37 protein-coding genes (1 of these 37 running past the window's edge) are annotated in these 55,861 nt (G+C 42.6%); 17 read left to right on the forward strand and 20 right to left on the reverse strand.

Annotation, left to right across the window (positions count from 1 at the left end; all coding sequences use genetic code 11):
• Window positions 1–102 carry the final stretch of a helix-hairpin-helix domain-containing protein gene (locus tag AN213_RS15645; RefSeq protein WP_055199066.1) on the forward strand. 132 nt of this gene lie to the left of the window's left edge, so the window shows 102 of its 234 coding nt (coding positions 133–234); its start codon lies off the left edge, out of view; the stop codon is at window positions 100–102.
• Here AN213_RS15645 and AN213_RS15650 read toward each other — a convergent pair.
• Both AN213_RS15650 and AN213_RS15655 read right to left on the reverse strand, forming a co-directional pair.
• Window positions 99–941 carry an SMP-30/gluconolactonase/LRE family protein gene (locus tag AN213_RS15650; protein ID WP_055199067.1) on the reverse strand — a complete coding sequence of 281 codons (843 nt, stop codon included), beginning with the start codon at window positions 939–941 and terminating at the stop codon, window positions 99–101. The two genes, AN213_RS15645 and AN213_RS15650, sit on opposite strands and share 4 nt — an antisense overlap.
• Before the next feature lie 10 nt (window positions 942–951).
• The gene (locus tag AN213_RS15655; protein WP_055199068.1) at window positions 952–1,359 is read right to left on the reverse strand and encodes a hypothetical protein; all 408 of its coding nucleotides are present in this window, start codon (window positions 1,357–1,359) and stop codon (window positions 952–954) included.
• Window positions 1,360–1,545: 186 nt separating this feature from the next.
• Between AN213_RS15655 and AN213_RS15660 the strand changes: the two genes are divergently transcribed.
• Both AN213_RS15660 and AN213_RS15665 read left to right on the forward strand, forming a co-directional pair.
• Window positions 1,546–2,577: an NADP-dependent oxidoreductase gene (locus AN213_RS15660; RefSeq protein WP_055199069.1), complete on the forward strand. Its 1,032-nt coding sequence runs from the start codon at window positions 1,546–1,548 to the stop codon at window positions 2,575–2,577.
• Window positions 2,578–2,625: 48 nt separating this feature from the next.
• Window positions 2,626–3,243, forward strand: a complete 618-nt coding sequence (locus tag AN213_RS15665; RefSeq protein ID WP_055199070.1) for a glutathione S-transferase family protein — start codon at window positions 2,626–2,628, stop codon at window positions 3,241–3,243.
• A 73-nt stretch (window positions 3,244–3,316) separates the two neighbouring features.
• Here AN213_RS15665 and AN213_RS15670 read toward each other — a convergent pair whose 3' ends face one another.
• From AN213_RS15670 to AN213_RS15680, 3 genes are all read right to left on the reverse strand, one after another.
• On the reverse strand, window positions 3,317–4,219 hold the full coding sequence (locus AN213_RS15670; protein ID WP_055199071.1) for a diguanylate cyclase: 903 nt from the start codon (window positions 4,217–4,219) through the stop codon (window positions 3,317–3,319).
• 94 nt (window positions 4,220–4,313) lie between these two features.
• Window positions 4,314–4,982, reverse strand: a complete 669-nt coding sequence (locus tag AN213_RS15675; protein ID WP_054563258.1) for a response regulator — start codon at window positions 4,980–4,982, stop codon at window positions 4,314–4,316.
• Window positions 4,975–6,279, reverse strand: a complete 1,305-nt coding sequence (locus AN213_RS15680) for a DUF4118 domain-containing protein (RefSeq protein WP_055199072.1) — start codon at window positions 6,277–6,279, stop codon at window positions 4,975–4,977. Before AN213_RS15680 ends, AN213_RS15675 begins: the two co-directional genes overlap by 8 nt.
• 177 nt (window positions 6,280–6,456) lie before the next feature.
• On the opposite strand from AN213_RS15680, the gene AN213_RS15685 reads away from it, so the two are divergent.
• Window positions 6,457–7,116 (forward strand): TrkA family potassium uptake protein, encoded by a 660-nt coding sequence (locus tag AN213_RS15685; RefSeq protein WP_054553462.1) that lies wholly within the window; start codon window positions 6,457–6,459, stop codon window positions 7,114–7,116.
• Window positions 7,113–8,480 (forward strand): TrkH family potassium uptake protein, encoded by a 1,368-nt coding sequence (locus AN213_RS15690; RefSeq protein ID WP_055199073.1) that lies wholly within the window; start codon window positions 7,113–7,115, stop codon window positions 8,478–8,480. Before AN213_RS15685 ends, AN213_RS15690 begins: the two co-directional genes overlap by 4 nt.
• 51 nt (window positions 8,481–8,531) lie before the next feature.
• Here AN213_RS15690 and AN213_RS15695 read toward each other — a convergent pair whose 3' ends face one another.
• The gene (locus AN213_RS15695; protein ID WP_055199074.1) at window positions 8,532–10,466 is read right to left on the reverse strand and encodes an ATP-dependent DNA helicase RecQ; all 1,935 of its coding nucleotides are present in this window, start codon (window positions 10,464–10,466) and stop codon (window positions 8,532–8,534) included.
• A gap of 259 nt (window positions 10,467–10,725) precedes the next feature.
• Between AN213_RS15695 and AN213_RS15700 the strand changes: the two genes are divergently transcribed.
• From AN213_RS15700 to AN213_RS15710, 3 genes are all read left to right on the forward strand, one after another.
• Complete coding sequence (locus AN213_RS15700) at window positions 10,726–12,030, forward strand: NAD(P)/FAD-dependent oxidoreductase (RefSeq protein WP_054563253.1); 1,305 nt, start codon at window positions 10,726–10,728, stop codon at window positions 12,028–12,030.
• Window positions 12,031–12,150: 120 nt separating this feature from the next.
• A complete protein-coding gene (locus tag AN213_RS15705; protein ID WP_055199075.1) occupies window positions 12,151–14,280 on the forward strand; it encodes a hypothetical protein in 2,130 nt (709 codons plus the stop codon).
• 85 nt (window positions 14,281–14,365) lie between these two features.
• Complete coding sequence (locus tag AN213_RS15710) at window positions 14,366–14,938, forward strand: manganese efflux pump MntP family protein (protein WP_055199105.1); 573 nt, start codon at window positions 14,366–14,368, stop codon at window positions 14,936–14,938.
• On the opposite strand, the gene AN213_RS15715 is transcribed toward AN213_RS15710, so the two are convergent.
• A complete protein-coding gene (locus AN213_RS15715; protein ID WP_054563297.1) occupies window positions 14,935–17,382 on the reverse strand; it encodes an EAL domain-containing protein in 2,448 nt (815 codons plus the stop codon). The two genes, AN213_RS15710 and AN213_RS15715, sit on opposite strands and share 4 nt — an antisense overlap.
• 146 nt (window positions 17,383–17,528) lie before the next feature.
• Here AN213_RS15715 and AN213_RS15720 point away from each other — a divergent pair, with 146 nt between their 5' ends.
• The 3 genes from AN213_RS15720 (at window position 17,529) to AN213_RS15730 (ending at window position 23,685) form a co-directional block, all read left to right on the forward strand.
• Entirely contained in the window at window positions 17,529–18,479 is a 951-nt protein-coding gene (locus tag AN213_RS15720) for a diguanylate cyclase (RefSeq protein WP_236702932.1), read from the forward strand.
• Window positions 18,480–18,531: 52 nt separating this feature from the next.
• On the forward strand, window positions 18,532–22,053 hold the full coding sequence (locus AN213_RS15725; RefSeq protein ID WP_055199077.1) for an ATP-binding protein: 3,522 nt from the start codon (window positions 18,532–18,534) through the stop codon (window positions 22,051–22,053).
• A 126-nt stretch (window positions 22,054–22,179) separates the two neighbouring features.
• Window positions 22,180–23,685, forward strand: coding sequence for a DUF2235 domain-containing protein (locus tag AN213_RS15730; protein WP_055199078.1), 1,506 nt, complete (start codon window positions 22,180–22,182; stop codon window positions 23,683–23,685).
• A gap of 18 nt (window positions 23,686–23,703) precedes the next feature.
• Here the strand turns inward: AN213_RS15730 and AN213_RS15735 are convergent, their stop codons facing one another.
• The 5 genes from AN213_RS15735 to arfA all read right to left on the reverse strand — a co-directional run bounded on the left by AN213_RS15735 (window position 23,704) and on the right by arfA (window position 33,359).
• Window positions 23,704–24,456, reverse strand: coding sequence for an ABC transporter substrate-binding protein (locus AN213_RS15735; RefSeq protein WP_054563247.1), 753 nt, complete (start codon window positions 24,454–24,456; stop codon window positions 23,704–23,706).
• Between the two features lie 722 nt (window positions 24,457–25,178).
• On the reverse strand, window positions 25,179–27,812 hold the full coding sequence (locus AN213_RS15740) for a glycosyl hydrolase family 18 protein (RefSeq protein ID WP_055199079.1): 2,634 nt from the start codon (window positions 27,810–27,812) through the stop codon (window positions 25,179–25,181).
• 65 nt (window positions 27,813–27,877) lie between these two features.
• Entirely contained in the window at window positions 27,878–29,485 is a 1,608-nt protein-coding gene (locus tag AN213_RS15745; protein ID WP_055199080.1) for a lytic polysaccharide monooxygenase, read from the reverse strand.
• A 52-nt stretch (window positions 29,486–29,537) separates the two neighbouring features.
• Window positions 29,538–32,702: a glycosyl hydrolase family 18 protein gene (locus tag AN213_RS15750; protein WP_055199081.1), complete on the reverse strand. Its 3,165-nt coding sequence runs from the start codon at window positions 32,700–32,702 to the stop codon at window positions 29,538–29,540.
• A 465-nt stretch (window positions 32,703–33,167) separates the two neighbouring features.
• Complete coding sequence (gene arfA / locus AN213_RS15755) at window positions 33,168–33,359, reverse strand: alternative ribosome rescue factor ArfA (protein ID WP_054563243.1); 192 nt, start codon at window positions 33,357–33,359, stop codon at window positions 33,168–33,170.
• 233 nt (window positions 33,360–33,592) lie between these two features.
• Between arfA and AN213_RS15760 the strand changes: the two genes are divergently transcribed.
• A complete protein-coding gene (locus AN213_RS15760; RefSeq protein WP_055199082.1) occupies window positions 33,593–35,464 on the forward strand; it encodes a monovalent cation:proton antiporter-2 (CPA2) family protein in 1,872 nt (623 codons plus the stop codon).
• Window positions 35,465–36,111: 647 nt separating this feature from the next.
• Here the strand turns inward: AN213_RS15760 and AN213_RS15765 are convergent.
• The 3 genes from AN213_RS15765 to AN213_RS15780 all read right to left on the reverse strand — a co-directional run bounded on the left by AN213_RS15765 (window position 36,112) and on the right by AN213_RS15780 (window position 40,663).
• Window positions 36,112–38,655, reverse strand: a complete 2,544-nt coding sequence (locus AN213_RS15765; RefSeq protein ID WP_055199083.1) for a TonB-dependent siderophore receptor — start codon at window positions 38,653–38,655, stop codon at window positions 36,112–36,114.
• 315 nt (window positions 38,656–38,970) lie between these two features.
• Window positions 38,971–39,621, reverse strand: a complete 651-nt coding sequence (locus AN213_RS15775; RefSeq protein ID WP_055199085.1) for a UPF0149 family protein — start codon at window positions 39,619–39,621, stop codon at window positions 38,971–38,973.
• 82 nt (window positions 39,622–39,703) lie between these two features.
• On the reverse strand, window positions 39,704–40,663 hold the full coding sequence (locus tag AN213_RS15780) for a sensor histidine kinase (RefSeq protein WP_055199086.1): 960 nt from the start codon (window positions 40,661–40,663) through the stop codon (window positions 39,704–39,706).
• 95 nt (window positions 40,664–40,758) lie between these two features.
• Between AN213_RS15780 and AN213_RS15785 the strand changes: the two genes are divergently transcribed.
• Together AN213_RS15785 and hemH are read left to right on the forward strand one after the other, a co-directional pair.
• Window positions 40,759–42,066 carry an HD domain-containing phosphohydrolase gene (locus tag AN213_RS15785; protein WP_055199087.1) on the forward strand — a complete coding sequence of 436 codons (1,308 nt, stop codon included), beginning with the start codon at window positions 40,759–40,761 and terminating at the stop codon, window positions 42,064–42,066.
• Between the two features lie 78 nt (window positions 42,067–42,144).
• Entirely contained in the window at window positions 42,145–43,167 is a 1,023-nt protein-coding gene (gene hemH / locus AN213_RS15790) for a ferrochelatase (protein WP_054563236.1), read from the forward strand.
• Window positions 43,168–43,227: 60 nt separating this feature from the next.
• Here the strand turns inward: hemH and AN213_RS15795 are convergent, their stop codons facing one another.
• Window positions 43,228–44,376 (reverse strand): benzoate/H(+) symporter BenE family transporter, encoded by a 1,149-nt coding sequence (locus tag AN213_RS15795; protein WP_055199088.1) that lies wholly within the window; start codon window positions 44,374–44,376, stop codon window positions 43,228–43,230.
• A gap of 450 nt (window positions 44,377–44,826) precedes the next feature.
• Here AN213_RS15795 and AN213_RS15800 point away from each other — a divergent pair, with 450 nt between their 5' ends.
• The gene (locus AN213_RS15800) at window positions 44,827–45,363 is read left to right on the forward strand and encodes a hypothetical protein (RefSeq protein WP_055199089.1); all 537 of its coding nucleotides are present in this window, start codon (window positions 44,827–44,829) and stop codon (window positions 45,361–45,363) included.
• Between the two features lie 527 nt (window positions 45,364–45,890).
• Here AN213_RS15800 and AN213_RS15805 read toward each other — a convergent pair.
• Genes AN213_RS15805 through AN213_RS15820 form a run of 4 tightly spaced genes read right to left on the reverse strand, consistent with a single transcriptional unit; the run spans window position 45,891 to window position 52,610 of the window.
• Window positions 45,891–47,084 carry an alkaline phosphatase family protein gene (locus AN213_RS15805; RefSeq protein ID WP_055199090.1) on the reverse strand — a complete coding sequence of 398 codons (1,194 nt, stop codon included), beginning with the start codon at window positions 47,082–47,084 and terminating at the stop codon, window positions 45,891–45,893.
• Window positions 47,085–47,096: 12 nt separating this feature from the next.
• Complete coding sequence (locus AN213_RS15810) at window positions 47,097–48,854, reverse strand: hypothetical protein (RefSeq protein WP_055199091.1); 1,758 nt, start codon at window positions 48,852–48,854, stop codon at window positions 47,097–47,099.
• Between the two features lie 17 nt (window positions 48,855–48,871).
• Window positions 48,872–51,187 (reverse strand): carboxypeptidase-like regulatory domain-containing protein, encoded by a 2,316-nt coding sequence (locus tag AN213_RS15815; protein WP_055199092.1) that lies wholly within the window; start codon window positions 51,185–51,187, stop codon window positions 48,872–48,874.
• A 10-nt stretch (window positions 51,188–51,197) separates the two neighbouring features.
• Window positions 51,198–52,610: a glycerophosphodiester phosphodiesterase family protein gene (locus AN213_RS15820; RefSeq protein ID WP_055199093.1), complete on the reverse strand. Its 1,413-nt coding sequence runs from the start codon at window positions 52,608–52,610 to the stop codon at window positions 51,198–51,200.
• Window positions 52,611–52,828: 218 nt separating this feature from the next.
• Between AN213_RS15820 and dgt the strand changes: the two genes are divergently transcribed.
• Window positions 52,829–54,286: a dGTPase gene (gene dgt / locus AN213_RS15825; protein WP_054563229.1), complete on the forward strand. Its 1,458-nt coding sequence runs from the start codon at window positions 52,829–52,831 to the stop codon at window positions 54,284–54,286.
• A gap of 109 nt (window positions 54,287–54,395) precedes the next feature.
• A partial coding sequence (locus AN213_RS20220) for a hypothetical protein (RefSeq protein ID WP_055199094.1) occupies window positions 54,396–55,861 on the forward strand: 1,466 nt, incomplete at its 3' end.

Genomic DNA, 55,861 nt, shown 5'->3' on the forward strand with positions numbered 1-55,861 from the left:
GCTGAGCGAGTCGCGTCGATGCTACATTCAAATTGCTGGAAGAATAGTCCGCAGGCAAAAGCGGCAATCACTGCCGCGATTGCGCGAGCAAAACAAGGCTAAAGCTCAATGACTTCTATTGCACCGCGCTTTTGCATGGTGACATACACTTTGTTTTGCGTTTCGTTGAAAGCCAAATTCGTTGGATGCTGGCCTTTTAATTGGTAGCTATTTAAGAGCTTGCCCGTAGGCGATACTTCAAGCACTTTCCCTGCGCCGTAGCGAGTAATAAACACATGCCCTTGATTATTAACGCGCATGCCATCTAAGCCATGATCAGCAAACTTAATCAAAGCTTTTTTATTACTAATGTTTAAGTTCTCATCTAAGTCATATTGCCAAACAACTCGCTGCACACTCTCGTTCACATAAAGCTTGGTGTTGTCGTGATTAACCGCTACCCCATTGGTGGTTCCCATGTTTTTTTCGAGTAAATGGGTGCTGCCATCTGCATTTATACGCCACAGCTGACCCGTTTCTTCCGCCCAGTTAGGGTCACTTGCAAACAGCGCCCCGTTTTTAGTGATAGCAATGTCATTGGGTTGATTCATTTTACTATTATGGGCAAACACTTCTGCTTTATTGCTGCCAGCAGGGACTTTTAAAATATTATGGTTAACATAGTCCGCAATAAACAAATTACCTTGTGAGTCAAACTGGAGGCCATTACCAACGCTGTCATTCGGCAACCGCACAAATAAAGATGTTTTGCCCATATTATCAACGCGGCCAATGGTTCCTTGCTGGGCATAGTTCACCGCGTATAAGGCACCGTTATACATGGTTGGCCCTTCAACGCCTTGCGTAAAAACGTTATCTTTAACAAAGTCTTGGCTATCAACTGCAAAGGTTAACGGTGAGTTTAAAAGTAATGTAATTGCCAGTGGCTTTAGTCGTTTCATCGGTGTTCCTTTACTCATCTAAACTCGTGTATACCGCTAAAATTGGGTATTCGTTTTCACCAAAAGATAAGGTCAAAGAACGCTTTTCGCCATCATCTAACTTAATACCTTCGTCAAAGCTCTGAGGATGAACACGACGCCCATCGGCAAACAGCGCCATAATATGGTCAGCCTGAAGAATTCGCGATCCCGATGCTTTATTTTCAATCGTCACAACCGCTAAACGGCGACCACTTTCACTGCTCATTAATACACTATGGACAATGCTAAATTGGCTTTGCTTAGGGTAACGCTTGGCATCATTCTCAAATGAAAAAGCACTGCCAGAGAGCATGACCGGATCCACCGATAGTACATCAGTGTTGGCTTGCAAAGAGGTTGCAAAAACCGCTGCAATCAATAGTAAAATACGCTTCATATCAATCCTTTTGATAAGCTTAAACTAGATTTAGCATACACCGTTCCTATAACCAGTTCAAAACCGTGAATAACCCTATAATGAGCGTGTTACTCAGCAATTACAATTTTAGTATTGATTTTTAATGTTATGCCCGCAAAACGTTAAAGGCGTATCTTAATTTACTGCTGGCAAAAGGAGCTTAGTATGTCTGATATTCAAAATCGTCAATATATTCTTGAGACACGTCCAAAAGGCGTAGCGAATGATAAAAATGTTGTATTAAAAACAAACTCAGTACCTGCGCCAAAAGATGGTGAGGTATTACTTAGAACAATTTATCTATCACTTGATCCCTACATGCGAGGACGAATGAGCGATGCTGAATCATACGCTGATCCTGTAAAGATTGGTGATGTGATGGTAGGCGCAACCGTATGCCAAGTTGAGCATTCGAACCACCCTGATTATCAAAAGGGCGAGTGGGTATTGGCATACACAGGCTGGCAAGAATACGCAATAAGCGACACTGAAGGCTTAATGAAACTGGGGAAAAACCCTGAAAATCCTTCGTATGCACTTGGTATTATGGGTATGCCTGGTTTTACCGCTTACATGGGGCTTTTAGATATTGGTGAGCCAAAACAGGGCGAAACAGTAGTGGTTGCTGCAGCTACAGGGCCTGTCGGTGCAACTGTAGGGCAAATAGCTAAATTAAAAGGCTGTAAGGTCGTTGGCGTAGCTGGCGGTAAAGAAAAATGTCAACATGCTGTTGAAAACCTAGGCTTTGATGCTTGTATTGATCACAAAGCAAATGATTTTGCAGAGCAGTTAAGCGCAGCGTGTAATAATGGTATTGATGTTTATTACGAAAATGTCGGTGGCCATGTATTTGATGCCGTGTTACCCCTGTTGAATACAAAAGCACGGGTGCCATTGTGTGGGCTAGTGTCGCAATATAATGCGACCGAATTACCCCCAGGTCCAGACCGTTTATCGATGCTTATGGGTCAAATCCTTACCAAACGAATTAAAATGCAAGGCTTTATAATTTTTGATGATTACGCTCACCGTTATGATGAATTCGCAAAAGACATGCAAGCGTGGCTAAGCGAGGGAAAAGTCAAATATAAAGAACACCTTGAAGCTGATTTTGAAAATACCCTAAACGCCTTTAATGCAATGTTAAATGGTGAAAACTTCGGTAAAACGGTCGTGCAAGTTCAGCAACCAATTTAAAATTTTTAGGCGCAGTAAACAGTGTTGCGTCACTATTCAGGATAACAAATGATTAAATTACACCATTTAAATAAATCACGCTCTAAACGAATTATTTGGTTACTCGAAGAGCTAGACGTAGATTACGACATTATTGCCTATCAACGTAACAAAGAAACATTTTTAGCACCCGATGAATTAAAACAAATTCATCCTCTGGGCAAAGCGCCCGTTCTTGAAGATAACGGCAAAGTAATTACTGAGTCTGGCGCAATTACTGACTACTTAATTAGTAATTACGGCAAAAGCAAGTATATGCCGAGCCAGCAAAGCGACAGCTATGTTGACTATCAGCAATGGCTTCATTTTGCAGAAAGCTCAGCAATGGTCCCTTTTTTATTAAAATTATTTATTACAAAAGATGGCTGTAAAACCAACTTTATTGGTGATTATGCTGACCATGAAATTGGCAAGATACTGAGTTATGTGAACCAGCAATTAAAAGGTAAGCAGTACTTAGTAAATGAGGCATTGACCGGTGCTGATTTCATGATGTCTTTTGTTGTAGAAAAAGCTGATGAGGCAGGTCTGCTTGCGCACTTCCCTGAAATTAAACGTTATTTAGAGCAGCTAAAAACTCACGAAAGTTATCACACAGCAAACGAGTTAGAAGCGAAATACGACTGACCTGATGTGCAGTGACAGTGTGTACACTGTCACTGTTTCCCTGTTCAATAAAATAAAGCTCCAAAGCTACTAATCAAGCCACAGACACTCGATTGCGGCCTGACTTTTTAGCCTGATACATGGCTTGGTCGGCCCTCTCGATTGCCTTTTCGATATCATCTTCAGCATTTATTAGCGCAACGCCAAATGAGCCTGTTACATTAATGTGTTGATCATTACCGATTTCGATTTTTAAACCCGAAACCCCTGCTCTTAATCGCTCAGAAAATGATTTGGCACCTTCTAGCTCTGTTTGGGGTAAGCAGACTAAAAACTCTTCGCCGCCATAGCGATATAGTTGATCGTACTCTCTTAGATGAGATTTAATGCATTTAACCAGGGCGATTAATACCTTATCACCCGCAGCATGACCAAACTCATCGTTCACTTGCTTAAAGTGATCAAGGTCGATCATTACCAGCGCGCAGCTCAGCGATTTACGCTTGCACAGCTCATGCTCTTTTTGCAGGTTTTCTACTAAGTTTGTTCGGTTCAATGCCCCCGTCAAAGGATCTCTTGTGTGAAGCAGCTCAGAGAATTCATCGATAAGAGTTTCAAAAAATTCATGCAAGCTATCTAAATCAGCATGAAACTGGTCCAATAAATTAGCCGGAATAACAGACTTAGACTCTTTTAACGATAACAGGACTTTGGCACCTTGATGCATCTTTTGATGCGCACAAGCGATTTCTGAAAAATAAGAATGAAGATTTATGGTCTGCTCGGGTAGCTTATTAAACCATTGCCCAAAACGACAAAGGTTATGAGCATTATCTGCTAAGTCTTGTTCATCTGCAGGTATGTCTGCAATTAAGCACCTTAATAAATTTCTATACCATGACTGGTGCCACTTAATGGCTTGCTCGATTTCTGCAATAACCTCTTCAAGCTGGGTATTCGACAGTGAACTAATGCCTTGCCCGGTGTTTTGATGCATAGCCAATGAAAGATTTCCGCTTTATTATTTTATTTCCCAAAACAGTACCTAAGGTCTGTGACAAACACAACTTAAAGTGTTGTTAAGCGATAGTTTATTCAACTAAGCGGTAACCTACGGCTGGCTCGGTTAAGATATGTTTAGGACTCGCCGCATTTTGTTCAAGCTTTTGCCTTAACTGACCAATATGTACACGCACATATTCAGGGCGATTAATATACTGCTCTCCCCACACCTCAGATAAAATAGCGTTATGCGTTAACACCTTATCTTTTTGCTGAAATAACAACAGCAAAATAGCGTACTCTTTTTTAGTTAGTTTGACTTCTTCAGCACCTTTACGCACCACATGTTTATGCGGGTCGATGTGAATATCGCCACATTGCAACGTTAGGCTTGGTGTTGTTTGTGTGCGAAGTAGCACCCGAATACGTGCTAGTAATTCGTTTGCGCTGAATGGTTTGGTTAGGTAATCGTTAGCGCCGTTATCAAGGGCGGTGACTTTTTCTGTTTCGCCGTCGCGCGCAGAAAGTACCAGAACAGGGAGTAAACTCCACTGCCTAAACTCCACCAGCCAATCTTGCCCATCCATATCGAGCAAACCTAAATCAAGCAGCACTAAATCAAACTGCTGCTGGCTTAAAAGTGCAAACGCATCAAGCCCTTTCGCGCACACACTGACTTCATGGTTACTTGCTTTGAGCAGTGTTTTTAAAAAACTTTGCAGAGGCGGTGAGTCCTCTAAAACCAAAATATTAGCCACGGCTGTTACTCCAAATTAATATAGCTGTTGCCTGCTTTGTCTGCTCATTGAGGGTTAATTCAAAGCGCCCCTGATGACATTTAGCAACCACATCGCAAATAACACTCCCTAGGCCAACGCCTTCATCTTGACTCGTCTCGTGCTTATTCGCAAAAGGATTGGTTAACACAATTTGGTATTCATTGTGTGTTTCAATAAATTGCATGTTCGCCGAACCATCTCCGTAGCGAGCTGCGTTCTCGAGCATATTGGCAAAGGCAATTTCCAGTAGGGTTTCATCGCCAAAGCAGATGCTTTGTTGCTGAGCCTCGATATGAAGTTTAAAGTTTTGCAATTGCTGCTGACGACGAGATTTTGCCTCGCTAATTAAGGTCAAAATGGGTAGTTTTTGCCATTTAATATTCTCAGCTAACTTATTCACTTTACTGAGCTCCATGACCTTATCAAAGTGCTGGTTAAGAATTTTACTTTGCTCATAAATATTAGCAGCTTGCTCTTTGATAACCTCAGAGCTTAGTTGAATATCATCATCAGCCAACATGCTTGATGCGCCCATAATAGTCGCTAATGGTGTTCGTAAGTCATGGGATAAACTGCGCAACAAGGTGTTTTTTGACCTTTCTAGCTCCGCCTGTACTTTAATCGCCGCTGATTGCTCGCGTAGTAAGGTTTTTTCTTGAACCTGATACAGTAAAGAGCACGCTGTATTCGCCAAAGCCTGTTGCTCTGAATTAAGTGCTTTGGCAAACGCGATGCCGCCAAATTCAGCTTGTTGTTCATTTAAATAAATAAACTGCTTAGAGGCTGCTAGCTGCCAATCACACGCAACCTTTAAATGCGCGGCCATGGTTGTTAAAAATAGCTGCTTTTGCTCCTCAAGGCTATCGAGATCATTAAGCTTTTTTGCTAACTCATACAATAAGCGACTATTACTAGCATGGGCTTGCACATCGCGAACCTTAGTATTGAGCTCCCCGGCTAAGTGGCTTATCACTAAACCCACAATCAACATCACCAAAAAAGTGACCACATATTCAATATTTTCGATATGAAAAGTAAAGTAAGGCACCACATAAAACCAGTCCGTGCAGGCAACACTCACCAAGGTGGTAAGCGCTGCAACACGACGATTACTGCGCACCGCAACCCATGTCACCCACAGCAGCTGTAGCATCACAATATCGGTGGTTGTAAACAGTTCTCGAAATGGAAATATCGCGAGCACCACCACAAGTGGCATCAACACACTTAAAAATGCGGCTTTTAAATACTGTATTTTGAATACTGACTGCATCATCTTTTCACTTATCGTTTGTCCCTATTAGATTAAAGGGTTTTTAATTTTGTCACTATAAAGTTTTTATAAAGTTTTTTTATCTCAGCATAAAATCTTTATAAAGCTTTCAAGCTCTCTAAAGACTTCTGTTTTTTTGCCATTAGCATTTAGCGCGTACCCACAATAGCGAGAAAGACAATGGCTCAGTTTGCAGTAATCGGATTAGGACGTTTTGGCGTAACCGCCTGTTTAGAACTTTCAAAACAAGGTCATACAGTATGTGCCGCCGATATTAGCGAAAGCACCGTTAATCACTATGCCGACCAACTCAGTTTTACCGTAGTGGTTGATGCCAGTGATGAAACACAATTAGCACGGCTCGATTTACCCAGTTGCCAAGCCGTATTGGTGGCCATTGGCGAGAATATTGAAGCCAGTATTTTATGTGTATTGCATTTAAAGAACTTAGGTGTAAAGCAAATTTGGGTAAAGGCCTGTACCAAAAGCCACCATCAAATTCTAAGTAAACTCGGCGTTGACCGTATCATTCACCCTGAAGAAGAAATGGGCGTAAGGGTTGCACAAGCGCTAAACTACCCGATGGTTAATCAATATTTCCCGCTTAACCAATCCACGTTTATTGTTGAACTAGGCATTGATCTGCAGCTTTCAGGTCGCAAAATTGGCTGGCTCCTCAAAGAGCGTAATAGCGATATAAAACCGCTAACACTTCGCCGTGATGACTACTTCAATACAGAGCTGACTAACGACACCGAACTGCGCCACGGCGATAGTCTGGTGCTACTGGGCTCTAAGACTTACTTAACTAAATTAGCAAAGCGGTTTCGTGCATTATGATTAACTGGCAAGCCAATGTTTACCCTAAACAATTTAGCGATGTAAAGTGTCGTAAGCGGCAAAAAATAAACCCACCTTTAGTGCTCACTATCGGCTTTATTGTGTTAATTATGCTTGGCACAGGCTTGCTTATGCTACCAATGGCAAGCACCCAACAGATCAGCTGGCTCGATGCATTATTTACGGCAACCTCTGCGGTTACAGTAACAGGGCTGGTGGTCATCGACACCGGTACTGATCTGACTGTATTTGGTCAAAGTGTGGTCATGCTGCTGATTCAAATAGGTGGTATTGGCTTTATGACTGTGGCGGTAATTTCAATATTAAGTTTAGGAAAAACTCTAGGTTTACAGCAACGCTTATTAGCCAGCCGCGCTTTCGACACTAACGATTTAACCTCGGTGATCAAGGTTGCTAAGTATGTTTTAGTGTATTCATTAGTGATTGAGTCGGTGGCATTTTGCTTACTCTTTATTAGTTGGTTCGATGACTACGGTGTACTAAAAAGCGCCTATCACAGTCTGTTTTATACGATTTCGGCGTTCAATAATGCGGGCTTTGCGTTAAGCGGCGATAGCTTATCGGCATTCAAAGGCGATATAACCGTAAACGTGGTGATCACCGCTTTGTTTATCATCGGCGGCTTAGGGTTTACTGTACTGATTGATATCTACAAACAAAAGCGCTGGTCGTTACTATCAACCAATACCCGCTTGGTGTTAATTGCCACCTTAATGCTCAACTGCATCGCATTTATATTGATTTTTTTCTTTGAACACGCCAATCCGGCGACATTAGCGCCGCTATCAACGTCTGAGCAAATATTAACGGCTTGGTTTCAAGCGGTGACACCTCGTACCGCAGGATTTAATACCCTACCGATTGATGGTTTGAGTCAAGATTCAACGCTTTTGACTATGCTGCTGATGGTGATTGGCGGAGGTTCAGTTAGTACGGCAAGTGGCATAAAGCTCGGCACCTTTGTGATCCTAATTTTAGCGATGCGCAGCTATTTAAAACAGCAAACCACGGTCACCGTGTTTAACCGCCAGCTGAGCGACAAGTTGGTGATCAAGGCACTAAGCGTCATGATACTGTACTTATTTATCGCTTTTACCAGCATTATGATCATCACCAAGCTTGAACAAGGGTCGTTACTTGATATCACCTTTGAGGCAATTTCGGCACTGAGTACCGTGGGCCTTTCACGGGGTATAACTGGGGATTTAAGTGCGCCTAGTCAGCTCATTATCATACTATTGATGTTGATAGGTCGGGTTGGGCCATTAACGTTTGCTTATTGTTTTGCTCGCCAGCACAGCCAACCTTTGACCTACCCGACTACCAGTATTCAAATTGGTTAAGTGTACAGTTTTGGCACTTTTTAATGGCAAAACTCTACACCTAAAGCCCTGCTACAACTGCTGTAGCAGGGCTTTAATGTCACTGTATCGTTGTTGCTCGCAAAGGCCAAAACCTGATAGCTGCCTGACTTTATTACGAGTAAATAAAGGCACGCTCATGCCCGCTAAAAAGCGGCACTGAGTATCGATGCTGACATCACTAATCCCTTTAGCAGCTAAGTGCTGTTTAAGCTCAGCAACTTTGCTGGCAATCACATTTTGCTCAGGCATTTGATGCACTAATGAGTAACTAAGTTTTACCTGCTGGCCTCTACACACTGAACAATGGCCACATTGCTGGGGTGCATTCTGGTCATCAAAATAGCGAGCTAAGTTATAACTTAAGCAGCTATCAAGCTCAAAAAAGCGTACTAAAGTAGCGATACGTTTAATTTCAGCCTGCTCTTTTTCGATAAAATATTGGTGCAGTTGCTGTGCTAAATCAGGGTGATTTATTACCGAGTTATTCACCTCATACACTTGCGTAATACGTTTGGTTTCAAGGGCTATGTGGCCCTTTTCAGCCAAATAATCGAGCGCTGCAACTACGCGCTTTCTATCTACTTGAGTAGCACTGGTTAATGCATCAAAATTAAGTGTGCCCCAAATTTTCTTAAACTCAGTGTGTTTGAATACCTGTTGTAAAAACGCTTGTCGGTCAGCATCAAACTGGCTAAGAAGCTCATTTTGATCCGTTAAAAACTTATATTTAAAATCGGCATAATAGGCATATAAAGGCGTAATAGCCCCTTGCATCTCTAACTGTACTAGTAAGGTTTTTAACGCTAAAGCACGAATATTACTTTCGCTCGATAAGCTGTACTCTTGCATTTCCCACTGGTTGTTCGTTTGCTCATTACGAATGTTATTGATGACATAATCAATCCCACTTTGCTCGGGAGTGTCGGCATAAACAAAGTTCTCAACGGTATTCAAGCCATCAAGGTTTGCTAGGGTAAAACAGTTTGACGGCGCACCATCTCGCCCTGCACGGCCAATCTCTTGGCTATAGTTTTCAATCGATTTTGGCAAATCATAGTGGATCACAAAACGAATATCAGACTTATCAACGCCCATCCCAAAAGCAATGGTTGCCACGACAATATTGATTTTACCCGCCATAAAATCGTCTTGAATTTGCCAGCGTTTATCATCCTCAAGGCCTGCATGATAAGCCACCGCATTAAAGCCCGCTCTTGCCAAGCCTTCTGCTACTTGCTCAGCGGTATGTTGTAAGGTGACATAAACAATCCCAGCACCTTGTTGGCTGGCTATAATACTGGCTAATTGCTGAGGTTTTTCTTGGCTTGCAACACTGAGCACTGATAAGTCGAGGTTGCTTCGGTAAAAGCCAGTTTGCACCACACATTCTGGGGCAATAGCAAAACGCTCACACATATCGCGCTTTACTTTTTTAGTCGCTGTAGCAGTGAGAAGTAATACCAGTGGAATATTAAGTTCTTCACGATAGCGCGGCAGTTTTAGGTAATCAGGCCTAAAATTGTGACCCCATTCAGATATACAGTGCGCTTCATCAACCACCAGCATCGAAATAGGCACTTGTTTAATAAATTCACGAAAGCGCTCATTTTTAAAACGCTCAACTGAGACCATTAAAATTTTCACCTTTCCTGCTCGCACATCACTCATTACCGTATGACTTTGCTCACTGGTTTGGCTTGAATCAAGGCTTGCCGCGTAAATACCTTTGCTATTTAAAAAGCTGATCTGGTCTTTCATCAGCGCCAATAATGGCGAAACCACTAAGGTCAAATTAGCTAGGTGCATTGCAGTTAATTGATAGCACAAAGATTTACCCGAGCCAGTTGGAAAAATTGCCAACGACGATTGCTGATTTAATAACTGCTCAATGGTTTGTTGCTGACCTTGGCGAAACTCATTAAAGCCAAAGTATTGATTCAACGAAGTGTGTAGTGGTGTAGTCATCCTGATCCCTCACTGTCATTTCCCTTTTCAGGTAATGATAGGTCTCTTACTGCGAATTAGCCATGTTAACCTGTTTAACTCAATCTCCCAAGGCCGTTGATATAACTAAGCGCACTATATTGTTCTTATCGGGTACTGACAAAACCAGTAAAAAGGCGCACAATGGACGCGTTGCCATGGGGTATTGATGGATGGACTTACAATACCTAAGCGCTTTTTCTCAGGAGTGTTTAGGTATTATACTTTTGAGGGCAACGTAATGATTAACCAACCTCCTAAAATCGTGATAGTCGGTGGTGGCGCTGGTGGCTTAGAACTAGCAACACAATTAGGACACAAACTCGGGAAAAAACGCCAAGCAGAGATACTTTTAATCGATAAAAACCGCAGCCATATTTGGAAGCCGTTACTTCATGAAGTAGCGACGGGGTCGATTGATGCCGATTTAGATGGCGTTGTATACTCAGCTCATGCAGCAAAACATCATTATAATTTTCAGCTTGGCAGCTTTTGCCACTTAGATCAAACCAACAAAACCATCACTTTAAGTGAGTTAAAAGACGAGCTTGGCCACCGTATTTTACCTGAGCGCCAAGTCAGTTATGACTACCTCGTACTTGCCATTGGCAGTGTTAGTAACGACTTTAATACCCCAGGTGTTAACAAGCACTGTTTTTACCTTGATTCAAACCAGCAAGCTGAGCGCTTTCAGCATGCTCTACTCGATAACTTCACCCGCTTACATCAAGATGATGACCCACAGCACTCCTTAACCATTGCCATAGTGGGGGGTGGTGCAACTGGGGTCGAGCTGTCAGCAGAGCTTTATCATGTATCAGACATGCTAAAAATGTATGGCCTGAATAAAATGACCGCTAAACGCTTACATATTGATTTAATTGAAGCAGGACCGCGAATTTTACCCGCGTTACCAGAGCGCATTGCAAACTCAGCTAAGCGTGAACTGGTTAAATTAGGGGTAACAGTGCGCGAAGGAACGCAAGTAAAAGAGGCCACAGAAAACAGCTTTATCACCAAAAACGATGAACATATCAAAGCCGACATTATGGTTTGGGCTGCGGGTGTAAAAGCACCTGATTTCATTAAAGACATTGGTATCTTTGAACTTACCCGCAATAACCAAATTAAGGTGAACCAATATCTGCAAAGTAGCGTTAACGACGACATTTTTGTGATTGGTGATTGCTGTGCATTTACTCAAGAAGATGGCACACAAGTGCCACCCAGAGCGCAATCGGCCCATCAAATGGCGCAATGTGTTGAAAAAAACCTTATAGCTACACTCAAAGACCAGCCACTCAGTGCTTTTACCTACAGTGATCATGGCTCTTTAGTTAACTTGTCACGCTACAGCACGGTAGGCAGTTTAATGGGCAACCTAACCAGCAATAGCTTTTTTATAGAGGGTAAAATAGCGCGATTTATGTATATTTCGCTCTATCGTATGCATCAACGTGCCATTCATGGCAGTGCAAAAACCTTTGCACTGTGGATCAGCGAAAAAGTACTACGCGTTGTTAGGCCAAAAATGAAACTGCATTAAGCTACGGCATAAAGCCGACAAATTAGTTGTTTGTCGGCTACTTGTGCACTTCGTCCCCAAGTCATTGACATTAAACTATAAAGACATACACTTCAGGCAAGATAAATCCATGGATTGAATATGAAAAAAGGTATTTCGCTAACCGTTTTTGCAGGGTTTTGTGCCTTTGGTACCTACCTGATATTAGATAACCCCACTCCCATTGAAGCGATAAGCAATGAAGTCTCAACATCTACTGCTACTGTCGCTGAACAAAATAACGCTACGAGTTTATTTGAACCATTAAGCCAGCCAAATAGTAAAGCATTGGAGCTGGCTAAACTCAAGCTAGCCAAACGCCAGTGTAAGCAACAAAGTTTAAAAGCCACTCAAGTTGCAGCTGATCACAGTCAAATAGAGGCAGCGATTAAACAAGCATTAAAAGACGGCGACTCTCTTGAAGATATTTTAAGTTATTCGGAACTTGTGAAAATATCTTACCGTTCATTTAATAACTTAGTTATTAACGCCATCAAAGAGAATGCAGAACAGCAATTTCAATATGCCTCATCAGTTAACATATTAAAAAGCTGGCAAGGGCTTGAGGTCATTGATTATTTTGATGCAGATACAATCAATCAACTAACGGCAATTAATGGACCCCTTAGCCAAAATACAGGTTCAATGATGTTTAATGTTCCATTACCTGAGCAAGCAAACAAAACAGCATTGTACAAACTATTAGATAACAACGATGATTTTAATACCTATTTAAAAACACCATTTAAAATCGGTCCATCACGGCTCATTTCACCCTCTATTTTGTTTCTTGCTAATGCTAATACGCTTAGTTTGACTGAGTTTGAAAACGCAATATCCAGCAAAGAGTTTACTGTTAACGATATCGCTGTGGCTTTAAAAAGCAACTTACCTAATGATTATTTAACAGCACTGATCTCTCAAACAGCACAGCTAAACGGCTCGCCTACAGCAATGAGTGATGACTTTATGGATGAACAACTGTATTTAAACCTTGCTGATGTGGCTGTGAGTGAATTTAACGTACCAATTTTAAAGTTGTTAAGTGAACGAGGTATTGAGCCCACTAATCAGCCAAATGTATTTACTGCTATGGATATAGCCATTGTAAACCTAAAGGGCAGCTCAAATAGCGAAGTACAGCCACTAGAGAACAAACACTTAGAAACAATAAGTTATCTAAAAAATAAAGGTTATCGGGCTCACGGCGAGCTTGTGCGCGACACACCGAACGATAGGCTACTGATGCTTAAATCTTCATTCTTACCGAGTAGCCTTTTATTTGTTGGCGACCAAGTTGCTAATGATGCTTTTTCTCAGTTCAAAGATTTAAAGCTAATCCCAAATAACCAAGCATTTAAACGTAAAGAAAAAGATAACTCTGTAATATCAAAAGCTCTCAGTGCCTATGAGAGACAAAAACAGCAAGCCAAAAAAATAACTCCTGAGTGTGAAACGATAGATCAGCGGATCAATTCACTAGAAGCGATAAAAACACGCTCTCAAGCACTCGAAGAATTAGAAACGCTCGAAGCTCAACAAGGCTTACTAACTCCCAATACGCTTCAAGAAATCGACCCAGTGCAGGTTCATAATTGGCAATTCTTGCATTTAAATGATTATAAATATCAAACCTCAACGCAGTATCAAGCCTTTAAAGAAGCAATTGTCGAAAAAGACCTTAATACTGTTGCAACGATTACCCAAACAGCAAAACTCAGTACCCACCAGACAAATATGTTGCTTGCAGCAACAATAGAAAACCCTCAACAACTGACGCCTATTTGGCAAAACAGAGTCGACCCAACCGCACCAGAAAATCTTTATGTATTTACTAAGTTAGCGTTAGAACAATGGCAAACATTAGCTGACAACGGCTTTGATTTTTCATTAAAAGACATGCAAAACAACGATATGTATTTTTATGCAAGCATGCATTCAAATGCAGCAGTTGAGTTTTTAAGGAGCCTTGCAGTTACGCATGATTTTTCTAAGCCTGGGCTTGATATTCTCGACCAAGCACTGGAGCAAAGCTATAACACACAAACCCTCGCAGACTATATGCCAAGCGCATTAAAACTTGTTGAGCAATATGAGCCTAACCACTTTCGTCGTGCCCAGCGTCTAAAAGTTTTTGTCCCTGATGTTTATGAAGAGCTTATTAAACTTGAGCCAAAACTTGCACCCAAAGATGGCACTGTAATGAATAATTATCAGTACAGCGCTTATTAAGCTCCTTAGCTATTTGAGCCGTAAATTAACCTATCTGTTTACGGCTCAGCCGCGTATAATGCCCACTTTTTGTGGGGCGCAAAAATTGAATATTATTACTCTAAGCGTTTTATCGCTTGCTATGTCGACTGATGCTTTTGCAGCTTCAATCACCAAAGGCAGTACGCTTAAAAACCCTCGCGTTCCGAGTGCAATCAAGCTTGGTTTATTGTTTGGCTGTATCGAAGCTATCGCACCGATTGTTGGCTGGCTAATTGGCAGTGCCGGTGCAGATTACGTTGAAGCGTTTGATCACTGGATTGCCTTTGTGTTGTTAGTGGGTTTAGGCATCCATATGTTGCTTGAGAGTCGTAAAGAAGATGACGACGATGAAGAAGAAGTTTCACCTAACACTAAGCGCTCTTTCATTGCCACATTACTAACCGCTATTGGCACCAGTATAGATGCGATGACAGTCGGTATTAGCCTAGCTTTCATGAAAGTAAATATTTACTTAGCAGCCGCCATGATAGGCCTAGCAACCACAATTATGGTTACCATCGGCGCGCTACTTGGTAACGTAATGAGTGGCTGGGTTGGCAAAAAAGCCGAAGCAATCGGCGGTGTTGCACTTATCTTTATTGGTTGTGGAATCCTGTACAGCCACACCATGGCTTAACCTAATAGCTTATCAAACTCTTCTTTGGGCATGGGCTTATGAAAATAGTACCCTTGCCCAAGCTCACAGCCTAAATCAATTAAACTATTTAAGTGTTGTTTTTCTTCAATACCTTCAGCCACAATTTGCAAATTCAAGGTATGCGCTAAACTGGTGATGGTTCTAACAATGTCCATGCTTTGCGTATCAGTGAGCATATCTCTCACAAAAGATTGATCTATTTTGAGTACATCAACGGGGAAGAGTTTTAAGTAAGACAAACTTGAATAGCCCGTACCAAAGTCATCTATAGCAATGGTTAACCCCAAGTCAGAGAGTTTATTAAGCATGATTTTTATTTCTTCAAAATCATGCATCAACGCGCTTTCGGTTACTTCAAGCTCTAACAGTTCACTGGCAAGCCCCGCTTGTTCAATCGTATCAGCAACGAGATTACAAAAATTACCATCGGTAAATTGTTTTGCTGCAATGTTCACGGCAACCTTTATGTTATGCCCTTTGTCGGCCCACTCTTTAGCCGCTTTACAGCTTTGCTTAATCACTGACTGACCCAAAGCATGAATGAGACCTGTTTCTTCTGCAAGGGGTATAAAATCCAGTGGTGAAATAAGTTTATTGTCGTTATCTCGAAGCCGTACTAAGGCTTCGACACCAATGATTTTCCGGGTTGCGAGAGCTAGTTTCGGCTGATAAAACACCTCAATCTTATCTTGCTCAATAGCATGTCTTAAGAGCTTTTCAACGCTTTGCCGCTGCTTAAATTGATACTCTAAGTCATCGGAGTAATAGCAAAAACGGTTACGCCCTTGCTCTTTCGCACGGTACATGGCTGCATCTGCATGAGTCATCATTTCTTCTGCTTGAGTAGAGTCAGCAGGGTTAACACTCACCCCCACACTGACCGATAAAATATACTCTTGGCTATCAATACGAAACGGCTCATTCATGGTGTTAATAATGTCGCTGGCAATGGCATCTATCGCGGAGGTGCTCTGCACGTCAGGTAATAAAATCACAAATTCATCACCGCCAATTCTAGCTAACGTGGTGTTTAAATCGATGAGAGACTCAAGGCGCTTAGCCACATGTTTAATAATTAAATCGCCTTGATGATGACCTAGGGTATCGTTTAAGTACTTAAAGTGGTCAATATCAATCAGCATTAAAGCCACTTTTTTCTTCATACTACGAGCAACTTTACATGCATGGGTGACTCTATCATGTAACAACACCCGATTAGGCAAATCGGTTAGTAAATCATGATTTGCTAAATGACTCATTTTCACGGCCATCGCGATTGATTCACTGACATCATGAAACACGATAATACCGCCGATGATGTTACCTTCAATATCTCGTATTGGCGCAGCTGAATCTTCGACCCTATAAACTCGCCCATCAAGCCCGGTTAATTGACTGTTTAACGCCATTGCAACAATGCGCTGCTCTTTTAAAGCAACAGATATAGGATTGACGAGTGTTTTGTTCGATGTTGCATCAACGAGCTTCATTACCTCTTCAATATGGCGCCCTTTTGCCTCTTCAACGAGCCAACCTGTTAATCGCTCAGCAATGGGGTTCATAAAGTTAATAATTGCGTTGTTGTCCGTGGCTATTACGGCATCACCAATAGAATTAAGCATAACCCGTAAACGTTCAGACTCATTCGATAGCAGTTTTTTTGTATGGGTAATTGAGGTGATGTCCGAAAGAGTAAGAATAACACCTACTACTTCTCGCTCTTTTATTCTTAAACTTATTTGCGCTCTAACATATTCAATCTTATTGCGAGGGCTAGGCAACTGAATATTTAAAACTTCTTGCTCTATTCCCTCAGTCAAGCAGCGATGAAAAGCCTCATACAATTCATCAGGTAATACATCTTTGGCGAAACAACCTAACATTTGCTCGCTGCTTTTTGAAAACCAATGGCTGGTTTCATCATTGCTGAAAAGGTTTTCCTCGGTATTTGACCAGTAAGATATATACACAGGTACTTGAGCAACGAGTGTCGAAATATCATTTCTTGCAGCTAATATCTGTGCTTCTTGGTGTTTAAGCTTTAACTGGTTTTGTACTCTGAGCCGGCAGATATTCAAATCAACGGGCTTATGAATAAGATCAATCCCGCCGCTTGCAAAACTTTGATACTCAAAAATTTGTTCATTGTGAGAAGTAACAAAAATCACATGGCTCTGTGCTGTTTTTGGGTTGTTTTTAAGCTTTTTACATACCTCAAAGCCATTCATACCAGGCATTTCGATATCTAGTAAAATAACATCAGGCTGAAAGAAAGTTGCTTTTTCAATTGCTTGAGCACCATTATCGCAACAAACTATCTCACCAAGGTCGCTAAGCGACTCTGCCATAATCATCAAACTAGTGGGCTCATCATCCACTACAAGCACTTTGTTGTGTGAATTTTCATGATGAGAAAAAAGCATATCCATCGCCTCTGCAAGTAGTACATAAAAAAACTCTAGTCCTATCTCACCAGACGCGCCAATATAAAAAATAACTTTTTAATTCTTAAGTTGTAGAAAATCCCAAAATCCAGTCTATGCTTTATTCATCGCTTGGAGGGAATAGTTTGCAACCGGTAGCTAGTAGCACAGATTTAAAGCTTAAAGATTCTGTTATTCTAATTGTTGATGATGAACCAATTAATACAACCGTAATAGAAAGTTTGCTCTCACCCTTCTATAAAACCCACACAACAGATTGCGGTGAAAACGTACTGCACCTGTGCGAGACCGTTAAGCCTGATTTAATACTGCTTGACGTGATGCTTGGCACCATGAGCGGCCTTGATGTTTGCAAGCAATTAAAAAAACACTCCCAATACAAAGATATTCCGGTGATATTTATTACCGCCATCATGGATCAAGATGACCAAAATCGCTGCTGGCAAGCAGGCGCTGTCGATTTTGTATCAAAACCGGTTTATGGCGTCACATTACTTAATCGCGTAAAAGCGCATTTGACCTTAAAAAAACAAGCCGATTTACTCAAAAGTCTTTGTGAGCACGACAGCCTAACAGGTTTAAACAACCGACGATTTTTACAAAATACCCTTGATCAAAACATTCGATTAGCAGTCAGAAACGATAAAGCTCTTTCGGTATTAATGCTCGATATTGATTACTTTAAACAGTACAACGACTCTCTTGGTCATCAACAAGGTGACGAGTGTTTAAAACGCGTTGCTGATGAAATCAAAAAAAGTGTTAATCGCCCAACTGATACCACTATTCGCTATGGTGGTGAAGAATTTTTATGTGTATTGCCAGACACCGATATTCAAGGGGCACAATTTATTGCTCACAAGCTGTTGGCAAACATCCGTGAACTAAATATTGAACACCCACATGCAACCTCTGGAGTACTCTCTATTAGTATTGGTAGCGCAACATTTTCTGGGCATGAAGCCATCGACACTGACGAACTAATTCGCTGTGCCGATAAAGCGCTATATCAAGCCAAGCATCAAGGGAGAAACCGCTGTGTTTGCATACTTGCTGAACCCAGTTTTAGTTTTTAAGCTAAATCAAACCTTACTACCGACTCATGTTTGCGGTATGGAGGGCTAAACCATGGATTACGAAGTATTACACCAGAAAAAAGCGACAACCTCTGAAGGACGCTTTTTAATACCATTAGCGATTGCTTTTATAGCCGCAATTATGTGCTCAGCAATTTTCTTTTTCGAACTACAACTTCATAAAAATATTAAAAACAGCGTTGCAGAAAGACTGAGAGAATCAAGCGCTACCGTAGATGTGCAAGTCCATGAAAAAATAAATAAATATAAAAACGATTTACAGTTTTTATATTCCACTCCACCTATAGCAGGACTTGCCAGAGCTGCAGCAAATGGTGGTAACGACCCTCTTGATAACACTACCTCAGAGCAATGGAAAAAACGTTTAGAAACGATATTCGTTGCATTTTTACAATCAAATTCTGAATTCGAGCAATTACGTATCATCAGTACACAACGAGCAGGACAAGAACTGATCAGGGTAGACAGAGCTGCCGGTGGCATAGTTGTAAAAGCAGATAATCAGTTACAGGATAAAAGTGCCCGTGACTATTACCAGCAAAGTTCGCAATTACCGCAGGGTGATATGTATTTATCAGCAATAACACTTAACCGGGAATATGGAAAGCTCGATTATCCTTATAAACCTATGCTACGTATTGCCTTACCCATCTTTGATGAAAATATGCAGCGCTATGGGCTGATTATTGCAAACATTAATACATCTCAGTTATTTGCATCTCTTAATGCGATGGTACAAGCACCAAACTCATTGATCCTAACAGACAGCGAAGGCTACTTTTTAGTTCACCCTAATGAAGACTTTCGCTTTAGCCGTGACTTAGCACCAAACAAACGCTGGGACTCAGTGTATAAGTCTGAACCTGCCTATTTAGAAAATATACTCAGTATTAGCTCTAACTTTGCTGGTAAACAACAATACGAAGCGTTAACTAAGCGCATTCCATTTACTGGAGATTTAGAAACGGGGTTTATAGATGCCCACATTATGCTACCTCACTCTGAAATTAATGCGATGGAACGCGAGCAAAGGATCAGCACTTATGCATTTTTGTTCGGCGTATCTGCTTTTTTGATGTTTGTACTTGGATTTTTGCATCGAAATTTAAAGCGTAACCGCGAGCTTGCCGAGGCAAGAGCGGTATCTTCAGCCATTATTAGCGGCTCAAAAGATGCCATTATTGCAATAAGTGAGATCGGCCTAGTGTCTAGTTGGAATAAAGCAGCCACTGAATTATTTGGTTTTCAACGTGAACAAGTCTTAGGGGCAGATATAAACAAACTGAATCTATTTCCAAATATTAACATTAAAGAGGTATGTAACGAGGTTAAAAGCCGACGAAAGCAACATGAAATTGAAGTCGACTATCAGCAAAGCAATCAACACACGACTCATTTAGCACTCGCTTTTTCAGCTATTTTTGATGAACATCATCAACACAACGGCACAGCCATCCTCATTCGCGACACTACCGTTGAAAAGCAAGCGAGCGACAAAATTAAGCAAATAAATAACGAACTCGAAATTAAAGTCGCACAAAGAACTGCCCAGCTAGAAAAAGCCAGCCAAGTTAAAAGCGCTTTTATATCAAATATCAGTCATGAGATGCGAACACCATTAAACGGTGTTATTGGCACACTCAATTTAATAAAACGAGAGTCACTAAGTAATCAACAACAGCATTATTTAGAAATGACAGAGGTAAGCGTTAATAGCTTGAACTTACTTATTAACGACATTCTTGATTTATCAAAAATTGAGGCTGGCAAACTCGACTTGGACAAAAAAGCGTTTAACCCTATTAAGTTTTTTGAAAGCTTAAGTGGCAGCATGGCTGTTAAAGCACAAGAGAAAAACCTTGAATTTATTTTAGATATTGCCGATGTTGAGTACAGCTCGATTGTTACAGACCCTCATCGCTACTCACAAGTGATTACCAATTTAATTAATAACGCAATTAAATTTACTAAAACGGGCTTTATAAAATTTACCGCCACAAGCAAACGACTTAGCGATGATAACGTTGAGCTATGCTGCACAATTCAAGATACCGGAATTGGTATTGCGCCTGAAAATCAAAATAAATTGTTTAGTGCTTTCACCCAAGCCGATAACAGTGTGGCCGCACAATACGGAGGCACAGGGCTCGGTTTATCAATTTGTAAGCAGCTAGCTAGTTTGTTAAATGGGCAAATTTCCTTTGAATCAACCGAAGGTAAAGGGAGTACTTTCACATTTACCATTCAGTTAGACAGCCAAAATGTAGAAAAACGCCAACCAAGCAGCCGCTTAAAAGACAGCGTTTTTGCTGTGTCGGTCAAACAACCTGAGCTTGAAAGAAGCCTAACAAAACTAATCTCTCATTGCGGTGGACAGCTCACGAATGTTGACCTAGAAAGCTTTGAGGTAAGCGATAACATGCCCTTTGATACGCTAATTTTAGAGCCTGGCAATCCGTTACTCGCAAAACTTGATAGCTTTAGTGAAAATACCTATGACCATAGCCTGCCCTTTAAATTAGTGGTGCTTATAAACCCAACCGAACCACCACCGCAAGCTAAATTCTGCACCTTTATGCGCTTATCTAAACCTGTGCTTATCTCTGAGTTTTTACTTAAACTAGCTGATGAACGACTCATAAAAGAGCAGCCTGCTCAAGACACAACACCACTTCGTCGCGAGACTGATACGCAAATTCACATAGATGTTGATATTGCTGGAGCAAAAATCCTGATCGTTGATGATAACGATATAAATGCTGCAGTTGCCAAAGGCACATTAATGAGCTTGGCACTGCGCTTTGAAATGGCGTCGAATGGTCAGCAAGCCATTGAAATATTGGCCAGTGCACCTGAAAACGACCCATTTAACTGCGTGTTAATGGACTGCCAAATGCCCGTGTTAAATGGCTATGATGCAGCAGCACAAATACGCAAAGGGGCTGGTGGAGAGTACCATAGCGACATTCCTATTATTGCCATGACAGCCAATGCCATGCTCGGTGAGCGTAAAAAGTGCTTAAATGCAGGTATGAGCGATTACATCACAAAACCTATCAGTGCAGATAAATTGATTACCACTACGGCGAAATGGGTTGCATCAACGTACCCCAAACATCATACAGCGCCAAAAACGATTGCTGTGCCTGAGGTAAATCAGTCGCCCGCTATACTGCAAGAAGAATTAATCGATGAAGAAAAACAGCATTGGAATCGCGAAGCAGCCCTCGGTCGTTTGATGAATAACGAGGTGCTATTAAACAAAGTGAGTAAGATGTTTTTAGAAAGCTCACATAAAAAAATAACGCTGCTAACACAAGCAATCAAAGACAAAGACTACCATGCGATTGCAACCACCAGCCATGCGCTTAAAGGGACCTGCGGCGATGTGGGCGCAGCCAAATTGCACCTGCACTTTACTGAACTAGAGGTACTGGCCGCAAGTAAGGGCAATACGCTAAAAGATATTCAACTTAAGCTACTCGAAATCGAAAAAGACTACGAAATTTTGTTAGAAATTTTACAAAAGCATACCGTAGCCAGAGTCGGCTAATTTTATAAATAGCAAATAAATGGGCTTTAAAATCAAAGCCCATTTTTCATTAAAGCGCCGCATATTTGTCTTCTAATTTTCATAAAGTGGGAGTATGTTTATACAAACCACTAAAGGAATGACGCTATGACCGCTAAAACGCTGATTTTCAACTTTGATGGCACAGGCAGCGAGCCTCGTGATGCAGAACAATTCAGCGCTGCACACTTCAAAGAAGACGCCAGTATTTCTAATATTCTTAAACTTCATTTACTTTTTGGTGGCGCACTCAATAGCGAACCCGAAACACCATTTCCAACCCAACTTAGCTTTTATTATCAGGGTATAGGCACCCAAGGTAGCCGCTTTCGACGTTTATTCAATCAAGCCCTTGCACCAAGAGGTGATGATGTAGCTAGCATTTTAAACCGTGCTATGAGCGACTTTAAAAGCTACTACACTGTGGGTGATAAAGTACTACTAACTGGTTTTAGCCGCGGTGCTGCCCTTGCTAGGCGCTTTGCCAAATGTTTAGAGCCATTTATTAGTGATGATGTTTACTTATGTGTATTTGATACTGTTGCATCAATTGGTTTTTCAAAGGTAACAAAAGCAACCCGCGGTGCTGAGCACGTTATTTTTGAAAACTACACACTTGCAAGCAATATAAAAGCAGCCCTTCATTGCGTGGCACTTGATGAAAAGCGCCGTGCATTTGAACCTACACTTATTAATAGTGCGCCGCATGTACAAGAGATCTGGTTTGCGGGCGCTCATTCAGATGTGGGTGGCGGTTATTATCGTGATGGTTTAGCCGACATTTGCCTACGCTATGCGATTGAGTGGCTGATTGAACAAACCGTCGCACTAAACTTACTTACCAGTGCGGATATCAATTACAACACCTTGCTCCCAGAAGAGCATCGTAACCTCATTGCTCAAGATGATGTCACCGTTACACCAGATCCATTGGCACTAAGCCATCAGCAAAACTATTTTTGGTTTAACCCTTTGTTTAAACTGGTAGATCGCGAATGCTGTGTATTGGTTGATAACGAACAAAGCAAGCTCGCGCCAACTATTCATTACACAGTAGCAGAGCGTATTAATCGTTTAACGAGCTATCGCCCTGAATCGTTAAAGAGCCTTCACTACGACGTACTTTATAATGACGAAACTCGCTTAAGCTTTAAGGGTTTAAGCCCGCATATTGCGCTTGATAAACAAAATATGACGGTGCTGAGCATAGACGAAAGTAAAGATGTGTTTGTTTATGGCGCTGAAAAATACAACCACACAGGCTTAATGTTAGAGCAAGGTGGTACTTACCGATTTACGCCTTATCCAGAGCAAACTTGGTATGACGACGGCATTAGTTGTGGCCCTGCCGGCTGGCACCGTGACAATATCCAACTTGGGGTGAAAGAAATCCCGATGGCCGCGCTTGAACCGTTTAGACGTTTACCCCACGCACAATGGTTTGCGTTGATTGGCGCTATCGATAACAACGACGATCATTTGTTTGAAATTGCTGAAGGTGCCGATATTCGTATTGCTAAATCAGGCGAATTTTGCCCTTTTGCTAACGATCTAAACCGTTTTTATGGGGCGAATGCGGGACGCATTAAACTGCGCGTAACTCGTTTAGGATAATTTAGTGTTTGGGAGAGTTTAGTGCTTAACATAGCGAGCGATGATCTCAGTTATCGCTTGCTGGTTGTTTAAAATTGCTGAGTTAATAGCCGCTCTGTCTTCTGCTAACAGGGTTGTTTCACTCAGCATAAAATAAACACTGTCATTATTGACAATATACGGATGCAGCTCGATACCCTGCTGATTATTTTTTTGAATTAAATATAAACCAGCTAGTTCATCATCAACAAAAAAATCGACCCGCCTAGCAACTAGCATAGCGAGGCGCTGACGCAAAGATGACACAGTAACGAGTTGTTCTTTATATTTTGCGTCTTCTTTTAAATGAGTAAAGTCAGGGCCAAAATAACTACCACTATTAGTTAAAATAACTTGCTGATGTTCGAGCAGTCCTTGTAAGTCTAGAGACTCTAAGCGGCCATGCGGGTACCAAAACAAACGCATCACTTCATTACGGTAAGGCTCTGAAAAGAAACTAAAAGAGTCACGCTCAGTGCTATAGCTTGCTGCCGGTAGTAAATCGACTTTACCGTGCTTAAGCTCTGCAAAGCCCCGTTTAGATGAAGGCATAACAACATATTTAGCGCAAAATCCTGCTTCTTTTAGCACTAAATTAACCACATCAATATCAATTCCAGTGAGCTTGCCATTTTGCTTAAAAGCATAAGGTGCCCACTGCTGACTAATCCCCACTTTTAGGGTTTTATCGCAGCTAAAAGCCGAGTTACTCAATACAGCAACAACAAGTAAAAACAGCGCTTTTAACCCCATTAAGCCACCTTAGTTTAAATACTTACAGATCATATTATTCAAGTATGGTTGATAATGTCTGAAAGACCAATGTGTGAAGTGGGAAATCATAAGTTAGCGAGTTTCAAGGGGAAAGAGTAAAGTTACGAGGTACGAGATTCGAGGTGCGAGGTGCGAGGTGCGAGGTACGAGGTGCGAGGTACGAGGTGCGAGGTACGAGTCTGTGGCAGCGATTTTACATCGCGTCCTAGAACCCAGAACCTAGCGCCTGATGTTTCCCCCGTAGGACTGGCTTTAGCCGGGAAATGTCTTAAGTTAGCGAGTTTCAAGGGGAAAGAGTAAAGTTGCGAGGTACGAGATTCGAGGTGCGAGGTACGAGTCTGTGGCAGCGATTTTACATCGCGTCCTAGAACCTAGAACCTAGAGCCTAATGTTTTCATTCGTAAGCGTGAAACTTGTTTCGCGCGCCTGAAGATAGGAAATTTGAAAAGGTTTACATGGACTATGTTGGGTTCTATTCGCCACTAAAGTACCTCCTACAAGACTTAAATCGCTAAGATGAATACTCGACCTAACCAACCCCACAGGTCGTCTGACCGCTGAAAGCTGAAAGCTGACAGCTTCTTTCCCCTTTCCCCTCGCTAACTTTACTCTTTCTTATTTCCCCCACAAAAAAGCAGCCATACGGCTGCTTTGAAGGGAAATCACATTTTAATGATGGGCATTAAATGTGGTTATTGCACTTAAAGTGCTTTCCATACATCCGCGACACCTGGCTCGTCTCCTTGAGTCCACCATTTCGCTTCGTATTTATTACCTTGGTGAGTAACTTGGTCGCCACCGTTATAGATACCCGCAGCTTGCCATACAACATCACCATTACCGTCGGTTGGTTGTGAAGTTGCTTCCCATGGGCCGCCTAAATCAGGGCGCTCGCCTTGTGTCCACCATTTAGCGGTGTACTCTAGGCCGTTATAAATTACCGTATCACCACCTACATAGATAGCCGCTGCATCCCATGTCGTTTCACCATCTGGCGGAGTTGTTGTACCCGAGTCTGTCACGGTGACATTAAAGCTCACTGCTGTTGCTGTTTGGCCATCACTTACCGAAACCGACACAACATAACTAGTATCTGCATCAACGCTGCCCGCTTGTAAACTCACATCAGCACCTGAGCCCACTAGCGTTAAGCCTGCTGGCACACTCCAGTTGTATGAAAGCGCATCGCCATCAGCATCAGATGCCGAAACAGCCACGTCCACACTCGCATCTTCTGCCACTGTTTTATCAGTAATTGCCGCAACGACTGGTGCTTGATTCTCGCCTGTCGTTGGTGCTACTACATTTACTGTAACGTTACGGCTTACACTTGCCTCGCCATCGCTCACACTCACAGCAACCGTGTATTGCGTATCAGCAGTCACTGATGGCGCTGTGATTACAAGGGTATTTGAATTTTCACCAGTTACTGTTAACGCACTGTCAGCTGTCCAGCTAAAGCTTAGTGGATCGTTATCTGCGTCAGTTGCCGATGCACTAACAGATACACTTTCGCCCGCATTAACAGATACTGCACTTGATACAGATAGCACTGGCGCTCTATTGCTAGGCTCAGTGACGGTACCACCAAGTGCCTCGTGCATGGCATTAAGAATATCGCCATTATCAGCGTCAATTTCCCATGCAAACAGACCACCTAGATTATATTGATTAACATAAGCACCTTTTGCCAAAACAGAACGACGGTTATCGTATGTAATTAATTTACCGTTGCTACGGTTCCATACATAAGCGGCTTCGGCTTGTTCGTCATAACCTGTTTCAAACCCATTGATGCCATTTTCTGCAGCGCCCAACATGTAAGTTTTGATGCCTTTATAATCGATTACACCGTCTTCCCATACACCTTGCGCTGTAGTGCCTTTAAGTTTGCCGTTGCCCGGTGCTGTCATAGGGTTATCAGCGATAGTCGCGTTTTCTGGATAAACACCTTCCCAGCCACGGCCATACATAGCAGCACCTACCACGATTTTTTTCGATGGTACGTTTTGCGCAAGTAGATTTTGCACTGCATTATCAGTTGTATAAGCAGGGCCTTTATATGGAACGCCTTCTTCATCAACACCCGTGCCATCACACTGACCAACACGGAAATGCGATGAACAATAAAGCGCAGCCTGATGGCCAGTTACATTGCTCCATGCACCATAGTAGTCGTAGCTCATTAAGAAAATGTAATCCATATATTGCTGAGCTTGTGAGTAGTCGACATCTTCAATTTTGTCGTAACCTGCACCAATCGCTGATGTTAACTCATACTCACGACCTGTCTCTGCTTCAAGCTTATCGAGCATCGCGCGCAGCTCTTGCATTAGCGCAACGTATGCAGGGCCGTCAGCAACTGGGTCGCCTAAGTTTGGATTAGCACCCTGACCACCAGGGTATTCCCAGTCAATATCAACACCATCGTAGAACTTCCAGGTTCTTAAAAACTCTTCCATTGATGCCACAAACGTGTCGCGATTGGCTTTATCGGTAAAGTAGGCAAATGGGTCTGATAAAGTCCAACCACCCACCGATGGTAAAATTTTCAGATCAGGATAACGTTGCTTTAACGCCATTAACTGCGAATACGTACCACGAATTGGGTCATTACTATCAACACCTGGTAGCGCTTTTTGAATCGCAGCCCATGGGTCGTGGATCACCACTTCAAAATCTTGAGAACCCGCACAAGCAGTATTTAGCGCGTTTTTAGGGCCGCCCGTTAACGAGTCATTCGGTCCACAAATTGGAATAAAACCATACAAGATATGACTGAGGTTTTGCGCTGGAATATTGGTTACATCATAGTCACGACCATAAATACCCCATTCAACAAAGTAGGCGCCTGTTACTAGGCCGTCTTTGGTGCCAATATCTTGGTTATTTGGATCATAATCCATCGGCAATGGCGCTAAGTGGCCGCCATCTGTATCGGCAATAACAATTGGCTTACCTTCACTGCGAGCACAGGTGGTACCGCCTTCACATAGTTCTACATATAATGTGTGACGACCTGCTTTATCATACGGGAAGCTAATAACACCACTTTTAGTGCCTGCTGCCAGCGAGCCTTCATTAACCAGCATATCATCGAAATACACTTTGTAGCTGTCGCCGCCGTCACCACTCCATGCGTTCCATTCAATGCTGATAGTGACTTCATCAACACGGTTCACCAAGCTCTTATATGAACCTGTACCTTCAAGATCAACCTCAACAAATGAGTATTCTTGTGGCTCCCAAATAATGGTTGGTGTTGATGGTGCCGCATTCGCTGCACTTGCAAAGAGTGCAACACCAATGGCTGCGCTTAATTGTTTTATATTCATGATTCTCTCTTATCTATTTTTATATAGCGTTACGCTGTTATTGATAAAGTTTGAACTACAAAACTTTAGATTTCTTTCCATACTTGGCTGGCACCCGGTACATCTCCTTGGGTCCACCACTGCGCTCGATAGCGCTGTCCTTGATAGGTTACTTCGTCGCCGCCTTGATAGGCTTTGCCGCTGTTCCATTCGATTGATACACTGCCAGATTCAAGCTGCCATGCATCACTACTGTCTGGTTGTGCGCCTTGGTTCCACCATTTCGCACTGTAAACTCCGCCGTTAAAACTCACTTTATCGCCCGTGTTGTATTGGCTTGTGCTATTCCAAGCAGGCACGCTCGGATCAACTGGATCAGGGTCGACCACAGTGCTATTAAGCACAGTCACGGTAAAACTAACTTGGCTTGTGAGCTCGCCATCTGACACCGATACACTTACGGTGTAGCTTGTATCAGCATCTACAGCGGGGGCATTTAGCGTGATGTTGGCATCGCTGCCCGTAAAGCTCAGTGGTTCAGGTACATCCCAGCTATAAGTTAATGTGCTTTGTTGATCATCAAAGGCATGTAGGTGTATCGCGGTGCTGCTTTCTTCTTCAACTTGAAGGTCATCTGGTTGATGAATAATTGGCGCGGTATTGTCAGGAGCCGCTTGTACGCTTAGTGCAAAGCTGTAGTTTGCATTCGTTGTAAAGACCTGATTAGTCATTAAATCAGACGCATCAAAGGCAATATCTCCGGTGCTATTTTGCACGCCAATATTAACTAAGTGCGCGTAATTAAGGTTTAACAACGCTGCAAATTCAGCCTGCCAATTAGCTTGATTATCAGCTGTGATCTGCATTTGTTGAGTAAGTAACTCTTGGCCATTTTCATCAAATAACCGAGCCGACACACTACCGCCAACCTCAGCGTCTTGTCCTTGACGAACAAAGTAGCTAATTGCTGCCCAATCGGTTGGCTCTGTCGGGGTCGCATCGCTGACAATATTAATATCGCTACAGTTGTAGAAGCCTTCGCCGCCGGCATCATCTCGTTGCCAACGCGTGTATAAAATGGCATCGCCACTGCGCCCTTGTGGAATAGACACGCTCATTTCATAGTAACGGTCGTTGTTAGCATCAATGCTAAAACCAAGATTGCCGTACTCTTCAACAAGCTCTAGATCGTCCCAAGTAAGCACTTGAGTCGCACTATCAAAGCCCGGTTTTGTTAAATAAAACTGCCAAAAACTCGGGTTATGCGGCGTACTCGCTAAAAATCGCACTAAAATATCGCCATTTGCATTAGGAATAACCTCACTGCGTTGCCAATGCGCTGAAGGTAAATCCATACCGCGTTTTTCTGGGTCGCCTGCGGCACATAATCGGCCATCAGGTACACTTTGTTTTACTGCTTCAAGCTCAGTGTAGTTAACCGTATTTGCCGAGTATTCAATGTCTTGCACAAACTGCACATGTCCTGCTTCAACAAATGCTGCTCGGCAAGCGAGGTTAGGGATCCCAGTGCCATCAGCAGGCCACCAGTACCCGCCATCAGCATTACAAAATGCTTGGCGTGCCTTCGGGCTTTCTAAGAATCCGTGGGCATTCACATGGCTTGATGCACAGGCAAGCAGCATGCTGGTTGCCACTGCTGATAAAGACAATGCCTTTGATTTCATTACTTTCATTGTTGTTCTCGCTGTAGAAATGCGGAGCAAAGTCCTTGCTCCGCTTAGTTGGTTAAAGCGTGCAACTCACCGTCCAGTCAGCAGATGTGCCTGGCTCTGTGCTCGTCCACCACTTTGCTTCGTAAATCACGTTGTTGTGATTCATTAGGTCGCCGCCAACAGCATGGCTTGGGTTACCAGCCCAGTCAGTTTGCGGCCAATTTGGATACACAGGGATGCTTGCTACATCAACACCATTACAGCTTCCCTCGCCACCCGTATCACCACCGGTGTCACCGCCCGTATCACCACTGCCAGCTGTGCCATCTGGTAGCATTGGGTATTCAAATTTAAAGGCGTAGGTTTTACCATTTTTCTCAATCGTGAAGTTAGATGGCCCCGTAATTGGCATGTAGTACATAACTTGCGCCTCAACGGTTTCACCAGTGTTAAATGACTTTTCGATACCGCCCCACTCATTCACTAAGGTGATTGAAAAACGATGGAACTCATTTTCAAAGCCACCGATATTATCGCCAGCCGCATTAGAGCCATTCGCTTCAACTGCCATGCCGAGCTTTTCTTGTGCATTCCAATTCGATTTGAAAATTGCCGAGGTAGAAACGGGCACATCAAAGCTGATTTTCGCGCCGCTTAAATCGATATCTGAGTTATTGGTGAATGCGAATGTAGGTGAAATTGGATAGTTATCATCACCAATTGGGAAGTCTTTCACTGTAAAGCTTACGTCAACAGCTTCGCTTGGCATGGTGAAATCGACATTACCTTGATGAGTGTTGTAAGCCACACCACTTTGGTTAAATTTATCGTAAGCAAGTGTGGTTAAGCTTGAGCCCATGAAATACTCACCTTTCGCTGAGTCATAATCATAGTCACCAGCAAGCTCCCAGAACATGATGCCACCAAGGCCATTGTTGATAACATAATCAACTTTGGTTGCCATTGATTGCTCATCTTCAATTGATAAGAATACCTTTTTCTCTGCATTCCAAAGCCATGGAGCAACAGCTACATCATCGTAGAAACGTGTGTAAGTTCCGGTTAATACATCATCTGCATCGGTTTCTGGCGTTAGGCCATAGATTTCAAGGTAAGAAGGGTTAATGCCATTTTCGAGATTTTTCGCATGCCATAGTGGGTTCGAACCTGCTGGCATTTCTTCACCAACATCGTTCTTATCGTGCCATAGGTTATCAATGCCAAGTGCGCCATTACCGCATTGGTTTTTCTCACCAACGCCAGTCCCTTTCGCACATTTTGATTGATCTGGCAGCGCTGCTTGGCCCCATAAACCATTAGTACCGCCCGACACATCTTTAAAGCCACGGGTGTAATATGGAATACCAATATTGATTCGACCTGCAGAGACCGCGCCGCGGAAGTAACGCACAGCCCAATCCGTATTTAAGTAGCCAATACCTTCAAACTCAGCGGTGGTATAAACGCCCCATTGCGCTAATTCAGAATCAAGACCGGTATCAAACAAGGCTGCGTTATGGCCTACATGTGAATTCCATGCACCATGTAAGTCATAAGACATAATGTTAACGTAATCGAGATACTTCACGCTTTGGAATGTTTCCATACCACGTAATAAGTAACCCGAAGATGGCGAAGCAATCGTTAGCAAGTAATGCTTACCAGCCTTTTCACCTGCAATATCAAGTTCTTCACGTAGTTTTTGCATCAATACACGATACGAGGCGTTAAGACCTGCGCGACGTGCATTAGAGATAGGAAAATCATCAGGGTGGCCTGAGTCATTCATTGACGATGGGTATTCGTAATCAATATCGACACCATCAAAACCGTAGGTTTCAATAAACTCAACCGCGCTTTTCGCAAAAGCATCAATTCCCGCTTGGTTCACAGAGCCATCGGCATTGGTTGTCATCGTGTAGAAACCACCGCTATTTACGCGAGTACCGTCTTCACCAAAATAACCACCGGTTTCAGCCCAGCCACCTACAGAGATTAAGGTTTTTACATCTGGGTGTTGTTTTTTGAATTTATTGAGTAAGTTAAAGTGACCTGTGTAACTAAAACTTGGATCCATTTCAGCGCCTGTAACGCCCGGCCAAGTCATGTTTGTCGCTGGGTTGCCAGCAGCATTTGGATCACCAATCGAGACCTTGTTATTGCCATCAACATGCGCGAAGGCATAGTTAATATGGGTGATCTTGTCCCAAGGAATATCGTTAACTAAGTAACTTGGCTGACCGTTGGCACCATTTCGCCAACTCGTAAAATAACCAATAACTCGGCGTGGATGATCGGCGCCCATTTTCTCGCGACCATTTTCATCATACACGCTACAGTATGGGGTATTGACACCCGGTGTTTGGTATAAGCCTTGTGGTTTACAATCTGTACCGGGTTCTGTTGCTTCAACAACATTAACAACTTTGCTTTGTGTATCCGTCGCGCCTTCGTTATCGGTCACTGTTAAGGTAAATGAAAATTGCCCAAGTGCTGGAGCCTGCCAACTGTAACTTGAAGAAGCAGCACTTGCTTGATGAACTTCAGTGCTGTTTTCAGTTAACGATAATGCGGTTACTTGGCCATCGCTATCAGTGCCAGAAAGCGCAAACACCACACTGTCACCCACCATTACTTGTGATGGCAGTGAGCTAAATTCAATGCTTGCCACTGGCGCTTGGTTAACCGGCTCAACGTCATCAGACACACTCACTGAGTGTGCAACCGCTGTAGAGGTTAGCCCTAAATCATCCGTTGCGACCGCACTAATCACATGGCTGCCTTGCGTTGCTTGCCAGCTCGCTGAGTAAGGTGTGCTTGTCACAACACCCAGCGATGTTCCATCAACAAAAAACTCTACACTTGCCACGCTACCATCAGGATCAGTAGCGACAGCACTTATGACAACGCTGTCACTAGTGGTAAATAAAGAACCCTCTGCGGGTGTTAAGCTGCTAATTTGAGGCGCTTGATTCTCATTGACAACGCTGTCACAGACACCCAATAAACGCCATTCTTGATCGACACCAGAAGTCTCCACAGGGTTGGTTTGCGTCCACCACTTAGCTTCATAAGCGCTACCTTGTGCCTGAACCTGATCACCACCAACATGTGTTTGCCCTTGTTGCCACACTTCTAAGTTGCTGCAATCAATCGCAGCCTGTGCTGTAAAGCCGTATAAACCTAGTGACAGCGCACTCAGTTTAAAGGCATTTTTTATTAATTTATGCGAGCTCATTCGCTCCCTCCGCCCAAAGTTTTAATAACATTTATTTTACAAATCCAACTTTAAAGTAACACAAAGCGCTATTACGTCAAGCTTACATTTACCTATAAAGGGTAAAATAAACACACTTTTTGATGCTAAGCCCAGTTAAAACCACTAAAAAAGAATTAATTATTTTTATCAAAAAGCAAAAACGAGGATGATTTTACCGAGTGAAAATGAACATAAAATTAACAATAATTTAACCACGGAAAGCGCGGCACTCCTGGCCTGTATAAAAAACAAGCAACAATTGTGTGAGGGTAGGTGAAAATAATGATTGTGTCGATTATGGGTATATAACGAATAAATTAGTTTTCAAGTAAAAATTTCTATAAAAATTGAGTGAAAATTATTCTTAACAAGAATTTTAGTCATAAAAAAAAGCAAACACTCAGTGTTTGCTTTTCACAAAAATCCTATTTGATCACAACTTAATTAAGCAGCGATTAAATAGGACTCTCGTCCTGCATGCTTTGCCTTACGTTGATATGCACCTTTACCTTTTTTAGGTTTCTCTACTTTTGCGGTGAACAGCTTAGATGTAACCATTGCGGCGTACACATTATCGTTAATTACACCACGACCAGTATCAACTTGGCCTTGTGTACGTTGTTTCTTTTTGCTCATTTTTTGCTCCTATTTAAAGTGTTGCGAGTATATACCTACCTAAGCGCTACGCAAGCGGTTTTTAAGAAAAAAACGACGATTTCCCCACTTATTTTGTCTTAAGCGCTTTTACTAAACACCATGCCTTGTTGTCATTTTTCTGACTAAATTCGTATTTTTATTGCATTCACTACCTAACTGCTGGCAAAACTAGCGAAAACAATCATAGTTAATTAAAAACAAACAGGATTACGATGACTGACTTTCTCTTAATCGCCTATATTTTCCTTATTGCAGGCATTATTGCCGTGCCTATTGCCAGCAAGTTTGGACTTGGCTCAGTGCTTGGCTACTTACTCGCAGGTATTGTTATTGGGCCAACACTGACATTTTTAAATGTTGATGTGATTGCCATCCAGCATTTTGCTGAGTTTGGTGTGGTAATGATGTTATTTATTGTTGGCTTAGAGCTAGAACCCAAAGCGCTTTGGTCAATGCGAAAGCAGCTTATTGGCCTAGGTGGCGGACAGGTGGTTTTCTCAGCAGCCGCTTTTACTGGAATTGGTTTAGCATTTGGTCATGCATGGCAAACAGCACTTACAATAGGCTTAATATTATCGCTTTCATCGACCGCTATTGTACTGCAAACGCTTTCAGAGCGCGGGCTATTAAAATCAGATGGTGGCCAAGCCTCATTTAGCGTATTACTCACCCAAGATATAGCCGTTATTCCTATGCTTGCGTTTATTCCATTACTGGCTTTACCTGAATTAGCGCCTGCTATTGCAGATACAACCCATGCAAGCGAAGACGGTCATGCTCGCTTAAGCTTGGTGGCGGGCCTTGAAAGCTGGCAAGCAGCGCTGGTTACTTTAGGTATGATCGCGCTCGTCGTTTTTGGTGGTAACTACTTAACCGCACCGATTTTTAGGTTTGTCGCACTAGCACGGCTTCGCGAGTTATTTACCGCAACAGCCCTATTTTTTGTTATAGGTATCGCTTTAATGATGTCGTTAGTTGGCTTATCCCCTGCGCTTGGCACCTTTTTAGCGGGTGTTGTACTTGCAAACTCACCTTATAAACATGAGCTCGAAAGTAATATCGATCCCTTCAAAGGGCTATTACTTGGATTATTCTTTATCACCGTTGGCGCAAGTATCAATTTTCAATTACTCGCAGATAACCTAGCCAACATCGTGCTATTAACTAGCGCACTGATTGTAACTAAAACAGTTGTGCTATTAATTTTAGGCCGTATTTTTGGCCTAAAAGGCGCCGCACTTTGGTTGCTAGCACTAGGGCTTGCACAAGCTGGTGAGTTTGGTTTTGTACTACTTGCTTACAGTGTTTCTAATAATGTTTTAGCCACAGCCGTTGCCGACCAGCTATTACTGGTTGTGACCTTATCCATGCTGGTTTCGCCGGGGTTATTTATTCTGTATCAACGTGTGATAGCACCACGCTTTATTTGTGAGCAAGCAGGGCAAGAAACAGAAGAGTTCCCTGATGATAGCCATGTGATCATTGCAGGCTCAGGCAGAATGGGTGGGCTGGTTGACCGTATTTTACAAGCTGGCGGTTATAAAACCACTGTGATTGATTACAACTACAAGCAACTCGAAGCCCTTGAGCGTGTTGGTATTCGTAACTTTTTTGGTGATGCCACTCGACCAGATCTACTCAGTGCTGCAGGCATTGAAGATGCAAAACTGCTGGTTGTTGCGCTTGATGATGCCGAACAAATCACTAAATTAGTTCGTTATGCGATGCAAAATTACCCGCATTTACATGTAGTTGCCCGCGCTGTAGACCGCCATCATGTATACGATTTATGGGCTTACGGATGTCGAGATATTATTCGCGAAACTTACGACAGCACCATGCGCATGGGCCGTTCAGCCTTTGAGGCACTTGGTATCGAGCGAGAAAAAGCCCAAGGGATGGTCGATATTTTCAGTGAGTTTGATAAAGAAATGCTACGAGAAGCTGCCGATGTCTACGAAATCGGCGTACCATTCGAAGAAAACCATGCCTATATCGAACGTATCACCAAATTATTCGATGAAAAAGAACCCGAAATAAAACAACAAATGCGCGAGATATGCGAACGAGTTAAAAGGGACTAGGTTCGAGGGGTTAGGTGCTAGGGACTAGGTTCGAGGGGTTAGGTGCTAGGGACTAGGGACTAGGAACTAGGAGCTAGGTTCGAGATGCGAGGTGAGAGATACGAGAGTAAACGCGATATAAAATCTCTGCTACGAATTTGATGTCGTTTGTAGGAATGGCTTCAGCCATGAACTCTCAAATACCACATAAATGTAAAACTATTAGACGTAGGCGTGAAACTTGTTTCGTGCGCCATGCAAGCATAACGCCTAGCTAGGTTCGAGAGAAACGCGATATAAAATCGCTGCTACAGACTCGCATCTCGCATCTCGTGTCTCGTATCTCGTATCTCGTGTCTCGCATCTCGTGTCTCGTGTCTCGTATCTCGTATCTCGCATCTCGTGTCTCGCATCTCGTATCTCTTGTCTCGTATTTCGTATCTCGTATCTCGTATCTCGTATCTCGTATCTCGTCGTATCTCGTATCTCGTATCTCGTATCTCGTATCTCGTATCTCGTTTCTCGCACCTCGAAACTCGCAAACTTTCCCCTTGCAACTCTCTAATTAAAGACAACTGTCATTGATAAAGCGACAAATGTCGGATACTACAATTAAGCAAAAAAATAGCGCCATTAGGCGCTATTTAAGTTTCATATCAACTTAGGAATTAAAAACTAAAACTTAATTTTGCATAGTAGGTCATACCATCAAAACCATAAGGTAGTGCACGAACAGGGTATTTGAATGCTTTATTCGTAATAAAATCAAGTGCTTCATCTTCGCCTAGCTCGTCTGGCGTTACATCAAAGATATTATCAATACCCGCCGATAGCATGAGTTCATCGGTTAGCTGATAGCCCACGTTAACATCCACTAATACCGCAGACTCTACCGTGCTTGTGTCTTTAAACTCACCGGTAGGTGATAGCTCATCAGGTAAACCAATGTGGTCATTACCAAAGTATTTAACGTCTGTTTCACCATAGTAGTTAAAGCGTAGCATGCTGTTGAAATCGCCACGATCGTATTCAAACGTTAGCGTAGCACGCTCACCTGGTTGACCGTCTGTTAAGAAACTACGTTGTAAATCATCAAGGGCGATTGATTCAGGAATACCCTCAGGTGCATTTACATCATCAATTTCAGTTTCGTTAATGTTACCCGCAAAGGTTGCTGAGAAATTACCGTCGTACAAATCGGTGCGGTACGAAGCAATAATATCAACCCCTTTAGTGGTTGAATCAACTGAGTTTGAGAAGTAGTTAGCTTGCTGTGCTCCTGTTGCATTAAGCGCGGCCACGGCCTCGGCACTAAACGAAACATCGTCCGCCGACATTAAGCTGCCAAGGGTAATTCTGTCTTTAATAGCAACATGGTAAAAATCAACGGTTAGCGATAAATCGCTGGTTACATTGTAAACAAAACCTGCACTTAAGTTTTCTGAGCTTTCAAGGCCAAGGCTATCAACGCCAAGTGCTGACGGAAAATCAGAGCCCGCTGTTGCTGTGAATGATTGCAATAACACGCCACCAGCACCTAAGTTTGTGGTGTAAGCTGTATAGGCACTTTGTTGCAGTGATGGTGCTCTAAAGCCAGAAGAAATCGCACCACGCACGGCAAAGTCATCGGTAATTTCATAGCGCGTTGCGAGCTTACCAATGATGTCATCACCGGCATCAGAGAAGTCTTCATAACGAAGCGCTGTGCTTACTTGCCATGCGTCCGTGATCAGCGTTTCGGCATTTACATAAAATGCATAGCTGTGACGGCTCTCTTTGTTTGACGCTTCAGGACGCAAACCGTTATAAGCTTGGAAACCACACTCAGCGAATACGCTGCTGTCGTTTACCGCAGGGTATGAGGTATCTGAATTAGCTAAACCACATGCATAAGAGGCTTCTTCGCCCGGCACGATTTCATAATTTTCTTTACGGTACTCAGCACCCACAGATACATATAAAGGCTCGCTGCGACCAATATCTACAATACCATTAAGGTCTGCATTTACTGTTGTTTGATCAAATCTAAAACCACCTGAGTATCCGCCTGAAGGGCCCGCATTAGCAGCAATATCAGTATCACTTGCATCTGGGTTATTCGCTACATATTCAGCAGCATACGAGGCATTTAGAGTATTTTTTGAAGTGAAATCATAGCTATTTTCACCATATACGGCAGATACGTCATAGCTCCAATCTGGATTTAACTCTCCGCGCAAACCAAGTGAAAACGAAATATCTTCGGCTTCGTTATCGATACGAGGTAAAAAGCCATCGCCATATACTTGCACAACGTTCTTCGCTGCTTGGTCAAAGTTACGGTAAAAACCATTACCTAGCGCAGTACGGTTTGAGTATCCGCCAAATGAGTAAAGCTCGGTCTCACCAAATGGTAATGCCATGTTATAAAACACAGAGGTAAATTCGCTATCAGCATTACCCTGTCCCCAACGAACTTCGTCAGACAGCGTACCGGCTGGTACATCAACTGAGCCTCCAGTATCACGCTCAGCTCGGTTGGTGCCATCAGCATCACGGTATTCTAAAGAAAAGTTAATGAAGCCGCCTTCATCACCTAAATCAAAGCCACGGTTTAAACCCATTGAAATATTGTCACCATCGCCTTCCCCCGTGCTACCCGCTTGCACATAGCCCGTTGTAACACCCGTTGAATCGTTTAACGATAAGTTGATAACACCGGCAATCGCATCAGAACCATATTGCGCAGCAGCACCATCACGAAGTACTTCAACACCTTTTAACGCAGTAAGCGGAATCGCATTCATATCGGTACCTGCAGCACCGGCACCTACAGTACCATTTAAACCAAAAATAGATTGGTTATGACGGCGTTTACCATTGATAAGCACTAACGTTTGGTCTGGCTGTAAACCACGAAGAGTTGCAGGTCTAAATAAGTCAGAGCCATCTGACACTTGCGTTCGAGAAAAGTTAAATGAAGGAGCCGTCGCTTGCAGACTTTGGCCCAGTTCAGTGAAACCACCTTTGTTTAAGTCGTCAGCATCAATCAAATCAACCGGCGATGTTGATTCGGTAGCTGTACGATTGGCAACTCGTGAGCCTAATACAGAGATTTGTTCGATGTTTTTATCTGCTTTTACAGCAGATGCTTGCTCTGCTGCCTGCACTGAAGTCGCAGAAACAGCCACACTAACCGCAACGGCCAGCATACTTAAAGAATGTGTTGTCATGTGTATCCTGTTGATATTCCGGCTTTCCTTAAAACAAAAAGACGCCCCTTTTGGAGAAATTAAGAAAAGCACTAAGCACGTGTTGTTGATTTTAGAAATCACGATTTTGAAAGCTAACTCAAGCCAGCGAATTAACTCTTGCAAAACATCCTATCAACAAATCCACAAAATGAAAGAAAAATCAGGTACGACTTAGGTATAAATATTTCCATTTGTAGTATTAATGGAATTTTTAAGGTTGGAATTATTCATTTTTCAGTAGAAATAAGGAAAATAATGCAACTATCAGCTTATCTCTACTGAGGAGGGAAATGTTTACTGATCTTGCTCAAGCATCGCCAGTTTTTCATCTTCAAGCATTAACGCCATAGTGGCAATCTCAGATAAGCTCTCGTCTAGCGCATTAAAGAAGGTGACAAACCCTTCGCCTAGTTTTTCTGGTTCAGGATGATTTGCCAGCGCCTGATCCCACATTGCAAAAGTAGTAAGTAAATCGAGTGTTGCTTCAAAATTATCAATAAACAACTGGCCATCTTCGCTTTCGTTTTCTTGCTGCGAATCAGCCTTGAGTAAAAATTGTAAATCGCTGTGCCAAATATCTTGGTTCACAATGTACGCTGCAATATACCCGCTACAAAAGTCTTGTAGTGCTTGGCTTGGTTCATTGCTTTTAACTTCATTTGGGTATAATTCGGCTAAGATTTTCTTTTGTTCAACTTGTGCTTCGGTTACGTTGTCGAGCAGCTCAATCATTGCATCGCGCGGCTCTGAATCTGTCATTAAGGTGTTGAATACCGCTTCATCATTATCGGCAATATAATTTGCTAACTCTGACTCACCAAAAAACTCTGAGCAGGCTAACAAACCAGACATATAGCCAATCACTTGATCCAAGCTGACTTGATTAGTTTCGCTTTGACTAGCGAGGTAATTTTTAAATACATCCGAACTTTGTTGGTTAAGCATATTGAGCCTTTACATGTTGTTTTGGTAAGGGTGTATTCCTACCCTAGCGAATTCACAAATTTTTGCAACAACTGAAATACTGTCAGCTAGTTACAGTCTTCCTGACCTGACTTTGTACCGGGAACACGCAGCTAATTCGTGTGCCCATTCCTTCTGTACTTTGAATATCAATACACCCTTGATGTTCATGCACTATGGCATATACCATGGTCATCCCCATGCCGGTACCTTCTCCAACGGGTTTGGTGGAGTAAAAGGGATCGTATATTTTCGCAATGGTTTCTTCTGACATGCCGGCGCCATTGTCCTCAACATCGATATAAATATGCTGTTCAAGCTCATACACAGCGACAGATATTTCAGCTTTTTCACCTAGGCTGTTACACGCTTGCTTAGCATTTATCAGAATATTGACAATTACTTGGCTTATTGCAGGTAAGTTACACCAACTTTGCGATATAGGACTGTATTGGGTTTGTAAATTACAATCACGGAGTTGGTTTGCTAGTAGTTTAACGGCACTTTTTACCGCCTCGGTCATATCGGCAAATTGCTTGTCGTGACCTTTTGGCCGAGAAAAATCCAGTAAATTGGCAACAATTTTACTGATCCTTTGCAAGCCTTGTGAGGTGTCGCTTATTAGTTCAGGTAAGTCATCAGCCATAAAGCGAAACGAGTGCACTTTATTAAGCTCAGTTAACTGCTTACAAAACGTGGCTTTATCAGCATCGTTGCAGGCAAATTCATCACATACAGCAAGTAACTCGCTAAAGTAATTACAGTAATTTTTTAAACAATCGACATTACTAATGCTATAGGCAAGAGGGTTATTTATTTCATGGGCAACCCCAGCACAAAGAGTGCCCAAAGTGGCCATTTTTTCGGCTTGAATGAACATAGCTTGATGATGCTCTAAATCAGCAATTTTTTGCTCAAGCTCACTGTTTAATGCCACTAAAATACGGCTTTTGTCTGCGAGCAATTGTTCAGCTTCTTCTCTGGCCGCTTTTTCTAACAAATAGGCTTGCTTAAAGTCATCCATATTCGTCTCAAACTCTGTTTGTCTCTTTTAAAACCTAGCACAAGGCTTGATTTAAGGCTATGTTATTGATTAACGATGACTCATAGTAAAACGGTATGACAGAACAAGTTAGCAAGCAACATATTCAGGTTTTATGCATTGATGACGACGAAATCGTCTTGAGGACTCTTTTGCGCCTGTTATCAGCGAATAACATCACTGCAAAAGCCTGCTCAGATCCACTTGAAGGGCTAAAGGTTTTGGCTACTTATAGCTTTGATGTGATCATTTGCGACATGCGTATGCCAAATATGGACGGCGCCGACTTCTTTGCACAAGCACTTAATATAGACCCAGAACCACACCGAATTTTGCTAACCGGTTACTCAGATATAGACAACACCATTGCCGCCGTTAATAGAGGTAAAATCCATGCCTATATCCAAAAGCCATGGCAAAACGAATTACTGTTACGCAATATTAGTGATGGCATAGAAAAAACCTCATTAAAGCGCCAAAACAAGCAGTTAGAGCAAAAAATAAAAGCGCAAAACAGCCAGTTAAAAGAGCTAAACAACAACCTTGAGCAAATGGTAGAAAAGCGTACGTTACAAATTCGAAAAGTGCTCAAACAGCTCGAAGAAGTCAATGAGCGTGAAAAACACGAGCATCGCAGTACTTTTGAAATTTTATATAACTTTATCAATGCCAATCCGTACCTTGATGGTATGCAAGCACAAAACATTGCTGCCACCAGTAAGCAAATTGCAGAGCAACTTGGTTTAGATAAACAACATATCGAAAGAGCTGAAATGGCAGGTTATCTTGCACAAATAGGCTTGCTCGCCATGGAGCCTGAGCTTTATAAAAAGCCAACCAGGGAACTAACCGAAAACCAAAAAAAAATCTTTTACACCCACCCTAGTACCGCTCAGCTGATGCTCATGCCAGCGACCCATTTACATGATGTCTCTGAGGCGATTTATTACCAGTTTGAGCATTACAATGGCTCGGGCACACCGAAGGGCTTAAAGGGCAAAGAAATACCAATTACGGCAATGATTTTAGCGGTAGCCCGCGATTTCTGGCAGGCAATTGCGCATATCACAGTGCAAGATAACAGCCGTTACGAAAGCGCACTTGATCAGCTACGGCTATACAGCGGCACTCACTATCACCCAAAAATTTTAGACGTATTAGATAGCATAAAAATAACCTGTGCGAGCGATCAAAAAGTCGGCACCATGAAAATTATCTCGGCTCAAGATCTTAAAAACGGGATGGTACTTGGACATGCATTAAGAAGCTACGACGGTATCTTGTTATTACCTAAAGGGCATGTGTTTGGTGCAAAATCGATTGCAAAACTGCAGCAGCTTGAAGCAAGAAAACCAAACCCTTTCAGGATCATGATCAAAAATTAGCGAATAAAGTGATCACATAGTCAGCTTACTTCGTTACAATGAGATTTATATTACGATTACTTCATATAGGAGCACTCAGTGTCGCGATTTTCCGCCATTACCGATAAGCCTCATGACGGCCGATTCAACAAAAAAACGGGCATTTTACTGACTAACTTAGGGAGCCCAGACGCCCCTACTACCGCGGCACTTAGAACTTATTTACGCGAGTTTTTATCGGACCCTCGAATTGTCGAGATCCCACGATTCATTTGGATGATCATCCTTTATTGCTTTGTACTTACGTTACGCCCAAAACGCTCAGCAGCACTTTATAGAAGCATCTGGACTGAAAACGGCTCACCGCTCACGCATATTACCCGCGAGCAAAGCAAAAAATTGGCAGCCCTTTTAAAAGACAAAGGACACCACGACACCGAAGTGGTTATGGCCATGCGCTATGGTAACCCTTCAATTGAAGCAGGCCTTGAAGAGCTGCGCGAAAAAGGCATCACTCGTGTGATTGTGCTGCCAATGTACCCGCAATATTCAAGCACTACTATTGGCTCAACGTTTGATGCTGTATCGAATGTTCTTCGTAAGTGGCGTTGGGTGCCAGAGCTACACTTTATTAATGGTTATCACGACAATCCGACTTACATTGATGCCCTAGCTGCTAGCATTAGCGAAGATCTAAATGCCCATGGCACGCCGCAAAAGTTGGTGTTTTCATACCATGGTACACCGAAACTATTTTTAGAAAACGGCGACCCTTACTATTGTTTTTGTATGCAAACCACACGTTTAGTGGCAGAGAAACTTGGCTTTGAGAAAGACTTTGCTGTAACAACTTTCCAAAGCCGTTTTGGTAAAGCTGAATGGTTGAAGCCATACACAGACGCAACCCTTGAAAGCTACCCTGCTGAAGGTATTAAAGACGTTGCAATTTTAAGCCCTGCATTTAGTGCCGACTGTTTAGAAACGTTAGAAGAACTCGAAGGCGAAAACCGCGAAAACTTTGAACACGCAGGCGGTGAAAAGTACCGCTACATTCCTGCATTGAATACCCGCGATGACCATATCAATGCGATGTTTGAAGTGATAAAACCATTACTTAAATAACGAAAGGCCCTAGTTATTATATACAGTAACTAGGGCCTTTTTTAATATAGAAACCTGACATTAATCTTTACGTGTCATAACCAAAGTCACCGTGCCAGCAACAATCCCCCAAAACGCAGATCCGACCGAGAATAAGGTTAGGTTAGAGGCTGTAACCAAAAAGGTCACGATAGCGGCTTCGGTATAATACGCCTCAGTTAATGCTTGCTGTAAACTACTAGCAATAGTGGCAAATAGCGCAATACCCGCCAATGCCAAAATCAATGCCTGTGGCAAACTTGCTACCAAACCGACCAAGGTTGCCGCAAGGAGCGCCATAATAATGTAAAACACACCACCAGCAATGCTTGCCCAATAACGTTTGCTTGGGTCTTTATCTGCCTCAGGGCTCATACAAATGGCAGCGGTAATGGCCGCTAGGTTAATGGCATAACCACCAAATGGTGCAATAAATACATTTAAAAGACCGGTTACATTTAACGCTGCCGATACAGGGGCTTTGTATTGATGCGCCTTTAAAACAGCAATACCCGGTAAGTTTTGCGACGTCATGGTCACAATAAATAGCGGCAAACCAACACTTATCATGGCGTTTAAGTCAAACTCAGGCGCAATATAAGCAAACTCGCTCATTTTCCACTGCCAGCTAGAGGTATCAATTTGCCCAGTCACACCTGCTATTAAAAAGCCCGCCACAACCACTGCAAGCATAGCAAAGCGTGGAAAATAGCGCTTTCCACATAAATAAACAGCCACCATTAAACCAATCACTAAAGGCAGTTCATTCATAAAGTTGAACACATCAATACCAAAATTCACCAGCACGCCTGCAAGCATGGCACAGGCCAATTGGCTTGGAATTTTGTTCATCATTTTTTCGAACACACCGGTAATTCCAGACAAAAAAACCAGCGCCGCCGAGAACATAAACGCACCAACAGCTTGGTTTAAGCTATACCCTTGGGCGCTTGAAATAAGGAGTGCCGCTCCGGTTGTTGACCACGCAATAAGAATGGGTACTTTGTAGTAAAAAGACAACGCAATCGAGCTGACGCCCATCGCAAGACCAAGCATTAATACCCAGCTGGCAACTAAATCAGGTGTGCCACCTAACACCATAACAACCTGATAAATAAGCGCGATTGAACTGGTAAAGCCAATAATAACGGCCACTAAACCCGCGGTTGCTCGACTGATGAGCTGACTCATGTACACACACTCCTTGGCAATTAAAAATCTACCATATCCTATGATTTGCCAGATGGCACTGTACACTTTTGTAGTATTTTAAGATTTATTTACTATACAGATGACACAAAAAAGGCGTGTTATAAACACGCCTTTAAAAAGTTTAAACGGACTCTAAGCAAGGTTCTTTAGCTACTTCAATATTTAACGTCCTATTTCATAGGTCTCTTGCTTTAACAAGCCTTGGCTATCTTTATAAATGATCCACCCGCGCATGGTCGGTACCTCTAGTCTTGGAGTTTCGGTGACAAAAAAACGCGGATTATGCTCAGCATTCAGAGCCGAGTAAAACAAATTAATTTTATCGACACGATAATAAAAACCACTACTTAGTGATTAACTATTGACCGAGTTGTTAACTTGAGGTAAAAACCAACAATGAGTTAACATAAAAACCCGTAAGAGAAACATGTGAACAGGACGCTTGCATTAATCTTCATTCTGCCACTTACAGCATTTGCACTGAATGAGTGGCATATTCAAAGTGATGGTTTTAAAACAAAACCAAGCACACAGCAGTTTGTTGCCTCTTACAAAGCAGAAGCCGACCAAATAGCCCCACAACCCATTGTGAATTTAACTGCGCCGCTTAATCAGCTATCTAATCATGCGCACGATTACCTATATAAACAAGGCCGTTTGCCTGACCAATTAGCAAACACCGCATTCAGCGAATTTGATTTAGACACCCTAAAAACCCTACAACCCGGCGATCACTTTATTTTAGTGATCGACGAATACCTAAGTTACACCGTCGAAATTAGTAACATCATCGAAGCCAGCAATGGCGATAGAAGTGTATTTGGCAAGGTCAATGATCATGCCAAAGCAGGCCATCAAGCCGTGATGACCCTCACAGAAAACACCCTACAAGGCCAATTTGATGCCGGTAATCAAAGCTACAAGTTTCAAAGCCATGGTGAATACGGGTGGGTAACGAAGTTGTAGGTAACGAGGTACGAGTTGCTAGTTTCAAGGGTAAAGGGGAAAGTTAGCGAGTTTCGAGATACGAGATGCGAGATGCGAGGGTAAAGTTACGAGGTGCGGGATAGGAGTCTGTAGCAGCGATTTTACATCGCGCCCAAGAACCAAAATCCTAGCACCAATTGCTTCCCTGTAGGACTGGCTTTAGCCGGGAATGGTTTGAGTAAGTGACGAGATACGAGGTGCGAGATAGGAGTCTGTAGCAGCCATTTTACATCGCGTCCTAGAGCCTAGTACCTAGCGCCCAGCTCCTAGAACCGAATGTCTTAATCCGTAGGCGTGAAACTTGTTTCGCGCGTCTGAAAGCTGACCGCTCTCATTTATGTTTGATTCTATTCGGCACTAAAGTACCTCCTACAAGTGAAATCAAACTCGTAGCAGCGATTTTACATCGCGTCCTAGCGCCTAGCGCATAGAGCCTAATACCCAGCTCCTTTCCCCTTTCTAACTTTACTCTTTCCCCTAGAGCCTTTCCCCTCACCAACTCACACCTACTCCTCAATCGCGGGCCATAAACTTGCGCCGTCGCTGTCGATTGGGCTTAAAATCTCAAGGCCTAGAATTTTGGCGATCAGCGGGTACACATCTAAATTACTTACTTTGTCTAAACGTAGGCCTTGTTTAAAGGCGGGGCCGGTGGCGATAAAGGTTGCGGCCATATCTTCGCTGTAAGCGTAACCATGAGTGCCTAAATAACCGGCCATTTTACTGTCGGTAAACACTCTAGGTGCGTCGGTTTGTAAAATAATATCGCCAACGCGCGGGCCTTTATCGTAGTGATAATCACGCTTTTGCTGCTCGCTTAGCACGATATAGCGACCATCAGCGGCTTGAGCAAGCTTTTTACTGAACTCCTTAATGTCTGCTTTGCTATCTGGTTTTGCATAATATAAAACCCGAGGGCCGGTGTTTTGCACGATGAAGTTGTCGTCTTGCGGCAAGCTATCAATTTTAATACTAAGGCTTGGATCTACAGACGCCATACCGTGATCAGACACAATCACTAAGTTAATGTTTTCATCAAGCGCTTTTAAACGGCTCGATAAATCAGCCATTAAACTATCGAGCTTTTGCACTGCGTCATAAGTTTCTTTAGCATCAGGGCCAAACTCGTGCCCCATGCTATCGACCAACGAAAAATAACTTACCACTAAACGTGGGCGCTGTGCTTTTGGCAAACTCAACCACTGAATAATTTGATCAACACGCTTTTGGTAATCACTGTGTTTTGAATAATGATAAAAGTAATCAGGTAGCATGCCGTTAAAGCGCGCATCTGATTCAGGCCAAAAATAGGTGGCGGCTTTTAAGCCCTGCATTTGCGCTAGGTTCCAAAGCGGAATACCATTTACCCAAGTGCTGTCGTCTTTCCCTTTACCCATTTTGTAGCAGTCGTTACGCTCAGTATCACAAAAGCGGTTCTCGACAATGCCATGATTAACAGGCAATAAACCGGTAATAATCGACAAATGATTCGGGAAGGTTTTGGTCGGATAAACAGGGCGCATTTTGTTTGCTCTCACGCCCTGTTCACTGATTGCTTTTAAGTGCTTTGCATGGTGTTTTTCAATGTAATCCCAGCGAAATCCATCTATCGAAATAAGTACCACAGATTGCTCTTGCTCCGCTTTTACAAGAGAGCTGAACGCTAATAAACCCGCTAAAACTAATTGCCAAATACGCATGCGTAACCCTTTTTAGTTCAATTTGTTAATTTGCTCAGAAACTTTACCAAACTGTTTTGAAAATTTTGTGATCATGCTTTCTAGCTTTTTCACACTACGTTTTAAACGTGAGCCGTTTATTTGGCTATAAATAAAGCCCCAAACGCCTGTAACCACACTTAACACAATAAACACAGCAACCGGTAGGCCATCTAAGTGCTCAACCACTTGCGGGTAATCATTGAGTAAATCAATGCCAACATCTGGCACAAGTGTATTTACTAATGGATAAAAATCTTGCGCATCAAAGTACCAAGCTAACCCTATTGATGTAAGACCAAGTAGTACCATACGGTTAAAGCCATGCACCATACCAAAACTGCGTACTGATGAGTTGTCATAAGTAATGTCTTTACTCACATTAACGGCATACTCTCGGTAATACTTATAATAACGTTTTGTGTCTACACTGCTGTAGGCGTAATACACCCAATCACCAATATCAACAGAGCCCAGTAAATCTTCACCCGCTTTAAAAATAAACGGCTCACCCGATGCGGTTTCGAGCATGATTTCACCTTTTAAGGTGGTGCTACGATTACGATAAACTTCAACGCGCTCTTTTACGTCACTACCTACATACGTGCCACCTCGATACGTCGTTGTGGTTTCTGTCGTGGTCACTGTTTGGCGGGTTTCATTAGCATGTGCGCTTTGCTCTTTTTCTAGTACTTTGCCAAGCACAGCACGATGACGAATAGTGCCTTTTTCGTTACGTGCCCAAACATTTTTATGCACGTAATCGTTTTCATACGCAAGACTATATTCATCCATAATGGCATGCTCAAGCTCAGCAATACTGGTCGGTTTAGTTATGCTCGACTCTAACGCTTTTTGAATGCTAATGGCTTGCTCATCATCTTTTGCAAGTGATTGTTCTTTTTCAGCAATCGCTTCAACGTGTTGCTTAGCGCCACAGCAATAACAATGCGCAGCATCTTGGCTAATACGCTGCTGGCAAGAGATACAAATAACATCTGACTTACTTGGCGTTCTTGCCAGCATGTTATAACCCAATTGATTTAGGGTGGTCGATAGCATCACATCTGTTGCAGCTAAAATCGCATCATACTTTGCTTCTTGTTTGGCTTTAGCTTTTTTATGGTAGTTGTGCTCTGCCATAAATACCCCGATAGCAACTGGCAATGACGCAAGTAGCGCAGGTAAAAACTCAAGCTTTGCAGCAAACAACATGATTAAGAATGTAATAACACTTAGCACCAGCCACAAAATGGTTCCGCCAGTGTAGTTTCGGCTAATGGTTTTGTCCCAGCTGCGATATTGTTGATCGGCAAAATGCACAATCACAACTGGCATAAAGCGGTCATTTTTAACTACCCGCCTAGCATTGCCATCAGCAATGCGATAATTAAGCGTTAACGGTGTTTCTTGAAATGCGGTGATTACATTGCCCTTTTGTAGGTTAGCAATCACATCTTTTTCTGCATCAACACTAAACTCATGAATAATGCCATCTTTGTCTTCAACTTCTAGCCACCAATAACCGTACAGCATGTTGTCGTTATTGGTTTTATAACGACGCTTATAGTAAAACATTGATTTCACAACGCCTGTGACCGTACTCGCTTGTGGCGCATAGTTTTTCACATCAACCAGCAAGTCAGGGCTGAGTTCTTCAACCGTGTGCATTTGTCTTTTTTGCTCAAGAGCTTCTCCACAATCACAACAGTGAAGATCGGTGGCATATACCGTATTTTGGCAATGTTGCATTTTCATTCCTTGCTTAATTATTTGCTTAAATCAATGGTTAATGTTTGTTCGCCAGCATCTACTTGGTGCCAACGTCGATACGTTTTATACCCAGGCGCCGACACTTGAATATCATAAGCGCCAGTTTTTAAAGTCATGCCGGGGCGATATTTAGGGCCGATATTCATAATGCGAATAGTGGCGTTCGCCGGATTTGTAATAACGGTAAGTTTGGTTTTTTGCTCAACCAGATATTGCCTACGCTGTTGCTGCTCAGCACTTAAACTGGCATCGCCATGGCGCAAAATATCAACCTTGGCTAAAGCATGGCTCAGCGGGCTAAAGTTCTCGTAAATATGCAGTTTTTCTTCAAACTTTAAACCAAGAGGATGCAGCAGAGGCTGGGCATGCAAAGTCCAACGAATAGCATAACTAAACACCGGATTACTCGACTCATCGACCTTGTCTAAAAAGTAGTTAACAGGGCTTTGGTCATCTTCGGTGAAGTTGTTATGCACAAACATTACTGGCACTATCAAAATCAGCGCTGGCATAATCAGCTTTTGCAAAACAGATACAGCAGTGGTTGGTTGCTTTTCTTGCTTAGGTTTAATCAATTGCCATAGTTTTAACGGCAGCTTGCTAAAGGTTAAGCAAATCAAAAACAGTGATAGCGACATCGAAATAGGCGGAATAATCACTGAACGCAATGCTTGCTTCCCGTACTCGGCATACTCACCACCATCAGCAAATTTACCCTCAGAGCTATTAAGCATGGCTAGGTATTTATCGGTGCGTTTTGCAATGTTTGGATCAAGCACCTTGTCTTTAAAGTTCTTTTTATTCCAATCGGCACGAATGTTTTTTACGTATAAATCACCCATTCTATCGGCAATTTTTGCTTGAATTTGTGGGTGTAGCTGAAACGCAACCCAGCTTAAGTTTGGCTTTAAACTCATGCCGCGTTTACGCATTTCGCTTTGCCATTGTGCATTGGCTTCACTTGTAACCTTATTGGCTACAGCATTAGCAAATGCTTGGCGTTGATTCACATTCCAGTTGCTTTCAAGCTGTAACCCTTTGCTGGCAAAATGTGATCTAAGCTTCTTTTGCGTTGTTTCGTGAGCACGAAACGCCATTAAGTTTTCAATCGTAAATGGGTAGCCCGTTTCACTCACAAACATCTTATGAAAATTTGGATGTTGTAAAAAACGCAGCTGGTAATGATCTGGGTCATCGGTGTATTTGTAGCGCTTATCTTTAAAGCCGCCATCACCACCGGTTGCTAAACTAGCAGCTTGTAATGCGGTATAAACACCACCAGTAAGCACCCCCATTAAAATAGTGCCTGCGGCATTTTCAGCAACCGAAACATCTTCTTCAATAAGCCAGTAATCAGGCTCTATGTAGCCAATACCGGCTTTTAAAATATTACTTCGGTAATCTGCTGCTTCGCGTTCATAACAACGATTTCGGCGGTCTTTTTCGCTGCTTTTGTCATAACGCTCACGGCATTTTGCAATGCTGTGGTGGTAATCATAAATCTTCGGGCCATACTTTTGTGCACGCGCTGACGCTTTTGCGATATGGGCTTTTTGCGCTTGTTGGTACTTGTTCCAGCCGCTATTGATCTCTTGTTCAACTTGCTGCCAATAACCTTGCTCGCGCTCGCCTATACTTGCCAAAGTGCTGTTGTACTTTTTACTACCATCAGCATAGGCTTTGTATTTAACCACCAGCTCATCATATAACTGGCTGTAGTTTTTATAATGTTTATCAAAATCTTGATACGCTTTTTTCTGTACAAACGCAGCAATAATCTTTCGCTTATCTTGTTCTAGGTTGTCTGAAAGGGCGGCATCGCTATACAGTAAGCCACCAAACAGCGCCAAAAAGGTCAGGTTTTCTGAGCTATGTAATTGCTCAGGGTTGTAATCAAGGTCGTTCACTTTAATCGAGTTAATCGCCAGCGCGTCTCTAAGTGCTGCACTGTAGGTAGCAAACTGGCGCTGCTCTGCGGTTGAAGGCTCAATTAAGGTTTTTTCAATGGCATATTTTTGGCCAAAAAACACCACCGGCCAAACTAAGCATAATAAAGCGATAAACGAGATAATCCCGCGGCCCACTTTGGCAACCATAGCTTTTGGTAAAAAGTCAGCTAACAGCAGTGCAACACCCACCCCAGATACAGCTCGGCCATAAATTTCGAGGTGTTCAAGGTCTTCTGCCGAAGGGGTACCTAAACCGACTAAAGAGACTAACTGGGCATTAAAAATTGCCTCAGGTAATAAATATAAAGTAGCTAAAACAAGTAGCAAACAGCGCCACCAAAACGGCTTTATTAAATCAGTCATAGTTTTATTCTTATTGTTTTTTACGCAGTTCTAGTTCAACAGCAGGATCTGTTTCTAGGCTAAAATCTTCATCGGCTTGGCGAGTCCCAATTTCTAAATTAGGTGCTGAAGGAGTCGATGTTACTTTGGGAATATAAGTTTGTGCCTGAGTTGATTTAAGCGTGCCGCCGACCGCTGGGTAAAGCTGATTCCCTTTATAAGCATACAGCTCATCAAGGCGCTCTAAATCAAGGTCTGTGGGCATGCTGGCAATCAACTTAGCGTCTGCTTCATCGCTAAAATACGGCTGCATTTTTGGTAACTCAAACACAGAACAAAAGCCATAAACGGTATCGTCCATAATCACAGAGTCAGGGCGAAGAGAACGTGACTGCGCTAATAGGCTGCGCTCATGATAGTCGTGGCCGTTAATAGAATAAGTGGCAATCATAATACCGCGCGCTTTAGCAACCGGCTTTAAGCGTGCTGCACTTTGCTTGTAATGACGAATATCAAGCACATAACCAAAGTTACGTTTTAGCTGTTTTGCTAATCTATCGAGCTTAACTGGGCTGTCGTAACGTTTTTCACGATGATAGCGATTACCCAGAGCTTGTAAGCTCTCAAGCTCTTCTTTGTTGCGCTCGTAAATTGGGTCGCTACCAGCGCCGCGTTTTAGGTCACTTGCTAACTTATTCATAGAGGCTTTTGCCGGTGACTGAATAAATGCCAAGTAAATATCTGGGTTAATATCGCGCATACGAGTCAGGTTGCGCATTTCTAAACTGCTGAAAAAGTAGTTACCACCGCCAACAAATTCATATGCTAAATAATCAAGCATTTTTAAATCGTTAACTGAGGCCTTTGATTTTATTTCAATATTCAGTTTTTGATGAGGCTTACGGTAGCGCGCAAATGTGGCAGCAAGCTCTCTAAATGAAGGTGGCATATCATCGGTAAGTAACCCGGTATCTTGGTTACGATGACGTAAATAGCCCCACTCTTTTTTATAGCTCATCGACTCAATTTTGCGGCGCTTATTGTCAACTGTGCCGGTTTCCCGACCTGTACGGGCATCATGATGCACAACCCACACATCGTCACGGGTAATTCGCACATCAATCTCAACAACGTCAAAATTGTTGTCGATGGCATCAATTACCGCGTTAAGCGAGTTTTCTGCATAACGAATTGAGCCACGGTGGCTCTGCAAATTAAAGTTACTGCATTGCCTAGCAGAGGCGTAGTTGATATTACCAAGTTGGCTTTCATAAAAACCTCGTGCATACAGTGCACCCTGCTTGGCCTTAATTGCATTTTTTTCGGCCACCGTTAAGGTGCTTTCAGCGCTTGGCTCTGGGGTGCTTTTACAAGCCGTTAAACCAATACAACACAGGAAAATACTGGCTAGGAGCCATGGTTTTTGAGACAGAGTTTGCATCATTGCTTTATAGCCAAAAGGCTTTCCTTTTTAATACAAGATAATGAAGAAGTGCGTAAAACTGAATAATATATGAATAAAGGCCACGATTTAAAGTAATAACTTTAATAAAAATGAATATTTTAATTTAAGATACAAGCTGTTAGATTTAATTTAATAAATAGCAAAATGTTGCTAACAAAACCCAAAAGCCCGATTTTACCGCTTTGTGGGAATGAAAAATGATCGATTTTGGTAAAAAAATTACTCCAGCGCGCGAAATGCGTTCTACCAATAATTTACACACGGCGCTTGAAAGTGATCGGGGCCGCATTATTAACAGTGCAGCAATTCGCCGTTTGCAGCAAAAAACCCAAGTTTTTCCACTCGAACGTAATGCTGCAGTGCGCTCAAGGCTTACCCACTCGCTTGAAGTACAACAAGTGGGTAGGTTTATTGTGCAAACCATTTTTAATAAGCTCAGTGATGCAAAACAAAAAGAATATGGCTTAGCTGGGCTTGAGCGCCCGCTAGAAAGCCTAGTAGAAATGGCGTGCCTAATGCACGACATAGGCAACCCGCCGTTTGGTCACTTTGGCGAAGCAGCCATCAACCAATGGTTTGATAAACACTTAGACGCACTGACTCCTGAGCGCTGTAAAGGCATTGGTATTAGTGTGATCTTTAAACACCTTGCCCAAGACATAAAAAGTTTTGAAGGTAATGCTCAAGGAATTCGCATAATTCATTCATTACTTTCTCTAAACTTAACCTACAGCCAAAGTGCCGGAATTTTAAAATATACACGCCCGGCCAGCATGGCGAAAATAGACAGCCCGCAAGATAAAAACTACTTGATGAAAAAAGTGGGTTACTACTTCAGCGAAAAGCCGTTTATTGAAGCGCTGCAAACTGAACTCGAAATTGAGCAATACTGCCGTCATCCTGCTAGCTACATTATGGAAGCAGCTGACGATATATCGTATTGTTTGGCCGATATTGAAGATGCCGTAGAAAAAGGCATTATTAGTGTTGAGTCGCTTTGCGAAAAGTTAAAAGAGCAATACACCCGCACACTCACGAACCTAACCATAGACGATACCAAACACAGCGACTTTGCCGAAAAAGCCATTGATTATGCGTTAAGTAAAGCACAAGAGCAGCCGTACAATTTTAATAGCGAATTTTTTATCTACCTGCGCGTGACCTTGCTACACCCATTAGTAAGCTACGCAGCAGAGCGGTTTATTAATAATATTGAAGCCATTTACCACGGTGATTTTAATCAGGCTTTATTAGAAGATCGAAGTCACTTGCATGCCGTCACGCTCACTTTAAAACAAGTGGCATTAAAGCATGTATTTTGCCACAAAGAAGTAGAGCGTTTAGAGCTACAGGGTTACCGTATAATTAGCGGTTTACTTGACTGCTATAAACCTTTACTAGCCCTTGATGCTGATGCTTTTAAACGCGTGTTAAAAGGCGACCAAAACTACTTAATTGAAACTCGACTTGTTAAAAAACTATCTAATAAACATTTAAATAGCTACCAAAAAGCCATTGATGCCCTAAAAGCCGAACCGGATCATTTTGCCGCTTACGAGTTCTATTATCGCTGCCGCTTAATTCAAGATTACATAAGCGGAATGACTGACCAATTTGCTTACGACGAATACCGTGCGCTCATGGTAATTGATTAACCACTACGAATACGCTTAATTTGTTAACCAAATGTGGATAAATTACTCGTCTCAGCTTAGAATTAATTAACTGTTAGGTCATCGACTAAACCTTACTGGTCCAGAACTTATGCCAATTATAAAAACAACTTTTCTCTTATTACTCCTAAGCTTAAGCTTTACGAGTAAAGCGCAGTACAACGAAGCCATGTGTATTTTGTTAAAACAGCAAATGCATGAGTACCGCTTTAACACCAGCAATAAAAACTATCGCTCAGCTGCCAGAAACTATGAGAAAAACTGCAAAAATCCAACGCCAGTAAACAATGCAGCTGCTTTCGAAAAACTAGAACAACAAACGAAAGAAACAGCCCCAGTTAATTCAACTGCAGCGGCTAACCCTAGGGTGCACTCAGGCGCTATTCAAGCAGAACCTGAAGAAACTACGGCACCTATTGCAGAGCAAACCGTTGAACCTATCGAACAGCAAATGCCAGCAATTGAGCCAGAAGTTCAAGAACCAGAGCTTTCCGAACAAACAAGTGCCTCAGCAGAACAAACCGAAATACCAGCAAAAGTTGACCGTATTACGATTTCTGATGCTCCTGAAGAACCTGTAGTAGAATCAACTACTAGCTCTGCTATTCAAGATCAAGCCGCTGAAGTGAAAACCCAAAGTGCTGAGACTGCAACGGCTGAAAAACCAGCTGAACCTGAAGTAAAAGCAGAACCGGCACCAAAACCTGCGCCAACACCTGCACCTATGCCAGAACCTATTCCTGCAAACAGCGATAGCTCTTCAAGCTCATTATTAATGCCAAGCTTAATTGTGTTGTTGGTATTACTTGTTGCAGGCTTAGTGATTGTGCGTATTCGTCAAAGCAAAAAAGCAGACGCCGATTCAGAACTTGAACAAAGCTTAATGCAAGCTAAAGCCCTTAAAGCAGCTGCAGAAGCACAAGCAGCTGCTGAAAAAGAAGCTGAAGAACTCAAAGAAGCAACAGCCGCAGTGCTGGCTGAAGAACAAGAGCACCCTCATGAAGACAGCTACCCGCTTGCCAACGATACATTTACAGCAACCGAAACAGATAATAATGACGAGCTTTCTGAGCTTATGCACTTTAGTGCTCAGCGTGATAAAGAAGAACAAGAGTCTGAAACTTCACCTGAACAACCACCAGCAGAAGACTTTGCTGATGCCCATCAATTCGAAGATCTTGAACTTGGTTACGACGAGAAAAACGTAAGTGACGCTGATGACGACTTTTTGGATGAGCAGCGCGGCCTAGAGCAAGAGCTAAAATTAGCAAGCCTAGAAGATTCATCGTATAGCCTCAACGAGGAAGCTGAGCCGCAAGCTGATGACGTTCAGCAAGACGAGCCTGAAACACAACCTGAATCAGAAGAACCGAGTTATACTGCTTCGTCATCATTTGGTTTTGACGAGTACACAAACAAAGAGCCAATTAAAGACGAGCCTCTTACACCTGAGCCATTTGCAGATACTGATAACAATGAACCAGAGAAGCCTGAATTAGAAGAGCCAAGCTTTACGAGTTCGTCATCGTTTGGCTTTGATGAATACTCAACTAAAGA

This window comes from Pseudoalteromonas sp. P1-8, assembly GCF_001399985.1.
GTDB lineage: Bacteria > Pseudomonadota > Gammaproteobacteria > Enterobacterales > Alteromonadaceae > Pseudoalteromonas.

What these genes read in the sequence shown, in the direction of transcription:
- AN213_RS15650 (WP_055199067.1), bottom strand. Translation starts at nt 941, where the DNA reads ATGAAACGACTAAAGCCACTGGCAATTACATTACTTTTAAACTCACCG.
- AN213_RS15655 (WP_055199068.1), bottom strand. Translation starts at nt 1,359, where the DNA reads ATGAAGCGTATTTTACTATTGATTGCAGCGGTTTTTGCAACCTCTTTG.
- AN213_RS15660 (WP_055199069.1), top strand. Translation starts at nt 1,546, where the DNA reads ATGTCTGATATTCAAAATCGTCAATATATTCTTGAGACACGTCCAAAA.
- AN213_RS15665 (WP_055199070.1), top strand. Translation starts at nt 2,626, where the DNA reads ATGATTAAATTACACCATTTAAATAAATCACGCTCTAAACGAATTATT.
- AN213_RS15670 (WP_055199071.1), bottom strand. Translation starts at nt 4,219, where the DNA reads ATGCATCAAAACACCGGGCAAGGCATTAGTTCACTGTCGAATACCCAG.
- AN213_RS15680 (WP_055199072.1), bottom strand. Translation starts at nt 6,279, where the DNA reads ATGATGCAGTCAGTATTCAAAATACAGTATTTAAAAGCCGCATTTTTA.
- AN213_RS15685 (WP_054553462.1), top strand. Translation starts at nt 6,457, where the DNA reads ATGGCTCAGTTTGCAGTAATCGGATTAGGACGTTTTGGCGTAACCGCC.
- AN213_RS15690 (WP_055199073.1), top strand. Translation starts at nt 7,113, where the DNA reads ATGATTAACTGGCAAGCCAATGTTTACCCTAAACAATTTAGCGATGTA.
- AN213_RS15695 (WP_055199074.1), bottom strand. Translation starts at nt 10,466, where the DNA reads ATGACTACACCACTACACACTTCGTTGAATCAATACTTTGGCTTTAAT.
- AN213_RS15700 (WP_054563253.1), top strand. Translation starts at nt 10,726, where the DNA reads ATGATTAACCAACCTCCTAAAATCGTGATAGTCGGTGGTGGCGCTGGT.
- AN213_RS15705 (WP_055199075.1), top strand. Translation starts at nt 12,151, where the DNA reads ATGAAAAAAGGTATTTCGCTAACCGTTTTTGCAGGGTTTTGTGCCTTT.
- AN213_RS15715 (WP_054563297.1), bottom strand. Translation starts at nt 17,382, where the DNA reads ATGCTTTTTTCTCATCATGAAAATTCACACAACAAAGTGCTTGTAGTG.
- AN213_RS15725 (WP_055199077.1), top strand. Translation starts at nt 18,532, where the DNA reads ATGGATTACGAAGTATTACACCAGAAAAAAGCGACAACCTCTGAAGGA.
- AN213_RS15730 (WP_055199078.1), top strand. Translation starts at nt 22,180, where the DNA reads ATGACCGCTAAAACGCTGATTTTCAACTTTGATGGCACAGGCAGCGAG.
- AN213_RS15735 (WP_054563247.1), bottom strand. Translation starts at nt 24,456, where the DNA reads ATGGGGTTAAAAGCGCTGTTTTTACTTGTTGTTGCTGTATTGAGTAAC.
- AN213_RS15740 (WP_055199079.1), bottom strand. Translation starts at nt 27,812, where the DNA reads ATGAATATAAAACAATTAAGCGCAGCCATTGGTGTTGCACTCTTTGCA.
- AN213_RS15745 (WP_055199080.1), bottom strand. Translation starts at nt 29,485, where the DNA reads ATGAAAGTAATGAAATCAAAGGCATTGTCTTTATCAGCAGTGGCAACC.
- AN213_RS15750 (WP_055199081.1), bottom strand. Translation starts at nt 32,702, where the DNA reads ATGAGCTCGCATAAATTAATAAAAAATGCCTTTAAACTGAGTGCGCTG.
- arfA (WP_054563243.1), bottom strand. Translation starts at nt 33,359, where the DNA reads ATGAGCAAAAAGAAACAACGTACACAAGGCCAAGTTGATACTGGTCGT.
- AN213_RS15760 (WP_055199082.1), top strand. Translation starts at nt 33,593, where the DNA reads ATGACTGACTTTCTCTTAATCGCCTATATTTTCCTTATTGCAGGCATT.
- AN213_RS15765 (WP_055199083.1), bottom strand. Translation starts at nt 38,655, where the DNA reads ATGACAACACATTCTTTAAGTATGCTGGCCGTTGCGGTTAGTGTGGCT.
- AN213_RS15775 (WP_055199085.1), bottom strand. Translation starts at nt 39,621, where the DNA reads ATGCTTAACCAACAAAGTTCGGATGTATTTAAAAATTACCTCGCTAGT.
- AN213_RS15780 (WP_055199086.1), bottom strand. Translation starts at nt 40,663, where the DNA reads ATGGATGACTTTAAGCAAGCCTATTTGTTAGAAAAAGCGGCCAGAGAA.
- AN213_RS15785 (WP_055199087.1), top strand. Translation starts at nt 40,759, where the DNA reads ATGACAGAACAAGTTAGCAAGCAACATATTCAGGTTTTATGCATTGAT.
- AN213_RS15795 (WP_055199088.1), bottom strand. Translation starts at nt 44,376, where the DNA reads ATGAGTCAGCTCATCAGTCGAGCAACCGCGGGTTTAGTGGCCGTTATT.
- AN213_RS15805 (WP_055199090.1), bottom strand. Translation starts at nt 47,084, where the DNA reads ATGCGTATTTGGCAATTAGTTTTAGCGGGTTTATTAGCGTTCAGCTCT.
- AN213_RS15810 (WP_055199091.1), bottom strand. Translation starts at nt 48,854, where the DNA reads ATGCAACATTGCCAAAATACGGTATATGCCACCGATCTTCACTGTTGT.
- AN213_RS15815 (WP_055199092.1), bottom strand. Translation starts at nt 51,187, where the DNA reads ATGACTGATTTAATAAAGCCGTTTTGGTGGCGCTGTTTGCTACTTGTT.
- AN213_RS15820 (WP_055199093.1), bottom strand. Translation starts at nt 52,610, where the DNA reads ATGATGCAAACTCTGTCTCAAAAACCATGGCTCCTAGCCAGTATTTTC.
- dgt (WP_054563229.1), top strand. Translation starts at nt 52,829, where the DNA reads ATGATCGATTTTGGTAAAAAAATTACTCCAGCGCGCGAAATGCGTTCT.